The sequence below is a fragment of the Sporosarcina sp. FSL K6-6792 genome, assembly GCF_038004885.1.
Lineage (GTDB): Bacteria > Bacillota > Bacilli > Bacillales_A > Planococcaceae > Sporosarcina > Sporosarcina psychrophila.
Genome location: NZ_JBBOSA010000001.1, coordinates 230,687 through 288,357, shown reverse-complemented (window position 1 = coordinate 288,357; position 57,671 = coordinate 230,687). Strand labels below are relative to the sequence as shown.

The 57,671-nt window shown below is 42.3% G+C and carries 61 protein-coding genes and 1 riboswitch (2 of these 62 running past the window's edge); of the genes, 3 read left to right on the top strand and 58 right to left on the bottom strand.

Going from position 1 to position 57,671, the window contains the following annotated elements; genetic code table 11:
- The 12 genes from asnS to MKZ26_RS01250 all read right to left on the bottom strand — a co-directional run.
- Positions 1-1,200 carry the 5' portion of an asparagine--tRNA ligase gene (gene asnS, locus MKZ26_RS01305; protein WP_067210314.1) on the bottom strand. It extends 96 nt beyond the left edge of the window, so only the first 1,200 of its 1,296 coding nucleotides appear in the window; the start codon lies at positions 1,198-1,200; its stop codon lies beyond the left edge, outside the window.
- Positions 1,201-1,388: 188 nt separating this feature from the next.
- Positions 1,389-2,582, bottom strand: coding sequence for a pyridoxal phosphate-dependent aminotransferase (locus tag MKZ26_RS01300; RefSeq protein WP_340763960.1), 1,194 nt, complete (start codon positions 2,580-2,582; stop codon positions 1,389-1,391).
- A gap of 13 nt (positions 2,583-2,595) precedes the next feature.
- Positions 2,596-3,075: a cell wall elongation regulator TseB-like domain-containing protein gene (locus tag MKZ26_RS01295; RefSeq protein ID WP_340763959.1), complete on the bottom strand. Its 480-nt coding sequence runs from the start codon at positions 3,073-3,075 to the stop codon at positions 2,596-2,598.
- Between the two features lie 70 nt (positions 3,076-3,145).
- The gene (gene dinG / locus MKZ26_RS01290; protein ID WP_340763958.1) at positions 3,146-5,923 is read right to left on the bottom strand and encodes an ATP-dependent DNA helicase DinG; all 2,778 of its coding nucleotides are present in this window, start codon (positions 5,921-5,923) and stop codon (positions 3,146-3,148) included.
- A 252-nt stretch (positions 5,924-6,175) separates the two neighbouring features.
- Positions 6,176-6,556 carry an aspartate 1-decarboxylase gene (gene panD, locus MKZ26_RS01285; protein WP_340763956.1) on the bottom strand — a complete coding sequence of 127 codons (381 nt, stop codon included), beginning with the start codon at positions 6,554-6,556 and terminating at the stop codon, positions 6,176-6,178.
- A complete protein-coding gene (gene panC / locus MKZ26_RS01280) occupies positions 6,531-7,409 on the bottom strand; it encodes a pantoate--beta-alanine ligase (protein WP_340767589.1) in 879 nt (292 codons plus the stop codon). The genes panD and panC overlap by 26 nt, the downstream gene beginning before the upstream one ends.
- A gap of 1 nt (position 7,410) precedes the next feature.
- Positions 7,411-8,256, bottom strand: a complete 846-nt coding sequence (panB, locus tag MKZ26_RS01275) for a 3-methyl-2-oxobutanoate hydroxymethyltransferase (RefSeq protein WP_340763955.1) — start codon at positions 8,254-8,256, stop codon at positions 7,411-7,413.
- A gap of 232 nt (positions 8,257-8,488) precedes the next feature.
- The gene (locus tag MKZ26_RS01270; RefSeq protein ID WP_340763954.1) at positions 8,489-9,472 is read right to left on the bottom strand and encodes a biotin--[acetyl-CoA-carboxylase] ligase; all 984 of its coding nucleotides are present in this window, start codon (positions 9,470-9,472) and stop codon (positions 8,489-8,491) included.
- Positions 9,450-10,640 carry a CCA tRNA nucleotidyltransferase gene (locus MKZ26_RS01265; RefSeq protein ID WP_340763953.1) on the bottom strand — a complete coding sequence of 397 codons (1,191 nt, stop codon included), beginning with the start codon at positions 10,638-10,640 and terminating at the stop codon, positions 9,450-9,452. The genes MKZ26_RS01270 and MKZ26_RS01265 overlap by 23 nt, the downstream gene beginning before the upstream one ends.
- Positions 10,637-11,770, bottom strand: coding sequence for an N-acetyl-alpha-D-glucosaminyl L-malate synthase BshA (bshA, locus tag MKZ26_RS01260; protein ID WP_067210332.1), 1,134 nt, complete (start codon positions 11,768-11,770; stop codon positions 10,637-10,639). The genes MKZ26_RS01265 and bshA overlap by 4 nt, the downstream gene beginning before the upstream one ends.
- A 41-nt stretch (positions 11,771-11,811) precedes the next feature.
- Complete coding sequence (dapB, locus tag MKZ26_RS01255) at positions 11,812-12,612, bottom strand: 4-hydroxy-tetrahydrodipicolinate reductase (RefSeq protein ID WP_340763951.1); 801 nt, start codon at positions 12,610-12,612, stop codon at positions 11,812-11,814.
- Positions 12,609-12,947 carry a nucleotide pyrophosphohydrolase gene (locus tag MKZ26_RS01250; RefSeq protein ID WP_067210336.1) on the bottom strand — a complete coding sequence of 113 codons (339 nt, stop codon included), beginning with the start codon at positions 12,945-12,947 and terminating at the stop codon, positions 12,609-12,611. The genes dapB and MKZ26_RS01250 overlap by 4 nt, the downstream gene beginning before the upstream one ends.
- A 106-nt stretch (positions 12,948-13,053) precedes the next feature.
- On the opposite strand from MKZ26_RS01250, the gene MKZ26_RS01245 reads away from it, so the two are divergent.
- Positions 13,054-13,926: a YitT family protein gene (locus tag MKZ26_RS01245; RefSeq protein ID WP_067210339.1), complete on the top strand. Its 873-nt coding sequence runs from the start codon at positions 13,054-13,056 to the stop codon at positions 13,924-13,926.
- A 640-nt stretch (positions 13,927-14,566) separates the two neighbouring features.
- Here MKZ26_RS01245 and MKZ26_RS01240 read toward each other — a convergent pair.
- From MKZ26_RS01240 to prsW, 36 genes are all read right to left on the bottom strand, one after another.
- On the bottom strand, positions 14,567-15,235 hold the full coding sequence (locus MKZ26_RS01240) for a zinc metallopeptidase (protein WP_340763950.1): 669 nt from the start codon (positions 15,233-15,235) through the stop codon (positions 14,567-14,569).
- 71 nt (positions 15,236-15,306) lie between these two features.
- Complete coding sequence (locus MKZ26_RS01235) at positions 15,307-15,906, bottom strand: DUF1405 domain-containing protein (protein WP_340763948.1); 600 nt, start codon at positions 15,904-15,906, stop codon at positions 15,307-15,309.
- A 163-nt stretch (positions 15,907-16,069) separates the two neighbouring features.
- On the bottom strand, positions 16,070-16,834 hold the full coding sequence (locus MKZ26_RS01230; protein WP_067210345.1) for a menaquinol-cytochrome c reductase cytochrome b/c subunit: 765 nt from the start codon (positions 16,832-16,834) through the stop codon (positions 16,070-16,072).
- A gap of 41 nt (positions 16,835-16,875) precedes the next feature.
- Positions 16,876-17,550 (bottom strand): menaquinol-cytochrome c reductase cytochrome b subunit, encoded by a 675-nt coding sequence (gene qcrB, locus MKZ26_RS01225; RefSeq protein WP_067210348.1) that lies wholly within the window; start codon positions 17,548-17,550, stop codon positions 16,876-16,878.
- Positions 17,551-17,573: 23 nt separating this feature from the next.
- Positions 17,574-18,077 carry a QcrA and Rieske domain-containing protein gene (locus tag MKZ26_RS01220; protein ID WP_340763946.1) on the bottom strand — a complete coding sequence of 168 codons (504 nt, stop codon included), beginning with the start codon at positions 18,075-18,077 and terminating at the stop codon, positions 17,574-17,576.
- 147 nt (positions 18,078-18,224) lie between these two features.
- Positions 18,225-18,674: a YpiF family protein gene (locus MKZ26_RS01215; RefSeq protein WP_340763944.1), complete on the bottom strand. Its 450-nt coding sequence runs from the start codon at positions 18,672-18,674 to the stop codon at positions 18,225-18,227.
- Positions 18,675-18,731: 57 nt separating this feature from the next.
- A complete protein-coding gene (locus MKZ26_RS01210; protein WP_187045126.1) occupies positions 18,732-19,283 on the bottom strand; it encodes a ReoY family proteolytic degradation factor in 552 nt (183 codons plus the stop codon).
- A gap of 1 nt (position 19,284) precedes the next feature.
- Positions 19,285-20,550 (bottom strand): tetratricopeptide repeat protein, encoded by a 1,266-nt coding sequence (locus tag MKZ26_RS01205; protein WP_067210357.1) that lies wholly within the window; start codon positions 20,548-20,550, stop codon positions 19,285-19,287.
- A gap of 38 nt (positions 20,551-20,588) precedes the next feature.
- Entirely contained in the window at positions 20,589-21,896 is a 1,308-nt protein-coding gene (aroA, locus tag MKZ26_RS01200; protein WP_340763941.1) for a 3-phosphoshikimate 1-carboxyvinyltransferase, read from the bottom strand.
- A 17-nt stretch (positions 21,897-21,913) separates the two neighbouring features.
- Positions 21,914-23,014, bottom strand: a complete 1,101-nt coding sequence (locus MKZ26_RS01195; RefSeq protein ID WP_187045129.1) for a prephenate dehydrogenase — start codon at positions 23,012-23,014, stop codon at positions 21,914-21,916.
- On the bottom strand, positions 23,011-24,111 hold the full coding sequence (hisC, locus tag MKZ26_RS01190; protein ID WP_340763938.1) for a histidinol-phosphate transaminase: 1,101 nt from the start codon (positions 24,109-24,111) through the stop codon (positions 23,011-23,013). Before hisC ends, MKZ26_RS01195 begins: the two co-directional genes overlap by 4 nt.
- A gap of 28 nt (positions 24,112-24,139) precedes the next feature.
- Positions 24,140-24,502 (bottom strand): chorismate mutase, encoded by a 363-nt coding sequence (gene aroH, locus MKZ26_RS01185; RefSeq protein ID WP_067213969.1) that lies wholly within the window; start codon positions 24,500-24,502, stop codon positions 24,140-24,142.
- Positions 24,502-25,608, bottom strand: a complete 1,107-nt coding sequence (gene aroB / locus MKZ26_RS01180; RefSeq protein WP_340763936.1) for a 3-dehydroquinate synthase — start codon at positions 25,606-25,608, stop codon at positions 24,502-24,504. The genes aroH and aroB overlap by 1 nt, the downstream gene beginning before the upstream one ends.
- 1 nt (position 25,609) lies before the next feature.
- Positions 25,610-26,791 carry a chorismate synthase gene (gene aroC / locus MKZ26_RS01175; RefSeq protein WP_340763934.1) on the bottom strand — a complete coding sequence of 394 codons (1,182 nt, stop codon included), beginning with the start codon at positions 26,789-26,791 and terminating at the stop codon, positions 25,610-25,612.
- Positions 26,792-26,905: 114 nt separating this feature from the next.
- Positions 26,906-27,676 (bottom strand): CheR family methyltransferase, encoded by a 771-nt coding sequence (locus tag MKZ26_RS01170; protein WP_340742316.1) that lies wholly within the window; start codon positions 27,674-27,676, stop codon positions 26,906-26,908.
- Positions 27,677-27,780: 104 nt separating this feature from the next.
- Positions 27,781-28,227 carry a nucleoside-diphosphate kinase gene (gene ndk / locus MKZ26_RS01165; RefSeq protein ID WP_067210372.1) on the bottom strand — a complete coding sequence of 149 codons (447 nt, stop codon included), beginning with the start codon at positions 28,225-28,227 and terminating at the stop codon, positions 27,781-27,783.
- Positions 28,228-28,312: 85 nt separating this feature from the next.
- Positions 28,313-29,293, bottom strand: a complete 981-nt coding sequence (locus MKZ26_RS01160; RefSeq protein ID WP_067210375.1) for a polyprenyl synthetase family protein — start codon at positions 29,291-29,293, stop codon at positions 28,313-28,315.
- A 24-nt stretch (positions 29,294-29,317) separates the two neighbouring features.
- Complete coding sequence (locus MKZ26_RS01155) at positions 29,318-30,016, bottom strand: demethylmenaquinone methyltransferase (RefSeq protein WP_340742317.1); 699 nt, start codon at positions 30,014-30,016, stop codon at positions 29,318-29,320.
- Between the two features lie 18 nt (positions 30,017-30,034).
- Positions 30,035-30,769, bottom strand: a complete 735-nt coding sequence (locus tag MKZ26_RS01150) for a heptaprenyl diphosphate synthase component 1 (RefSeq protein ID WP_340763932.1) — start codon at positions 30,767-30,769, stop codon at positions 30,035-30,037.
- A 50-nt stretch (positions 30,770-30,819) separates the two neighbouring features.
- A complete protein-coding gene (gene mtrB, locus MKZ26_RS01145; RefSeq protein WP_067210381.1) occupies positions 30,820-31,041 on the bottom strand; it encodes a trp RNA-binding attenuation protein MtrB in 222 nt (73 codons plus the stop codon).
- 68 nt (positions 31,042-31,109) lie between these two features.
- Positions 31,110-31,679 (bottom strand): GTP cyclohydrolase I FolE, encoded by a 570-nt coding sequence (gene folE, locus MKZ26_RS01140; protein WP_067213970.1) that lies wholly within the window; start codon positions 31,677-31,679, stop codon positions 31,110-31,112.
- 177 nt (positions 31,680-31,856) lie between these two features.
- Complete coding sequence (locus MKZ26_RS01135) at positions 31,857-32,129, bottom strand: HU family DNA-binding protein (RefSeq protein WP_067210384.1); 273 nt, start codon at positions 32,127-32,129, stop codon at positions 31,857-31,859.
- 162 nt (positions 32,130-32,291) lie between these two features.
- Positions 32,292-33,770: a stage IV sporulation protein A gene (gene spoIVA / locus MKZ26_RS01130; protein WP_340763930.1), complete on the bottom strand. Its 1,479-nt coding sequence runs from the start codon at positions 33,768-33,770 to the stop codon at positions 32,292-32,294.
- A gap of 77 nt (positions 33,771-33,847) precedes the next feature.
- Entirely contained in the window at positions 33,848-34,564 is a 717-nt protein-coding gene (locus MKZ26_RS01125) for a hypothetical protein (RefSeq protein WP_340763927.1), read from the bottom strand.
- A gap of 5 nt (positions 34,565-34,569) precedes the next feature.
- On the bottom strand, positions 34,570-34,764 hold the full coding sequence (locus MKZ26_RS01120; RefSeq protein WP_370570004.1) for a DUF2768 domain-containing protein: 195 nt from the start codon (positions 34,762-34,764) through the stop codon (positions 34,570-34,572).
- A 185-nt stretch (positions 34,765-34,949) separates the two neighbouring features.
- Entirely contained in the window at positions 34,950-35,972 is a 1,023-nt protein-coding gene (locus tag MKZ26_RS01115; protein WP_338656350.1) for an NAD(P)H-dependent glycerol-3-phosphate dehydrogenase, read from the bottom strand.
- Between the two features lie 33 nt (positions 35,973-36,005).
- Positions 36,006-37,316 (bottom strand): ribosome biogenesis GTPase Der, encoded by a 1,311-nt coding sequence (gene der, locus MKZ26_RS01110; RefSeq protein WP_067210395.1) that lies wholly within the window; start codon positions 37,314-37,316, stop codon positions 36,006-36,008.
- A gap of 414 nt (positions 37,317-37,730) precedes the next feature.
- Entirely contained in the window at positions 37,731-37,958 is a 228-nt protein-coding gene (locus MKZ26_RS01105; RefSeq protein WP_340763922.1) for a transcriptional regulator, read from the bottom strand.
- A gap of 229 nt (positions 37,959-38,187) precedes the next feature.
- Positions 38,188-38,877 (bottom strand): peptidoglycan recognition protein family protein, encoded by a 690-nt coding sequence (locus MKZ26_RS01100; RefSeq protein WP_340763920.1) that lies wholly within the window; start codon positions 38,875-38,877, stop codon positions 38,188-38,190.
- A gap of 292 nt (positions 38,878-39,169) precedes the next feature.
- Positions 39,170-40,318, bottom strand: a complete 1,149-nt coding sequence (gene rpsA / locus MKZ26_RS01095; protein WP_340763918.1) for a 30S ribosomal protein S1 — start codon at positions 40,316-40,318, stop codon at positions 39,170-39,172.
- A 78-nt stretch (positions 40,319-40,396) separates the two neighbouring features.
- Positions 40,397-40,981 (bottom strand): lysophospholipid acyltransferase family protein, encoded by a 585-nt coding sequence (locus MKZ26_RS01090; protein ID WP_067210403.1) that lies wholly within the window; start codon positions 40,979-40,981, stop codon positions 40,397-40,399.
- Positions 40,978-41,655, bottom strand: a complete 678-nt coding sequence (cmk, locus tag MKZ26_RS01085) for a (d)CMP kinase (RefSeq protein ID WP_340763916.1) — start codon at positions 41,653-41,655, stop codon at positions 40,978-40,980. Before cmk ends, MKZ26_RS01090 begins: the two co-directional genes overlap by 4 nt.
- 443 nt (positions 41,656-42,098) lie before the next feature.
- Positions 42,099-42,740: a flagellar brake protein gene (locus MKZ26_RS01080; protein WP_340742321.1), complete on the bottom strand. Its 642-nt coding sequence runs from the start codon at positions 42,738-42,740 to the stop codon at positions 42,099-42,101.
- A 125-nt stretch (positions 42,741-42,865) separates the two neighbouring features.
- Entirely contained in the window at positions 42,866-44,143 is a 1,278-nt protein-coding gene (locus tag MKZ26_RS01075; protein ID WP_340763915.1) for a PepSY1/2 domain-containing protein, read from the bottom strand.
- Between the two features lie 102 nt (positions 44,144-44,245).
- Positions 44,246-45,010 (bottom strand): spore cortex-lytic enzyme, encoded by a 765-nt coding sequence (sleB, locus tag MKZ26_RS01070; RefSeq protein ID WP_370570005.1) that lies wholly within the window; start codon positions 45,008-45,010, stop codon positions 44,246-44,248.
- A 101-nt stretch (positions 45,011-45,111) separates the two neighbouring features.
- Complete coding sequence (gene prsW / locus MKZ26_RS01065; RefSeq protein WP_067210413.1) at positions 45,112-45,795, bottom strand: glutamic-type intramembrane protease PrsW; 684 nt, start codon at positions 45,793-45,795, stop codon at positions 45,112-45,114.
- A gap of 59 nt (positions 45,796-45,854) precedes the next feature.
- Here prsW and MKZ26_RS01060 point away from each other — a divergent pair, with 59 nt between their 5' ends.
- Positions 45,855-46,793, top strand: a complete 939-nt coding sequence (locus MKZ26_RS01060; RefSeq protein ID WP_187045140.1) for an asparaginase — start codon at positions 45,855-45,857, stop codon at positions 46,791-46,793.
- 67 nt (positions 46,794-46,860) lie between these two features.
- On the opposite strand, the gene MKZ26_RS01055 is transcribed toward MKZ26_RS01060, so the two are convergent.
- From MKZ26_RS01055 to MKZ26_RS01035, 5 genes are all read right to left on the bottom strand, one after another.
- On the bottom strand, positions 46,861-47,835 hold the full coding sequence (locus tag MKZ26_RS01055) for a YpdA family putative bacillithiol disulfide reductase (RefSeq protein ID WP_340763911.1): 975 nt from the start codon (positions 47,833-47,835) through the stop codon (positions 46,861-46,863).
- An 18-nt stretch (positions 47,836-47,853) separates the two neighbouring features.
- Entirely contained in the window at positions 47,854-48,639 is a 786-nt protein-coding gene (locus tag MKZ26_RS01050) for a metallophosphoesterase (protein ID WP_067210420.1), read from the bottom strand.
- Between the two features lie 222 nt (positions 48,640-48,861).
- Complete coding sequence (locus MKZ26_RS01045; RefSeq protein WP_340763909.1) at positions 48,862-49,524, bottom strand: LysM peptidoglycan-binding domain-containing protein; 663 nt, start codon at positions 49,522-49,524, stop codon at positions 48,862-48,864.
- Positions 49,525-49,717: 193 nt separating this feature from the next.
- Positions 49,718-51,154, bottom strand: a complete 1,437-nt coding sequence (locus tag MKZ26_RS01040) for a RecQ family ATP-dependent DNA helicase (protein ID WP_340763907.1) — start codon at positions 51,152-51,154, stop codon at positions 49,718-49,720.
- Positions 51,154-52,194 (bottom strand): helix-turn-helix domain-containing protein, encoded by a 1,041-nt coding sequence (locus MKZ26_RS01035; protein ID WP_067210428.1) that lies wholly within the window; start codon positions 52,192-52,194, stop codon positions 51,154-51,156. Before MKZ26_RS01035 ends, MKZ26_RS01040 begins: the two co-directional genes overlap by 1 nt.
- A gap of 109 nt (positions 52,195-52,303) precedes the next feature.
- Between MKZ26_RS01035 and MKZ26_RS01030 the strand changes: the two genes are divergently transcribed.
- Positions 52,304-52,555, top strand: a complete 252-nt coding sequence (locus MKZ26_RS01030; RefSeq protein WP_067210431.1) for a ferredoxin — start codon at positions 52,304-52,306, stop codon at positions 52,553-52,555.
- Between the two features lie 204 nt (positions 52,556-52,759).
- Here MKZ26_RS01030 and MKZ26_RS01025 read toward each other — a convergent pair whose 3' ends face one another.
- From MKZ26_RS01025 to MKZ26_RS01005, 5 genes are all read right to left on the bottom strand, one after another.
- Positions 52,760-53,341, bottom strand: a complete 582-nt coding sequence (locus MKZ26_RS01025; RefSeq protein WP_067210434.1) for an ECF transporter S component — start codon at positions 53,339-53,341, stop codon at positions 52,760-52,762.
- Between the two features lie 209 nt (positions 53,342-53,550).
- Positions 53,551-53,682, bottom strand: a riboswitch (FMN riboswitch).
- A gap of 76 nt (positions 53,683-53,758) precedes the next feature.
- Complete coding sequence (locus MKZ26_RS01020; RefSeq protein WP_340763904.1) at positions 53,759-54,991, bottom strand: hypothetical protein; 1,233 nt, start codon at positions 54,989-54,991, stop codon at positions 53,759-53,761.
- Positions 54,957-55,520, bottom strand: a complete 564-nt coding sequence (gene sigX / locus MKZ26_RS01015; RefSeq protein ID WP_340763902.1) for an RNA polymerase sigma factor SigX — start codon at positions 55,518-55,520, stop codon at positions 54,957-54,959. The genes MKZ26_RS01020 and sigX overlap by 35 nt, the downstream gene beginning before the upstream one ends.
- A gap of 45 nt (positions 55,521-55,565) precedes the next feature.
- Entirely contained in the window at positions 55,566-57,350 is a 1,785-nt protein-coding gene (locus MKZ26_RS01010) for an ATP-binding protein (RefSeq protein ID WP_340763900.1), read from the bottom strand.
- Positions 57,343-57,671: the 3' end of a response regulator transcription factor gene (locus MKZ26_RS01005; protein WP_067210448.1), read on the bottom strand. Its footprint extends 391 nt past the window's final position; the window shows 329 of its 720 coding nt (coding positions 392-720); its start codon lies off the right edge, out of view; it ends in the stop codon at positions 57,343-57,345. Before MKZ26_RS01005 ends, MKZ26_RS01010 begins: the two co-directional genes overlap by 8 nt.

The following is a 57,671-nucleotide window of genomic DNA, read 5'->3' as shown; positions in this document are numbered from 1 at the left end:
CCCAAATCCTGAATGCGGTACTGCCCCATATTTACTAAGGTCCAAGTACCATTCATAAGCAGACTCATCTAGGTTATGCTCTTTAATTCGTTGTTTCATCAGCTCATAATCATGAACTCGTTCAGAACCACCGATGATCTCTCCGTAACCTTCAGGAGCTATCAAATCCGCACACAAGACAACGTCGTCTCGGTCAGGATGTGGTTGCATGTAGAACGGCTTGATGCCGATTGGGTAATGTGTGATGAATACTGGCATATCATAACTTTCAGCAATCGCTGTTTCGTGCGGCGCTCCAAAATCTTCTCCCCATTTAATGTCATCAAAGCCGTTATCATTCAGGAATTTGATGGCATCATCGTATGAAATACGTGGGAATGGCGCTTGAATTTTTTCAAGCTTAGACAAATCACGATCAAGTCTTTCTAGTTCAATTGGACAGTTTTGTAGCACTGATTGAATAACATGCGTCACATACTGCTCCTGTACAACCAAGCTTTCTTCAAACTCAACGAAAGCCATTTCAGGTTCAATCATCCAAAACTCAATCAAATGACGGCGTGTTTTTGATTTTTCTGCACGGAATGTCGGCCCAAATGAGAACACTTTTCCAAGTGCCATAGCCGCAGCTTCCATGTAGAGCTGACCTGATTGTGAAAGAAATGCGTCCTCATCAAAATATTTTGTTTTGAACAGTTCAGATGTTCCTTCTGGTGAAGAGCCTGTCAAAATGGGAGGATCTACTTTAACAAATCCGTTCATATGGAAAAACTCATACGTTGCACGAATTACTTCGTCGCGGATTTTCATAACAGCATGCTGTTTACGAGACCGGAGCCATAGATGACGGTGGTCCATCAAAAACTCTGTTCCATGTTCTTTCGGTGTGATTGGATAATCGACTGCTTCATGAATAACTTCAATTTCTTTCACTTGTAGTTCATAACCAAATGTAGAACGCTCATCTACAGTTACTTCTGCTGTAATATAAAGAGAGCTTTCTTGTGTCATTGATTTTGCTTTTGCAAAAATATCTTCGCCTACAACTTCTTTAACTACGACTCCTTGTACGAATCCCGAACCGTCACGTAGCTGTAGGAAAGCAATTTTTCCGCTAGAGCGTTTATTGGCAAGCCATCCACCGATACGAACTGTTTCACCAGCGTGGTTTGGCATTTCATGTATCATGATTGTTTTCATAATAACCTCCGAAAGTTAAACTTCTCTATTTTTTAAAAGACATGAAAGTATAAGTTACAATATGGAATAATGTCTAGCTCCAGGCGCCACCCCCTCGGGTCATAAGCCGTTTTGCTGTGGGGCTTGAAGTACGCCTCCTCGCAAACCGTCTTATGCCTGTCGGGGCTGGACGGCGCCTTCCGCTTTTCTTAGTCTTTCCAATTTGCTGCTACAAATGCATGAATACGTCGAATTGCTTCTTCAAGTAATTCGATTGATGTTGCATAAGACAACCTAATAGTATCCGGAGAACCAAAACCAGATCCAGGGATTACAGCGACATTTGCTGTCGTCAATAATGCAGCTGCGAAATCATCCACATTCGCAAACCCTGTGTTCTTTACTGCTTCTGATACATCCGGAAGAAGATAGAAAGCGCCTTGCGGCTTAATAACGTTAAACCCAGGAATAGCCGATAGTTGCGGATAGACCTGTTCCAAACGAGACTCAAAAGCTTTACGCATCGTTTCAACTGCATCTTGCGGCCCATTATAGGCTTCGATTGTCGCATACTGGGAAGTTGTCGTCGGATTTGACGTCGAGTGACTTGCAAGATCTGTCATCGCATTAACAACTTCTTCATCACCCGCTATATAACCAATCCGCCAGCCAGTCATTGAATGTGATTTGGATACACCATTAATAAGCAGTGTCCTTTTTTTGGCGTCATCGGAGAGCTGGGCAATGGAAACATGTTTCGCCCCATCATATACAAGTTTTTCATAAATTTCATCCGAAATAATCCAGATGTCTTTGTCTTGACAAACATCGGCAATTTGCTGTAATTCTTCTTTTGAGTAAATCATGCCTGTCGGATTTCCCGGCGAGTTGATGATGACTGCTTTTGTTTTAGATGTAACCGCGTCACGGATTTGCTGGGCCGTCACTTTAAATTGTGCTACCGCGGTCCCTTCGATATGTACAGGAACTCCTCCTGCTAACTTCACTTGTTCTGGATAACTGACCCAGTAAGGCGATGGAATGATTACTTCATCGTCCGGATTGAGAATAACTTGGAACAAAGTATATAGTACATGCTTTGCACCAATCCCAATCATGATTTCTTTTCTAGAATAGTCTAATCCCTGGTCTTTTTGTAGCTTTTGAATGATGGCATCTTTTAGAGCAGGCAGACCCCCGGCAGGCGTATATTTCGTCTTGCCTTCTTTCATCGATGTATACGCCGCTTCAATAATGTTAGCAGGTGTATTATAATCAGGCTCTCCCGCTCCAAGACCAATTACATCTATACCTGATTCCTTCATTTCTTTCGCTTTTGCCGTTATGGCAAGCGTCGTTGATGGCGAAAGAGTATTCACCCTGGATGCTAATGATTTCGTCAACTGTATCGCTCCCTTAGAGATTCAATATTCGTTTCCACCATTGACCGTTCTCGAAAAACACATAAACGTAATTAAGTTTTCCGTTATCACTTTTAAATGCGACTTCCCAAACTGGGCCCTCTTCCTCTAGGCCAAGCTTTACATGAAGAACTTTTTTTACATCCAGTTCCTTTTTGACGTTTGCAACAGCCTTTTCTGCCGAAATCCCATCCGTCAACTTCACTTCTTTAAAACCATCTTTTGAGTTTTCATCAACGAAGACCGCTTTTTCTTTGCCATCCGCGTCCACACCGAATACCGTTACAGTCGGAACTGTACCATTGAAAACATCAGCAGAACTTACTGATGCGAGTTGTCCCGATTGAACCGCGGATTCGATTGCTGCCTTTTTAGCCGCCGAAAAAGGTTTTTCGGCATTAACTAAAACCATGACGGTGATGACCGAAGTTAACATTATAAGGAAGACGACGATGAATTTAATCCAATTCAGCATAAATCTTCACGTCCTGTACGTCGTAAAAATGTTTTTTTCGAATCATTATGACTCGCTTCCTTTAAGATACCTATTCATTATAGCAATTTTCGAGTTCATTAACCATATGTTCGAGTGACACTTTTTTCACAGGTACATTTGGAAATGCCTCCAAGAAACGCGGGCCATACGACTTTGTTTCAATCCGTCTATCCAAAATAATGAAAAAGCCCTTATCTGAAGATGAACGAATGAGTCTGCCGAAACCTTGCCGTAATCGCATAACCGCTTCTGGTAATGCATGCTCAGTGAATGGATTCATCCCAGAAGCCGTCAGCTTAGCCGCCTTCGCCTTGTAAACTGGCTCTTCTGGGGATGAAAACGGTAGCCTGACGACGATAACGGCAGCCAATGCATCTCCAGGTACGTCGACACCTTCCCAAAAGCTGTTCGTTCCAAATAGAACGGAATTAGTAAACTGCCTGAAAGACTTCAATAATCGGATCCGACTACCTGAACTAATTCCTTGCGCAAACAATGTATAATCCTCTAACTGCTGACTTTCTGATATTAGATCATAGGTTTTTCTGAGCATGTCTTGTGAAGTGAACAAGACAAAGAGCCTCCCGCCCGTGGCCAAGACAGTCTGAACGACCGCATCTGTAACGGCTTCGATATAATCTGATTGACTGACTTGCTGAATATCAGGCATATCGTTAACAATGAATACTTCCGCACCTTCATAGAAATGAGCAGGCGCATCAAATGTTAAGAGTGGTATTGAATCAGTGATACCCAACTGTCTTGCAATGAAACGCTCATTTTCCGGAATCGCAAGTGTTCCAGATGTCCACACAATGCCGGTTTGTTCATCCTTCAGCCTGTCAATGAGCGCACGAATCAGCCCAGATCCATCTAGTGAACGTTTGATAACAGTTAGACTCCCCGGAATACTGCGCATATCTTTTTCCATCCAAACTGTAAAATCATCTAAATTTTCATCTACAAAGACTTCAACCCATTCTCCCGCTTTGATGGTCATTTCACGGACCCAAAAATCCCATTCCGAAAGTAGTGCCTGTTCATTCTTGGTCATATTGTCAAGATGAATTGCTAAGCCGCTTGTGAACAATTCAGCTTGATGAATGTAGTCTGACATCGCTTCAGCAACTTTTGAAAAATCGTTTCTACCATAGTTCAGTTCAGCTAACGAATAAATGATTCTGTTGCCCTGTTGCTTCTTGCGCTTTGCAGGGTTAAATGTAGTCAAGATGCCTACCGCATAATCGAACAATGTCAAAAATTTCATAAATGCAGAATCCAACTGAGCTCTACTGCGAGATTGATTTGTTCCGAATTGAGTATTAAGCCTATCAACCTGATGCAACAGTTGTCCCGTCGCATCAGACGTTATTTGTCCCATTACATACTTCCAATTCGTGTAGGAAAATACGGTTTCATTCATAAATGTTGCCGCTTGAACAAATTGATGGGCCTCATCGACAATGAGTCCAGCGAGTGAGCTGAAAATCTTTTGCTCTCTATTCATATCAGAAAGGAGCATGGAATGGTTTGTGATGATTAAATTTGAATGTCCGCATCTTTCCAGCAACCTGTAATGATAATCAGCAACTTTTTCATCTTTTGCAAGCACATTGGACCGCTTTCGAATTCGGTCTACAAACAGCTGGCCTCCACCCGATACATTCAGTTCTTCCAAATCACCTGACACAGTTTCCGTAAGCCAGACAAGTGTTTGCATGATGGCAAACGTTTCATCATACGACTCATCAGCAATTCGTAGCAGTTCCTCGAATTTACCAAGTGAAATGTATTGCTCTCTACCTTTCAATACGGTCGCAGTCACATCAAATCCAAGTATTAGTCTGGCTTTACCTAGTTCTTCGTCCAATATTTTATCAGCAAGATGATTGGTGTATGTACTGATAACCACTGGTTTCCCAATCGCTATTGAATGAATTGCTGCTGGTAAGAGATAAGCCATGGTTTTTCCGATTCCAGTCGGCACTTCTGCAATAATTTCTGATTGTCCAGACAATGCATGCCAAACTGTATCCATAAATCCAAATTGCGATTCCCTTCGCTCAAAATCAGGATAAGCTTTTTTCAATTGAGCCGTTTTCTCCTGATTGTCGATTGGGTACACAGGATGATCAAAGTGATTATCCCTTGCAATGGACATATTCCGATAAGGGATTCCCCGGAAAAATGAATAATCCGGGCTTATTTTTTTCATCCGCGCCATTTTTAACGCTTCGTAGAAAAGGGTCGAAAGATCGGATTTCAATCGAAACGATCTACGGTGCAGAAGATTCAGCGTATCCTCTGGTAATGTATGCAATTTAGCCATGCAAATAAGAAACAGCTTTGCAGTCGCCTCTGCATCATCATCAGCGCGATGGGCCGACCCCAGCGGTATCCCAAGCTCTTCAGTAATATCTTGTAACCTGTAACTTGGAGCGGATGGGATTAAGATTTTAGAAAGTTCAACCGTGTCGATTTTCTTCCCTGCCCACTTACCTACACCGCATCTCGCAAACTCACTTTGGAGGAAAGACAAGTCGAAGTCAGTATTATGTGCTATAAATACCGTCCCTTCCAAAAGGCTAGCAACTTCTGCTGCAATTTCATCAAAAAACGGTGCGTCTTTCACGTCTTCATCGGAAATAGCCGTCAATTGACGGATGAAAGCCGGGATTTTTTGTCCTGGATTTACAAAACGGACATACTTCTCCCCAATTACCCCATCTTTTATAAACACAATCGCGATTTGAATCATCCGATCCCCTTTAGCCGGTGAATGGCCGGTTGTTTCAAGATCGACGACTGCATACGTTTTGTTGTGCATTCAATCATCAACTTCCTGTTTAACATACTACTGCAGATTGTATCACATTCTGGCTTTCGAGTCGGTACTAAGCCCATATATATGTTGAACAAATGAATACTTCTATAAACTGAACCAAGACACCTTATAAGGGGCAGCCGAGAGCGGTGGCAAATTCAATGAAGTACTTTATTTCAATATATACAAATTGACAAGAAATATAAAAGGCTCATTCGGAATCATGCGTACCGATTCAAAATGAGCCCTCTTTAATTAGATAGTCATACCTTGTTTTTCACGAATAATTTCTTGCACGCGGTTTTTTTCATCCATGATAAGAACGGTCGGTTCATGCGTACGCGCTTCTTCATCCGTAACATAAACGTAAGATAGGATGATAACGATATCGCCACGCTGCACAAGTCGTGCAGCCGCACCGTTGACGCATATAACACCGCTCCCGCGTTCCCCTGCAATGATATACGTTTCAAAGCGTGAACCATTGTTGTTGTTAACTACATGTACTTTCTCATTTGGCAACATACCTGCTGCGTCGAGGAGATCAGCGTCAATCGTAATGCTCCCGACATAGTTTAAATCCGCCTCTGTTACAGTTGCTCGGTGTAATTTACTGTTCATCATCATTCTGAACATGAGTACCATCCTTTGTTGACATAATTGTATTATCTATTAACCTTGTTTTTCCGAATTTTACAGCGCATGCAAGAATTGCCTCGTCTGACGAACCATCGTATTCTGTAAGTTCCGGATAAGACAGCAGCGAAACATAATCCATTATGCCCGAACTATTTTCCGTAATATAAGCTGTGATTTCCCGTTCAATTTCATTGATCGAAACACCTTCATTAAACAACAATACACCCTTTTTAAGTGATTGCTGGATAATTGGTGCCTCTGCACGTTCCATCTGAGTAAGATTGACATTCCTAGAACTTTTCGCAAGGCCATCTTTCTCGCGTACAATAGGAACCCGTTCAATTGACGTTCTCAAGTTATAATCACGAACAAACGTCTCAATAATCGCCAGTTGCTGCGCGTCTTTCATACCAAAATATGAACGGTCCGGGTCAACAATATTAAAAAGTTTCAAGACAACTTTCAGAACGCCATCGAAATGACCGGGACGAGATGCTCCGCATAGAACTTTTGACTGAGGTCCCGGCAAGATGCGAACACCGCCATCTTGCGGGTACATTTCTTCTGAAGTCGGCATGAACAAAATGTCGACCCCTGCCTCTTTAGCCAGACTTGCATCACGTTCTACATCACGCGGATAGGCTTCAAAATCTTCTCCAGGGCCAAACTGCGCTGGATTGACAAAAATACTCATGACAACCACATCATTATGCTCTCTTGCATGCTTCACAAGCGTCAAGTGACCTTCGTGTAAAAAACCCATCGTTGGCACGAATCCAACTGTACGACCCTCACGTTTATTACGGTCAATCATGCCTTGCAGGGTCTCAATCGAGTGAACGACCGCCATTTCAATTGCCATCCGTATTGCCTCCGTATAACGCCGTTAATTCTTCCTCTTTCATCGTAAAATGATGGCGTTCTGCCGGGAATGAACCATCTTTCACTGACGACACATACTTTTTCAAACCTTCATGGATAACTGTTCCAACATCCGCAAACGTCTCAACAAATTTCGGGACGTGATGACTGCCATACTTCACAGTGTCATGGTATACAAGCACTTGGCCATCCGTTCCCGCTCCTGCACCAATGCCGATTATTGGTATCGAAACTGCTGCAGCAACTTGTTCCCCGAGCTGATAAGGAATACATTCTAAGACGATCATAAATGCCCCTGCTGCTTCACATGCACGTGCATCATCTATAAGTTGCTGAGCCGCTTCCGCCGTCTTCCCTTGTACTTTATAACCGCCGACAACGGATGCCGACTGAGGCAATAGACCAAGATGTGCCACAATCGGAATTCCTGTTCCAGTTAGGAGGCGAATCGTATCGACCACGTTCCCTGCACCTTCAAGTTTTAATGCATTAGCACCTGTTTGTTGAAAAATGCGAACCGCATCTGTTAATGTTCTGTCTGCGCTGCCGTGATAAGAACCGAATGGCATGTCAACAACAAGAAACGTCTCCTTCGCCCCTCTTCTAGTCGCGCTGCCATGATGAATCATGTCTTCCGTAGTAACCGCAATTGTCGAATCATAGCCGAGAACGACCATGCCAAGTGAGTCACCCACGAGAATAATATCGACTCCCGCCTCCTCCGCAAGTTTTGCAGATGGATAATCATAAGCCGTCAGCATAACAATCTTCTCGTTAGCCTTTTTCATTTTGATAAAATCAACTGTGCTTTTCATAGTATTATTCCCCTCTCTTTGAGAAGAAACCGGATATAAAAACCCTTCTGCGCCAAAAATGGACAGAAGGGTTGTATCATCTTGTGATGGTTTCCTCCGTCCCTGTCTTTTAGTAAAGATCAAGGCAGATCATATTGAATTTAAGTTTACCGAAATTTCTAACAGGTGCAGTTCACACTAGATACCGCCCTTCGAAACTACTATAACAAATTGGAAGTACCATGTATAGCGATCAATTTGAAAGTTCGATATCTGCCGAATAGATACCTCGGATGGTACCATCATCAAGTTTAAGTTCGAGCACACCTTCTTCAGAGATACCGAGAGCTGTCCCGACAATCGTTTCATTGAGCATAACCGCTCGAATTCGTTTCCCAGTCGTATTAGAGTAGCCTTCCCATAACATCTTGATCGGCCCAAATCCGTGTTTAACATAGAGATCAGTATATATTTCAAGAAATCCAAGCGTTTTTGCGATCAATTGCGAACGATCGATGGGCTTCCCGGTTAGCATTTTTAGTGATGTAGCTATGCCTTGGAGTTCCTCCGGAAAATCCGATTCGTTCTGGTTAACGTTCATGCCAATCCCTAGAATGACTGCCTTTACTTGATCTGGATCTGCTTGAAGCTCCGTTAAAATACCCGTCACTTTTTTTCCCTTAATCAGGATATCATTCGGCCATTTAATATCTGGATCAATTCCTGTCATTTCCTGAATGGCACGTGTTACAGCGACCGCTGCAACTAACGTCATCTGTGGGGCTTGTTGTGGTGTTAATGATGGCCGGGTAATTACACTCATCCAAATCCCTTTACCCGCTGTGGAGCTCCATGGACGCGCCATACGGCCTCTACCAGCAGTTTGTTCTTCCGCAACAACAACAGTTCCATCTGCCGCACCGTTCTGTTCTTCATCATGCGCGATTAACTGCGTCGACTTACACGTTTCGTAATAATGGATATGTCGACCATACTTTTTTGTTGTTAAATACTTTTGTACATTCGCTTCGTTCACCCGATCCGGTGATTCGATAAGATAATACCCTTTTTTTCGAATCGTCCCAATCACGTAGCCATCCTTTTCGAGCTCTTTTACGTATTTCCAAATGGCAGTCCTTGATAACCCGAATTGATCAGCAATTTCTTGTCCGGAGACGGGTTCACCTTCTGCTTCGAACAGTCTTTTCAACAATTCATTTTTCACGATTGAATTCATATAGAAACCATTCCTTTATGTCGTTTGGATCATTTTTACATGTCCCGTGCAAGACGGCTTTTTCGATTTTCCCTATCCATTCACCGATCCATCTGCCGCCCTTTTGGCTTGTCCACTCCATCAGTTTTTTACCGTCTACAGAAAGATCTGCTATGGACTGAATCGGTAGTGACTGTTTCATCTTTTTAATTTCCGTAAATGAAATTGCTTCGCCATTAGCGTGAATTGATCGAATCAACTTTTCAGTTGTAATCAAAGTAGCTAAATCATAATTGTAATAATCATCAAGCGTAAATTGACAATCCATTCGATTCACGTACGCATCTTTTACGGTTGATAGAAATGTTCTTTCAACGTTTGATAATTTATACGCTCTTGCAACATCCGACGGTGAAAAGTTACCTACAATCATAAAACAAGCCCAACCTTCAACTGCCGATTCGAATGGCACAGTACGGTTGAGTTTTTCGGTGTCTGTTGGAAATAGAGGCAAATGCAAATTTAATCCTGTATTTTGTATGTTGTGAAAAGCTTTAACTACATAATCACCTGCAAATAATTTATCCATTTCAGCTTTTATTCTTTCTACGGATATGTAACGAATTTGCGTAGCATTATCACGAATCGCTTTAAGTGTCTGTTCTTCTATATCAAAACCAAGGACGGCAGTAAAACGGATAGCCCTGAACATTCTGAGTGCGTCTTCGTTAAACCGATCTGCTGCGTTTCCTACAGCTCTAATGATTCGTTCAGCCATATCTGCCTTACCGCCGAACAAATCGATTAGCTCACCATCTTTTGTCATTGCCAGCGCATTTATCGTGAAATCACGTCTCCGTAAATCTTCCTGTAAAGATTTGACGAAATGAACTTCATCCGGTCGACGATGATCTGTATACGTGCCTTCTGTCCGGTAAGTAGTCACTTCAATCGGTTCACCATTCATCAACACAAGGATCGTACCATGTGCTGTACCAATATCTACAGTTGTCGGAAATACTGCTTTTACTTCTTTAGGTTCCGCAGAAGTTGCAATGTCGATATCCGTCGCCGTTTTCCCTAAAAGGTGATCCCGTACCGCACCTCCGACAAAAACAGCTTCATATCCTGCATTTTCAAGGATATGGATAACTTCGCGGCTCGGCACGGTTCCGAATGATGTCGTCATTTATTACCCGCCACCTCATAATAAAGTTTTTCATACTGATTAACGATTGTAGATGAATGGAACTTGTCTGCCGCTGTTATCAGTCCGTTTTCCCTGAATGTAGCACGTAAGTCATCGTCTTTCAGTAGTAGCAACGCTTTTTGTGTTGCCGCATTTGTATCACCTACTTGGACAAGAAAACCGTTGACACCATCTTCAATCACTTCCGGAATCCCACCGACATCTGTCGCAACTGAAGGTAATCCGCAAGCGAGCGCTTCCAGCAGAACAAGGCCGAACGCCTCTTTTTCCGACAAATGAAACATGACATCGCTGATAGCTAGAAGTTCAGGTAAGTCATCCCGTTTTCCCGTGAAAATAACTTGAGCCTGCAAACCTAATTCCATAACGAGCGCTTCCATCTCCACTTTTTCAGGTCCGTCCCCGACAAGAAGCAGTTTTGCATCGATTTCTTTCAATACGCCCCTGAAACTTTCAATAATATCGGGAATTCGTTTCACTTTCCTGAAATTCGAAATATGGACAATCACTTTTTCATCCGACTTAATCCCAAAATCGCTTTTTAGTGTACCAGGATTGACCGGATGGTATTTGTTTTCATCGATGAAATTATAAATAGTTACCAGATCTTTTTTCGGTTGAATCAATTCCAATGTCTCTAATCGAAGCGATTCGGACACAGCTGTTGTAATCGTAGATTTATCGATTCCATAACGCACTGTGTTTCGCAGTCCCGGATCATGTCCAAGAATAGTTACATCTGTTCCATGTAGCGTCGTGATGACGCCAATCGTGGAATTCGCCATATCTTTACCAAGTGCAGCCGATACCGCGTGAGGTACAGCATAATGGACATGAAGAAGGTCGAGTTTTTCTGTCTCGATTACTTCCGCAATACGGTTGGCGAGCGCAATATCATAAGGTGGATATTTAAACACCGAGTAACCATCGATTTTCACTTCATGGAATTGTATATTTTGGTGTGCATCCAGAAATCTGAACGGTTTACTCGATGTGATGTAATGCATTTCATGGCCCTTATCTGCCATCATTTTTCCAAGCTCGGTTGCTACAACCCCAGACCCCCCTAGAGAGGGATAGCAGATTACACCGACTTTCAACTTTTCCAATAACAGCGCCCCTTTCGACTTACAGTACTATTTCCTCACTATTAGTCGATAATATTTTCAAGCCCATAAACCAAATCTAGACGTTCCATAACATTGTGTATCGCCATAAGAATCCCCGGCGCAAATGATTTTCGATCGAAAGAATCGTGGCGAATACTTAGCAATTCACCTTCGCCGCCAAGCAGCACTTGCTGATGTGCAAGTAGCCCTGGCAAACGGATGCTATGTATTTTCATACCTTCGAAATCCGCTCCACGTGCTCCGGCTTGATGTTCTTTTTCGTCTGGATGTCCTTGTCTATGTGAGTCCCTAACCTCGCTAATCATTTCAGCTGTTTTTACTGCCGTTCCTGATGGAGCATCGACTTTATTGTCATGATGCATTTCAAGTATTTCTACATCACCTAAGTAACGCGCTGCAATGGCCGAAAACTTCATCATCAATACCGCTCCGATTGAGAAGTTTGGCGCAATGATCCCGCCAATCAGATTCTTAGCTGCTAAATCTGTCAAAAGGGCAATATTATCCTTAGAAAGCCCAGATGTCCCTACGACAGGTCGGATTCCAAGTGTGATGGCATCATGTACATTTTTGAAAACAGCATCTGGATCTGTGACGTCAAGAAGTACATCTGGCTTGTTGGCAGCCGCCAACTTTTCTAAGGATGTATAAATCGGGATCCCGCTCGCATCATCATTCACTTCAGTTCCATGTAAATACTGACCTTCATACTTATAATCGAGAACAGCAACCAAATCCATATTTGGAGCCTTCATAATCGCAGTTAACGCCGCGCTCCCCAATCTGCCTCGTGCTCCGGCAATTGCAACTTTTATTGTCATATCGTTTCCTCCTTTTTTGTCCAGCGGTCGGCATCCCGATCCTTGAATTTATCAAGAACGGTTGAAAGTGCCTTTTCCAAACTAATTCCCTGTGAATTGGCGAAACAAATAAGAACAAACAACAAATCTCCTGTTTCTTCTTCCAGTGATTTTATCGCCTCACTCGATTTTTTCTTTTTCATGCCATATACATGTTGTACTTCTCTCGACAATTCCCCAAGCTCTTCAGTCAACCTGGCAACCAGTTCCATCGGGGGGAAGTAACCTTCTTTAAAGCCGTTTATGTACAAATCTACTTCTTGTTGTAGTTTTTCCATCGTCTGCGATTGCTCCATTTGCGTCAACTCCCTCTACCATCGTATAAATTAATAACACTATTGTCAAAATAAAAATTATAGCTGATAATAGTTATATTGCTTGAAAAAGAAAGGTGTGCGCTACATGCTCGACGGGATCAAATTCAAAAATATTTTTTTCATCATTCTTGGCGCTGCAATTTTCAGTTTCGGTCTCGTCCATTTTAATATTCAAAACGAACTTGCCGAAGGTGGTTTTACAGGAATTACACTGATTCTCCTGTTCGCTTTCAAATGGGATCCAGCGATTATGAACCTCATTTTAAACATTCCAATGTTTATTATCGGTTGGAAACTATTAGGAAAAAAAGTATTTGTCTATACAGTCATTGGAACAATTGCTGTGTCTGTTTTCCTTAAAGTATTCATGATTTATCAAATTGATATCCATCTAAAAGACGATATGTTCCTTGTTGCCCTGTTCGCGGGTGTGTTTATCGGCATCGGGCTCGGTATCATTTTTAGATATGGCGGAACAACTGGTGGTGTAGATATTATCGCACGTCTTGCTCATAAATACATCGGCTGGAGTATGGGAAAGACAATGTTTCTATTCGACGCGCTTGTCATTCTCGTTTCATGGGCTGTCTATCTAGACCACCGCTCGATGATGTATACGCTTGTTGCGCTGTTTGTTGGCGCCCGCGTCATCGACTTCGTCCAAGAAGGCGCATACGCAGCTAGAGGTGCTTTCATCATCTCTGATAGCCAAGATGATATCGCAACGAAAATCACTGAAGAAATGGATCGTGGTGTAACTGTTTTCAGAGGATACGGTCATTTCACTAAATCTGATCGAGAAATTCTCTATTGTGTCGTCGGAAGAAATGAAATTGTTCGTTTGAAAAACATCATAACGTCAGTCGATCCGCATGCCTTCGTTTCACTCACCGATGTTCACGACGTAATGGGTGAAGGTTTTACGCTGGATGAACAAAAACAGCCGCTTGAGCGATAAGTAAAGCAGAAAGCGCAAAAGTCTTCATTTGGACTAGTATGTTTCCGGCTCGCTTTCGGCTAAACTAATCACGACAGTGTTACCGGGGAACAAGGGTGGCTACAACGTTCGAGTGAAAATTGAAGTTGCGTGCGAAATAAGAATAGATGACTTTTCACAGAAGTTACAGGTGCCCGAAGATACAATCTCGGGCACCTTTGCATTTTCTACAATGCGTGCCTTACTTATTTCCAGTAAAATTTCGCTTGTCTTCATGTGATTTTCTATAGAGGTTAACGATTCCTTAAAATAAAAAAAGAAAAACCATAGAGAAGGAGTGAGCAGCCAAAATCGTATCTTTTGCTGCTTTTATTCAGATAAGAAGCCGACTATTCTTTAACTCCAAAAAGCTTTAGCACTTCGTGTACCTTTGGAAAGCGACGGATGAACGACCACCATACGATTACCGAGATATCTTAATCTATAGGAATCGTTCAATCCAAAGCTATCTAAATCAACTGTACTCGGAGCGCATAGTGTTTGATTCAGTTGTTTTCTGGTTGCTTTTGGTTAATCAACACGTGTGACTTTCTTTTCTACTAAATGTAACCGAAAAAAATCCGTTCCTCAAAATATGAGGAACGGATTTTCTATATTCTACTTAGTCTCTGCCCCTAAAAATCAGGATAAGACGAACCAGTTCAAGTACTGCAACAGCAGTTGCTGCGACATAAGTCATCGCCGCTGCGCTCAATACTTTTTTCGCACTTTTTTCTTCTTCATTGCGAATAATACCAAGTGTAACAATCTGATTCATCGCACGTGTAGATGCGTTAAACTCAACTGGTAATGTAACAACTTGAAACAGAACCCCGACTGCTAGTAGCGCGATACCAATTCCAAGCAAGGAATTCATGCTTGAGAAAATCACACCAATCATAATGAAAACCCAAGATGCATTGGAAGTGATGCTCGCAACTGGCGCTAAACGGTGACGGAAACGTAAAAATGAATAGGCTTCCTTGTCCTGTATTGCATGACCAACTTCATGTGCGGCAATTGCTGTACCTGCTACAGATGCCTCCCGGAAATTATGTGTGGATAATGCAATAACTTTCGTAACCGGATTATAATGATCAGTCAGAAATCCTTGGCTTTCAATCACTTGCACATTTTGTAACCCATTTCGGTCAAGGATAAGACGCGCGACCTCCGCACCTGACATTCCAGATGTAGAACGCACTTTAGAGTATTTTTTGTATGTGCTTTTCACTTTGAATTGGGCATAAAGCGGCAATAGTATAATTGCACCCAAGTAAATCCAGAACATAGTCAACTTCCTCCCTTTTCTCTATATGACCCATTCTATAGCGGTCACACTTCATCCGCAACTATTTACTATTACCATATAACAGTGTTCGACCTCTTCTTCAATACCCAATAAGCCAGTGTGATGCAGGCAATCGATAACCAGAATGTAAAGTAACCAATATGATCCATATGCTTCATCAAGTCATAATAGATTGGCATTTGCCCGTAAACGTAATCGATGACATCGTTATGAAGTGTCCAAACCGCCGCAATTGCAATATGGACAAATGAAAATCTATATAACGGACTGTATAATACTGCCTGAAGTGCCATCGCGAAATGCGAACCGATAAGCATCCAGCCTATCCAGCCGATTGAACCTGTCTCGACAAGCGTCAATAGATTCATGACGACCGCCCAAAGTCCGTATTTTACAAGCGTTATAAGTGCAAGCGCTTCGATTAACTTAAAGTTCCTACCGATTAGCCAACCGATGATTGCAAGCGTGAAAAACAGACTGGCCGTAGGACTGTCTGGCACAAAAATCCAAAACTTTGGCTCCGTGATTTTAAGTTGCCACATATACCAATCATAGCCGAACACCGTTCCACTCAAGTTAATAAATAACAGAATCCAAAGAAATGATTTATGAGAAAGCACGAGCCAAATTTTCTGTATAAATAAACCCATGGGCACCTCTCCAAAATAACTTAATATGTATCAACAAAAGCGAGCCTCTAGATGTTAGAGTCTTGACGTAGAATATCGTCCTCCGTAGCTTATCCACTAACCTCGAACTTTATTGTTTCCTAAGTAATAAAAAAAGAGTCAGTTTCCTGACTCTTTTTTGTTACTAGTTTTTCAAGCCTTCAATAAACTCGGCAAGTATTTGTAAATCTTCATCTGAGCCTTCCCATGTTCCAGGAGGCATGTCGCCTTGTCCATCATGAGCAATTTTCACGATCTCATCGGCAGCCAGACCAGTATTTACTAAGGGCTTACCTAGTCCACCCTGGAATGCATCACCGTGACAACCAATACAGCTCGCTCCAGCGTAGATTTGATAACCTTCAGATTCAGTGTCGAATTCAACTTCTTCGACAATCGCACCTTGTATTTTCTGTTTATCCCAGTCATGGTTCACGTATGATTCCCATGTCAAGTAGAACAAAGCTGCGAATGAAAGAAGCATGAATGCAGTAGGTAGCGGACGTTTAAACGGACGGCGCTCCTTTGTAGTATCCATAAATGGAACAAGCATCAGGGCACCCATTGCAAGACCTGGCATGATAATAGCACCAATAATATTAAACGGTCCTGAAGCAAATTGATACTTTAACAATTGATACATAGATAGGAAATACCAGTCTGGAACCGGCATATACATCGTATCCGTCGGGTCCGCTTGACGTTCAAGCGGGGACGGATGAGCAACTGTCAATATTAAATATCCAATAAGGAAAACTGCACCAATCAGCCATTCCTTCAAGAGGAAGTTTGGCCAGAATGCTTCCGTTTTACCCGGATATTCTGAGTAATCTTTCGGGACGTTCGGCATCTTGTTATTAGCCTTAATGCGCGAATCTCCGACAAATTTCATCCCTTTTCCGCGGTGCATAATGTCCCCTCCTTATTAATTTCATTGGACGCCAGTCAATCTTATAGCGGTCCTGAAATACCTTGTCTTCTGATCATGATAAAGTGTGCTGCAAGCAACCCAAGCAAAGCAGCCGGTAAGAAGAATACATGAATCGCGAAGAAACGTGTTAGTGTTTGTGCACCAAGAATCGTTGAGTCTCCTGCAAGGAGAACTTTAATTGATTCACCGATGAACGGGACGGAAGCCGCAATTTCAATTCCTACTTTCGTAGCAAACAATGCTTTCATATCCCATGGCAGTAGATAACCAGTGAAACCAAGGCCAAGCATGACCATGAAGATCAATACTCCGACAACCCAGTTAAGTTCACGTGGTTTCTTATAAGAGCCCGTAAAGAATACACGCAGCGTATGTAGGAACATCATAACGATAACCAATGACGCTCCCCAGTGATGCATCCCACGCACAATTTCACCGAATGCTACTTCATTTTGAAGGTAATAAACGGATTTCCATGCATTTTCAATGTCCGGTGTGTAATACATTGTAAGGAACATACCAGAAAGAATCTGGATGACAGTGATAAAGAATGTCAGTCCTCCGAAACAATAGATGAATGCAGAAAAGTGATGTGCAGGGTTTACGTGCTCAGGTACTTCGTGGTCAGCGATATCGCGCCAAATCGGGGTGATATCCAACCGTTCGTCAACCCAATCATAAATTTTATTTAGCACTTCGGTCGTACCCCCTTACATTTTTAAACTAATGTGTTCGGTTTTGTTTTTCCAAGATACACGAATCCGCCTTCGACTTTAACATCAAATTCGTCAAGTGGTCCAAGCGGTGGCGTTCCTTGTACGTTGTCGCCATTTTTCATATAACGTCCTGCGTGACATGGACAGAAAAATTGGTCTGGATGCTTTTCATCGCCGCCCCAGTTCACTGTACAACCAAGGTGTTTGCAGACAGGGGAAAGCGCGATAACCGTATCGCCATTTTTATAAACCCACGCAGTGTTTGACACGTCAGATTTATACCAGGCATCCTTACGATCTTTGATAGTGAAATCGACACGAACTGGCATTTCCGTTAGCTCGTCCACTTTTTGCGGAGTCGGAATGAAGTCTCCTTCATCTTTCTTCTGCAAGACAGGGTCGATTGCAAAACGGACCATTGGCATCAACATACCTGACGCCATGAATCCACCAACACCCATAAGTGTATAACTCATGAATTGGCGTCTTGACACTTTCTTGCTCATTAATTTCCCTCCTCTTACTTAAAGGTCAGTCCAACGGACATTCTTTTGCTAATTGTAATACTAGGACATATCTATGATATATCAATACTAAAGGAAATTCAATCCTGCTTTCCGAACAGATGTAAGATTGTGAACAAATATCGAATTTTACTGCGCCGACCATTTTTCCGTGAAGCGTGGTAAAACCTGCCGAAGCTGATCTTCAATGATTGTTTTTCTTAATTGTGGATCCATGCTTTCCAGCGGAATTGACGGTAACCAGATCACTTCACCATCTAATTTAAGGCTTGTCCACGTAACATCAGTCGTCAAGAAAAATACGTGTTTAAATGGTACCGCCGCAAAGTCCCGAGACAGTGTTGCAGCCAGCTCCGTCAGATCCATTGACTGCGTATAAGCAAATGGTGGCATTAGCATCATACGCCCTTTGAATTGCGTTTCGATGAAAGTCGTAAGATGCATCAGAAACTCTGAAGATGACGCGCTGGTTTTCATATTCCCCGGCACAGTCTCTACTTTAAGTAAGGGTACAATAAGTGTATCGATATATTCTTTCTGTTGCAAATATGTATCCATATCTTGTGCAGTCCAGTTCATTGCAAAATTACCTCCTTGAAAAATCAATAAAGAACTCCACCAAATTGGGCGGAGTCGTTAGTTCTTCGATACCTTCATGTCATTCAACAGCGCAGATAATGCGATAAACCGTTCCTTATCGTTGGTATCGAGGGCCTCATCAACCCTTTTCATAAGCATATCAACGGTCATTAAAGCAGCACTTTCCTCCAGCAATTGTTCTGCAATTTCCCGATCGCCTTCACTTACCTGTAAATAATCCGGAAGAAAAGGATTTTCTTCACGAACACTTGCATATTCTGGGCAAGAGTGGCTGTTCGAAAAATTTAATTGTATATACATCTTATCATCTGGATGAAGTCTTAAGTCATGAAATGACTTCTCGGCATCAGCAGTCATTAAGTTCCCTTTATAAAAACGAAACGGAATGCTCTCCGAACCCGTTGTTGACATCACCATCGCCCTTGGACAGTAATGTGCTTCATCCGTAAAGTGGACGTTTTGCAGAAGCTGTTCGTGGCTTAGAAGGTAATTCAAAATCCACACACATTCACGGCGCTTCAATTTGTAGCGCTTTAAGAACCATCGCACAAAGTCCTTTTTAGCAGCGACAGGAACCATGGCCGTCATGTCACACCTCCTCGTCATTTTGTGCTTCCAGATAAGCTCTCCAATTCTCATCGTCAGGGTCAAGTTCAACCAATTCCTTGACTATTTTGAGGGCTTCATCACGTTTTCCTTCTTCAATCAGGAATTTCGCGAAATTCCCAAGAAAACTGTGGTCATCCTTCATCCCAATATATGCCTTACCATAGGATGTGTATGCATCTTCATATTGTTCTTCACGTTCATATGCATAGGCCATAAACGCATCCAATAAAGGTATGTCAACTTGATTATCTTGTGAGTACGTAAGTAGATCGAGCAACTCAGGGCTCTGTTCTCTCTCATTATACAGTGAGGCAAGCGTAATAAGTGCTTCAATGTATTCTGGATCGAGTGCCAATGCTTCTTTCAAATGTTCTTCTGCTTTTTCTGGAATACCTAATTTCAATGCTGATTTCCCAGCGGTCAATTGCAGTTCCTTATCAAATTCGTCCCTGCGGATTCCATCTTTGAACATATCGTATGCTCTTTGATCATCACCTAAAACTGACAAAGACTGTCCTGCCAGCATATAAGCAGAAAAGTAATCTGGATCCATTTCAATTAAATCGTCTAGCAATGTGACTGCTTTTTCTGCATTGCCACTTTGGAAGTAAGCAAATGCCGCCCCGAAAAGTGTATCTGGCAAGGCGTTATCCTGTAGCATTTCTTCGTAGTAAGGTATTGCTTCTTCATAAGCAGCACCAGCGCTATATGTTTCCGCAAGTCTTGAAACAATACGAATGCCGCCAATTTCTTCCGTTTCATCATTCAAATCAAGATACATCCGTGTAGCCTCTCCGTACTTCCCAGAATCAAGGAGCAATTCCGCATACGCAAACCGAATGACAGGTTCATCAGGTACAAGTTCATGAGCTTCCTTAATCTTCGCAAGAGCTGCTTCCGCCATTCCGGACATCTGATAATAATCCGCTAACGCTAAAAGGGCTTGGACATATTCTTCGTCGTCCGGCCCTACATCCGTGAGAAGAAGAAGCGCTTCGTCCTCTTCCCCGAGCTCAAGTAATGTACCGGCGCGATCAATTTTCAACTGGGCTTCATCCGGTAAATGAAGGCGCAACGTTTCAAAAAGGCGATCAGCCTCCCCCATAAATCCATAACTAGCAAATAAATCTGCCGCTTCATAGAGCAAATCGAAATCGGTCGACCCCGTTAACTGATCAATAACACCGGTGAGTACTTCTACATCACCTTCTAAAATAGTTCGTTCAATTTCTTCTAACTGTCCCATATTTTCACCTGAACTTTCAAAATGTATACATCAAGCTGTTATCCTTTTGTATTTATAGAAACAGCGAGCTTTTCCAAGTCTGTGAAAAATCCTGGATATGAAATAGCTATGCATGACGGATCTTCGATTTGGATTGGAGCTGACGCGACAAGTGCTGCAATTGCAGCCATCATACCCAATCTATGATCGCCGTACGAAACAAGTGTGCCACCCGAGAGTTCCGTAGGTCCATGAATGATCATCCCATCGTCCGTAGCTTCGATATTTGCACCCAATTTTTTCAACTCTGTTGTTACCGCAGCAATTCTATCTGTCTCTTTGACCCGTAGTTCCCCGGCATCTTTGATAACTGTTGTTCCTTCGGCCTGCGTTGCGAGCAATGCGATAACAGGCAGCTCATCGATGAGCCTTGGTATTAAGTCCCCACTGATTTCAGTACCATGCAAACCTTCGTAGGATACTTTTACAGTACCATACGGTTCGCCAGCCCCGTTAACTTCTTCAAGGATTTCAACACAAGCACCCATATTCGTAAGCACGTCCAATATCCCCGTCCTTGTCGGATTAAGCCCGACATTCGTAAACGTAACGGAACTTCCCTTAATCATTGCAGCTGCAACCATGAAAAATGCCGCTGATGAAATATCACCTGGAACTAACACATCTTTGCCCCGGAGCACATTCCCGCCCTTGACACTAACTTTAGTTCCGTCCACCTGAACCTCTGCTCCAAATTGCTGCAGCATACGTTCAGTATGGTCGCGCGAAACTGTCTCCTCACTAATAACAGTTGTCCCTTCCGCATTCAAACCAGCAAACAGAATAGCCGATTTAACTTGGGCACTGGCAACAGGCATGTCGTATTCAATTGCAGAGAGCGGTCCACCCGTAATTGTGAGTGGCAGGAGATTGCCATCTGGTTCTCCTACTACAGAAGCTCCCATGGACGACAAGGGTAGTGTAACTCTATTCATTGGACGCTTTGACAGTGATTCATCGCCTGTCAGAACGGACTTAATAGTTGAGCCCGCAAGTATTCCAAGAATTAGACGTGCTGTTGTCCCTGAATTACCTGCATAAAGTTCCTCAGACGGCGTTTGCCACCCTTGCATTCCAGGGCTATCTACTGTGACGTTAGTGCCATCCCTTTCAATTGATACGCCGAGTTGTCGAAAAATATCAATTGTTCGCAGGCAATCTTCTCCGTCCAGGAATCCGGTAATTTGTGTTTTACCTACGGCGATAGAACCGAGCATTACGGCCCGGTGCGATATCGATTTATCACCTGGAACTACCACATTACCCTTCAATTCTGGTTTATTGAACGCCACTAGTTTCGTCTCCACCAAGAAAAGCCCCCCATTCAAACTATGTACATGCTAAAATTCATTGTTTTGGAAAGAGCGGATTTTGCTCGTTCCCGGTCATCAGTAGTTTGGAAGCTGATAACAAGTATTCCAAAGACATCCGTCCGCGTCTCAACGATTCGGATATTTGTTAAACTGATCCGTTCATCCGCAAGTATTTTTGTGATTTCCGAAATGATACCCGGGTGATCAGGAATATCAATATGCAAATCGAATGTCATATAGAATGCACCCTGAGACGTAATCGGTAAGTCGTCTCGGAACTGTTTCGCCCCTGCAAAATAATTATATATTTCGTCGGGGTCATTCGATTTTAGCATATTTCGAACATTTTCCATCTCTTCAAGCCATCCATCCAGTTGCTTTAACAACTCTTCCCTGTTCTGCGTCGTAATATCACGCCACATGATGGGATCTGCAGATGCAATTCGAGTCAAGTCACGAAACCCGCCCGCCGCAAGTTTTTTAACAAACGGTTGCTCTTCTTGTTGTGCTGATAGCCTTCCAACGAGCGAAGAAGCGACGAGATGCGGAAAATGGCTAACGATTGCCGTCATCCGATCATGTTCTTCAGAATCGAGCACGACAATTTTCCCTTTCGTTGGACCAAGTAGAACGCGGAGCTGTTCGACCTTTGCACTGTCTGTTTGTGAATCTGGTGTCAATATGTAATACGCATTTTCAAATAGATGCTCTTTAGCCGCAGTTACTCCACTTTTATGAGAACCCGCCATCGGATGGCCACCGATAAATGTAATTCCACGTTCAAGCAATTGTTTTGCAGCATCCATTATTGGACCTTTTGTACTGCCCGTATCCGTCATAATAACGTCCGTTCTCAATTTCCAGTTGACCGCTTGATGCATCATTGCAACCGTCGTATTGACCGGCGTTGCAAAGATGATGACATCCGCATGTTCACATGCATTCTCAATAGATGTGGCAATTGTATCAATGATCCCCCTACGGAAAGCTTGTTCCAACGTACTGAAGGATCGGTCGTACCCCGTTACTTGCAGACCGGGGTTACGTTTCAAAGCAAGCCCGAGCGAACCACCAATCAGGCCAAGTCCAATTATCGCGATATTCGGTTTCATACGGCTGAACCCTCGGATTGCAACAACGTATCAAATGCTTTGAAGAAGTTACTAGTCTGTTCTTCCGACCCAATTGTCACCCTTATATAACCGGGGGTTCCAAGTGCATTTCCGCTTCTAACGATGAATCCCTGCTGCAACAGCTTTTCTGAAGCATCATCTGCATCACCTGGCACTGCAATTAAAACGAAATTTGTTTCGGAATCGAATAAATGCAGTTTATTGTCCGAAGCATACTGTGTAAACCGTAGCCTTTGTTCATGATTCATGTTACGACAATGTTCGATGAATGCTTCATCTTCGAGCGCTTTTTCCGCAACTGCTAGACCAAGCGAGTTATTGTTGAACGGGCTCCGCACTTTATTGAGATTAGAAATGACCTCCGGGTGACCAATTGCATAGCCAACTCTGAATGCTGCCAATCCGTATGCTTTGGAAAACGTCCGTAAAATAATGACATTCGGGAATTTTTCCAGCCATGAAATCGAGTCGATATGCTCAGAGCCAGTAATGTATTCGAAATACGCTTCGTCAAGAACGACTAGGATATTTTCTGAAACTTGTTCAAGGAATCCCTTTAACGTGTCGCTGGGAATCAAGTTACCGGTCGGATTGTTCGGATTGCATAGCCAAGCAACCGCAGTCTCACCATCGATAGCTCCCAAGAACCCCTCCAAATCATGATGGCCATCCTTCAGCGGTACTTCCCGGATTTCGGCCCCTTCTATTCTTGCATTATGAGCATATTGAGGGAAGGTCGGTGTCGCCATAACGGTATTTACTCCATTGCCAAGGAGCGCTCTTGAAATAATCATAATGATTTCATCTGAGCCATTTCCGAATAACAAAGAGGTTTCGTCAACTCCGTGTTTCTCCGCAAGTTTCTTCCGTAGTCCCCCCGCATAGCCGTCTGGATACAATTCATGCTGGATTGCGGCTGATGTCAAATAGTCTCTGACGGATGGTGCACAGCCATACGGGTTTTCATTTGAAGCAAGTTTTACAACATCATCCAGACCGTATATTCGTTTAGCTTCATCAATCGATCTACCTGGTTTATAAGGTTGCATACTATCAAGCGCTTTTTTCCAGTTCATAAAATTCCCTCCGGTCAATAGATATGGGTTATTTTTGTAAATCCGGTCGTAACTTAACTGCATTTTTTTGATAAATATGTTTTACATAACGTTGCGGAATATCAGTATTCACATGCATAAGCGCTCTGATGCATAATGGCATTGCTCCCGGGACGTCCATCTCATGCGTACACATAACCGGGACGTATATCCATCCATCAATCGATCGAACTGCTTTTGCAGGAAAGGTCGATTTGATGTCCGTCGTAGTAGAGATAAGTACCGAAATGATATCCCCAGGTAAAACACTGTTCTCTTTCGCCATTTCTTCGACCAACGCTTGCGTCGCTTCAAGAACAGCTTGTTCTTCGTCGTTCTCGACTGTCGTTGCTCCCCTTAATCCTCTTACCATCATTTCTTCACATCCCCTTTCGTTCTTTGTCTCAATTGATGGAATGCTTGTTCACATTGCGCTTTTGACAGTTCTTTTACATAGGGTTTTCCTATCCCATCAAGCAAAACAAAATTAAGCTTTCCGAAAGAGACTTTTTTATCTTTTTCCATGTAATTCATAAATACATCGAATCCATGTTCATGAACTGGTTGGAATGTATAGCCATGCGTATTTGCAAATTGGATGAATCGAATTGTCAACGCTTCATCAACCGCGCCAGTGTCTTCACTTAAAATAAGACTGTATACCATGCCAATCATAACCGACTCTCCATGGCTTAACCCCCCGAAACCACATACACCTTCTACAGCATGGCCGAATGTATGACCGAAGTTTAGATACTTTCGAGTCGAATGCTCAAATTCGTCTACTGAGACGATTTTCGCTTTAACTTCTATTCCCCGTAACAATTCGTGTGATAACCATTCAATGCTTGGTTGAGAAAAGGAAGGGGTAGACAATAGCTCAAGCGTCCATTCCTCATTTGAAATAAGCGCGTGTTTCAACAATTCTGCCATACCCGATCTGATTTCTCGAGGCGGAAGCGATTCGAAGAGCCTCGTGTTGAATAGAACTCCGACTGGCTGATGAAAAGAGCCTACCATATTTTTCCCTTCCGGCATATTGATTGCCGTTTTGCCCCCCACTGCACTGTCATGAGCCAAGATTGTTGTAGGGCATTGTAAGTACCTAATCCCCCTCATGAATGTCGCAGCGACGAACCCAGTGAGATCACCGCATGCGCCTCCCCCAAATGCGATAAGGAGAGAATCCCTGGTGAATTTTTCATTTAACAAAAAAGATAGGCAATCGACATACACAGCGGATGTTTTACAGCTTTCTCCAGCTGGGACTGTTTTTACACTAATTTCACAGTTTACAGACTGCAACGACTTTTGTAGCAGCGGCAAGTAGATAGCTGCTACCCGCTCATCCGCAATGATAGCAATTCGGTCGACTGTGCCTAGAAGTTCAGCATATTCTGTGGCGAATAGCTCGTACGTATCTTGACCTATATGGACGTTATATTGATGATCCCGGACAGCAACTGTAAGTTTCCCCATATTAAAACTCCTTTACATACCGTCTATATTCTTCAATATCCTTTTTTAGACCGTCCATTGTGTCCGAACGGAATTCTTCCATAATGGCTTTCGCCATCTCAGTTGCAATGACATGTTCTGCTACAACAGAAGCTGCGGGTACCGCACAAGGGTCCGAACGTTCGATTGTTGCAACAAACGGTTCTTTCGTATCAATATCGACACTTTCAAGCGGCTTGTACAAGGTAGGGATAGGTTTCATAACGCCCCTGACTACAATCGGCATACCTGTCGTCATTCCGCCTTCAAGGCCACCCAATCGGTTTGATTTACGGAAATAGCCTAGTTCTTCACTCCACGCAATTTCATCATGCACTTTACTGCCTGGCATTTTTGCCATTTCAAACCCGAGTCCAATCTCAACACCTTTAAACGCATTGATGCTCATCATCGCTCCCGCGAGCTTCCCGTCCATCTTCCGATCAAATTGAACATAGCTCCCGATTCCAGGTGGACATCCTTCAATAACCACTTCTACGACGCCTCCAACTGTATCTCCACGGCCTTTCGCATCATCAATGGCTTGTACCATCAGTTTTGAAGCCTCAGGGTCTGCACAGTAGACAGGGTCATTCTCGATGATATTGCGGAGCTCTTCCGTCCCTTTTCCTGCATATGTATCTGGATTTGTTGTGAATCCCCCAATTTCTGTTACATGTGCGACAGTTTCGATACCCAGTTCGCGTAGGAACTGTTTTGCGACCGCACCGATTGCCACACGCATCGTCGTCTCACGCGCGGACGATCGTTCTAGAACGTTGCGCAAATCTCGATGACCGTATTTCATGCCGCCCACAAGATCTGCATGACCTGGTCTTGGACGCGTTATTTGTCGTTTCACATCTTCTGGCTTAACATCATCAGCGAGTGGTTCTACCCCCATAATTGATGTCCAATGCTTCCAATCATCATTAACAACCGTCAACGTCACCGGTGACCCAAGTGTTTTACCATGGCGGACACCTGATGAAATGACAACCTGATCTTTTTCTATTTGCATACGTCTTCCGCGCCCATGTCCACCTTGACGCCTTGAAAGTTCCCCATTTATCATTTCAGCAGTCAATTCCATTTGAGCAGGTAGCCCTTCAATGATTGCTGTTAGTTGCGGACCGTGTGATTCACCGGCTGTGAAATATCTCATTCCATTTCCTCCTCCGACGAATGGATTAACATTCGTTTTATAGCACTCTACCAAAGTAAGATGCTTTTGACTATATGTTTATATTAAAAATATCCGGAAAGTTATCCGGATATTTTAAATTTTCCTATAAAAGAATGTGTCTTCTGATTCTAATCCGTATTTTGAAGGATTGAAAATCTGTTCTGTACTTCCCACAAAAAGAATCCCACCCTGTTTCAGCGACTTGGAGAAGTTCGTGTAAATCTGATCTTTCGCTTCTTCTGTGAAGTAAATCATTACATTGCGACAAACAATTAAATCGAACCCTGTATCGTATCGGTCTTCTAACAAATTTTGTTGCTTAAATGTCACAGTCCGTTTGATGTCATCCTTCACCTGATAAAAATGACCTTCATTGACAAAGTGCTGTTTCACGATTGAGGCAGGCACTTCCTTCAAAGCTCTTTCAGGGTATAAACCGACTTTCGCCCGTTCAATTACACCTAAATCCAGATCAGTCGCCAAGATTGATATATCACGCAGTGGCACATGCGATAATAAAACAAGCGCGATCGAATATGGTTCTTCACCCGTGGAACAGGCAGCACTCCAAATCTTCAGTTTTTTACTTTGAGCAAGGAGCTTGGGGAATATCTTCTTTTCCAGCACGTCCCAGCGCTGGGCATTGCGGTAGAATTCAGAAACGTTGATGGTCATCCGATCAAGGAATTCCTCAAGTAGCTCTTTATCATTATGTATAGCTTCATAATACTCTATAAAATTTCGGTACCCTCTTTTCTCATATAGAGAAGTGAGTCTTCTTTTCATCTGTGCTTCTTTATAAAGTGACAGATCGATACCCGTCTTTTTCTTGACGTTTCCAATAAATACAGCATAATCCGGCAACCTGCGTCCCCCCCGTTCATATATTCTTACTATTATAACGGATTGGAACCCATTTCGAAAGAACAAAAACAGCCTAGCGAAATTCGCAGGGCTGTTTAAGGTAATTAATTGATCCAGTTGTTCATTGATTTGTCATAAGTAACAAGTTCTTCTTCCTTGAAGAAAAGACCGATTTCACGAACAGCTGATTCTGGAGCATCTGAACCGTGAATGATGTTTTTGCCAACAGTAACAGCGAAGTCACCGCGGATTGTTCCAGGTGCAGATTCTTTCGGGTTCGTTGCGCCTGTCATTAGACGGCCAACTGAGATAACGTTTTCGCCTTCCCAAACCATTGCGAATACAGGACCTGATGTGATGAAATCAACAAGCTCGCCGAAAAAAGGACGCTCTTTATGTTCGCCGTAGTGTTGCTCAGCAAGTTCTTGTGAAATTGTCATAAGCTTAGCGCCTACAAGTTGGAAACCTTTACTTTCGAAACGACCCACGATTTCACCGATTAGATTACGTTGTACGCCGTCTGGTTTAACCATTAAAAATGTTCTTTCCATATTTAACACTCCTTCTTATATATGTATCAGGATTTCTCCTTTTCGATCGTACCACCCGATGCCTGATTTTTCAACTGTTAATGCACTAATACTTACGTCTGCCAATGAAAGCAGATATTTGCATGAATGCCTTTTTAGCATTTGCATCACCATCAGGCAACTCATTTATTTCATCCATTGCTTTTTGCAAATACAAATCGCTCACAGCTTGCGCCATCTGAATGGCCTCTGTTCCGCGAATATAAGTCAACATTTCTTCACGATCAGATTCCGTTAAAGTCCCGTCAAACGACCGCTTCATATAAGGTTGGAAATTCACATCGTCTTTTATGTATAGGATGGGCAAAGTCAGATGACCATTCAACAGATCACTGCCTGCCGGTTTTCCAAGCTCTTCATCCGTTGATGTAATGTCAAGAATATCATCGACAATTTGAAAAGCCATGCCTGCAAAATAACCGAAGCGACGCAATTTCCTTACATTCGCAGGGTCCGCTCCTGAAACAAGCGCACCAAGTTCACAACTGGAGGACAGGAGAAGTGCGGTCTTTCGTTTAATGCGGCGCAAATAATCCCGAATCGTCTGATTGGTTTTTCGCTGATGATCAATCTGGATGACTTCACCTTTACAAATTTCAAGCATAGTCTCTGCAAGTAGCTGATGAATAGCAGGAATTTCAATCTCACCTATCGATGTAAGTGCACGTGAAAAGATGAAGTCCCCCGTATACATCGCAATTCTGTTATCCCAACGCGCCCTTACTGTTTCGAGGCCACGACGCATATCTGAATCATCGATAACATCATCATGGACAAGAGACGCCATATGGACAAGCTCAAGTGAGACAGCTACCTTTGCCACATCCTCCAACGAATAGTTGCCAAACTTGGATGACAGGATAACAAAAATAGGTCGAATCCTTTTTCCACCCGCACGAAGCAGGTGAAGTGATGCTTGCCGAATGATAGGGGAAGATGAATTGAGGGATCGTTCAAGTTCCTTTTCTATATAAGCGAGATCCTTTCGAAAATCACCATAAAGTGACAATAACTTCAATTTCTCCAAAACGATTACCTTCCCCTGCTGTCTTTATTGTTTATATCCAACGTGACCAGCCGCGGCGCCGCCACTGTATGACTTAAAGGACACTTCAGTGAAGCCCGCTTCCGTAAATAGCTGGGCCAGTTGTTTCATCCCTGGAAAATCATTTGCCGATTCTTGAAGCCATGAATATTCTTTGTAACTTTTCGCAAAAATTTTCCCGAGAACGGGCATGATGAAATTGAAATAAAATCGGAATAATTGCCTGTAGCCTGGAAGTTCAGATTGAGAAGTTTCTAGACATGCAATCATTCCACCAGGCTTTAAGACACGATTCATTTCTTTTAATACTGTTAAATAATCCGGTACGTTACGCAATCCGAAACCAATTGTAACAAAATCGAACGAGTCGTCAGGGAACGGCAATTCCATCGCATTCCCTTGTACAAGCGTAATAGTTGGATATGCTGCAACTTTCGGTCGGCCGGCTTCTAACATGCCTTCACTGAAATCGAGTCCTGTCACATGCCCAGAGGCACCTGTCGCCTCTGCAATAGCGATTGTCCAATCAGCAGTTCCACAACACACGTCCAATGCACGAGCACCTTCGTGGACGTTCATGCGTGACATGATGTCATCGCGCCATTTCTTATGTTGGTTAAAACTGATCACGGAATTCATCTTATCGTAATCGACGGATATTTTTTCAAAAACGGTGTGGACTTTCTGTTCTTTTGATATCGACAAGAGTTATACCTCTTTTCTTCAATTCAGTTTACCAATTAGTGGTGTCACTAGGTTACGGATTTTTCGCTGTAAAAAAGGCTGCAGATAATCGGCTGCATCAAGTGCTTCCTGCATTTCAGCATGAAGCTGAAAAACCGCATGATCCGCATCAGCAACATTCATTGTGCGGCGTGAACGCTTATCCGAAATAGAATTGCATTCAGCACTCCCTTCTTCAAACCATAAAAGCGACAATGCTGCACTGGCTAGCGGGACATATTGTGCAAATCCGAATGTATATAAAAAATCAGTTATACACCCTGCTTCGATGATTCTAACTGTTTCAATCAACTTTTCAGGTCCATTTGGTAATTGGTCGTGAAAAATCGTTTTTGTCTCGTTGATTTGTCCAATTGTTTCAGACAAGGAACGGATGAAACCAAATTCAGGCAGAGATGCGAGTAGCCGATAATGGATTCCGCTGAAATAATCCCCCGACAAAACAGTAAGTTGCTGTTGCTTTGATGTAGCGTCAGATACATTAATCGAATCATGCGCATCAAAAGCAGCGTGAACAGCACCAACTGCGATTGACGCTGTATGTAAACGATTGTTCCACCTTTCCCCGTTCAACATTGGCAACAGGAGAATAAAGGCTTTTACAGCATCGATTGTTATTTGACCAACATCTCTATCCACAATCGGCTCGCGAATTGCATTCTCTACTTCACCTATATAATTTTCGATATGCAGTTTAATTTTTTGGGTTTCCATCGTCGAATCTCCATTCAAAGACGTCTACGGAAAAGTGTGTCAAATACGAATTAGTCTTTCCCTTCGCTTGACAAGACACCGTATGCGGTATGAACGTCAGCTTTGCCACGTATTTTCATTGCTGACGTATGATCAGTAAATTGTGCGATCATCACTTCACCACGGTCTAATTTTTCCGTATGATGAAACTTCGTATCGTTTCCTCGTGTCAGACCGATTACGTTCACGCCGTCTTCTTTCGCTTTTATAACGATATAGTCGGTTTGTGTCATTTTCACCTCTCCTGTCTATTCTTTTATGGTCTTATCATATCATAGAAAAGGCGTTACTCGCAAAGGCTTCAAGACATCTTAATAAGTGATAGGATCTCAGCCCGTTTCACATCGTCCTGTTCGTAAATACCACGCGCAACTGTAGTCACTGTCTTCGCGCCTGGTTTCTTGATGCCTCGCATCGTCATACACAGATGTTCCGCCTCGATCACTACGTAGACACCAATTGGATTTAGCATTTCCATCATCGCTTCCGCAATTGTGGATGTGATACGTTCTTGAAGTTGTGGCCTTTTGGCAGTCGTTTCGACGGCTCTCGCTAATTTACTCAGGCCAGCAACAACTCCATCACGCGGTATGTATGCAATATGCGCATTCCCAAAAAACGGTACAAGGTGATGTTCACACATCGAGTAGAACGGTATATCTTTTACAAGAACTACTTCATCATGATTTTCATGGAACACTGTTTTGAAATAATCCTTAGGGTCTTTATTCAAACCTTCAAATACCTCAGCGTACATTTTTGCGACACGCTTTGGAGTATCTATCAGCCCTTCACGCTCGGGATCTTCACCGACTGCTTCCAAGATCATTGAAACTGCCTTCTCTATTTTCTCATAATCGACAACATTCATCATTCGAAACCTCCCAATCGGAAATAAAGCTATTCCAACAAAAATAGTAGCATACTCGCCCATTTCCGTACAGTTCGTTCACTCTACATTGGACAATAAGATAAAAATGGAAAGAAGTCCGCCCCAAGTATCTAATGAATTAGATACGACGGACGGACTTCTATGTAAACTTGAGAATTATTTCACTGCGTCTTTAAGCGCTTTACCTGCTTTGAAAGCTGGTACCTTGCTTGCAGCGATATCGATCTCTTCCCCAGATTGCGGGTTACGTCCTTTACGAGCTGCACGCTCACGTACTTCGAAGTTACCGAAACCGATCAATTGTACTTTCTCACCACTTGCAAGAGTAGATTGGATCGTATCGAATACAGCTTCGACAGCTTTTGTAGCATCTTTCTTAGTTAGTTCTGCTGCTTCAGCTACAGAGGTAATCAATTCTGTTTTATTCACACCATTCACCTCCTCTCAAAGGGCATTAGCTAGCTTCTAATACTGTAAAAAGAGTATCACAAGAAAATCCCTGACGCAACAATATTATCGCGTAATCGCTAATATCATGCACTTTTAGCTAAAAAAACGGAAAAAGATCCGCTTTTGACGGATCTTTTTCCTTTAGACGATAAATGTAATCATGCCTTTATTTCCATCATTCACCATCTGTTCAATCGTCTCCCGCAGACGTTTTCTTGCTTTAATCGGAACAGAAGCTGTTTTGAAACGAATGCTTTCTTTCATGACTTCATGGAGCGGTGTTCCGAATAGCTGTGTTTCCCATAATGCCTCTCTATCATGCAAATAAGCATTCTTTAATTCTTTTAATAAATGATGGCTATGAAATTCGGAACCGATTAATGGAGAAAATTCGGCTTCCATATCAACCCGAATAATGTGAAGCGACGGTGCTGTTGCTTTCATGCGAACGCCGAAAAAGTTGTTCTGTTTGATAAGTTCCGGTGCAGAAGGATTGAAATCCTCAATTGTCGGAAGAGCAACACCGTAGCCTTGCTTTCTAGCTGTATCGATTGCTTCCGAGTACATGTCATACGACTTTTTCGCTTTGGCCGCTTCCTGAACAAACAACAACCAGTCTTTTTTCGAGCCGATTTCCTGTCCCATAATTCCTTCACAAATTTCACGGAAAGCCTGTTCATCCATAGTAATTTTCACGATTGCTTTTCCTTTACCAGCATCTACTTCAACGACTTCTGCATGCCTAACATATTTTTCATCTTTTAAACTTTCTGCCAACTCCTGTATTTTACGGATTTTTGATACACCCAAAAACCCCTCATTAATCACTCTGTCGATGTTGGCATTCAGTTCATGTTCACTTCCGAGCACTTCCATCCAATCTGGTTTTTGGACTTCAATATCAGAAATCGGGAATTCGTACAATGCTTCTTTTAAAATAAGTTGAATTTCCTGTGCGTTTAACTGATCAGCACTTATCGCAATGACAGGAACCCCATATTTTTCATGTAGTTCCTGTTTTAATGCGATCGTTCTGTCATTGGCCGGCATTTTAGAATTCAGAACAATAACAAAAGGCTTACCAATATCTTTCAACTTATTAACGATTTCCTCTTCAGCAACTTGTGCTGCTGCCCGCGGAATATTGTTTACTGTTCCATCCGTTGTAACAAGAATACCAATCGTAGAATGATCACGAATCACCTTATCCGTACCAATACGCGCCGCTTCTTCAAACGGTATCGGTTCGTTGTGCCATGGCGTGTGAACCAATTTCGGGCCATTCTCATCTTCATAGCCTTTTACGCCGTCTATCACATAGCCAACGCAATCTGCAAGCCTGATTTGAAACTTCAGCTCACCATCCCCTACAGATACCGAAGTCCCTTGGGCGGGCACAAATTTCGGTTCTGATGTCATAATAACTGAGCCTGGTGAACTCTGAGGAAGCTCATCCTGCGCACGAATTCGATCCGATGCTTCCGTCATATTTGGAATAACGACTTCTTCCATAACTCTTTTCACGAACGTAGATTTCCCTACACGAACAGGTCCGACGACACCGATATAAATATCACCGTCTGTGCGTCTAGCCAGATTTTCATATAATTCCTCTTTCATTCTATCGTCCTCCTTTAGATGCGCATATTAGTTTATGTAAAAAAAAAACGTTTCATGCACGTGGCATGAAACGTTTTTCATTTTGATTTGTTCATGAATATTGGTTCGTTGTCTGCATTCACTGTATAAGGTAATGAATAAGCAGGTAAAACGGGATAGTTATCCGTTAAAAGGTGACGAATATCCTCGCCTGGTTTAACGGTCTGGGGCTTTTCTTGCAACATTCGGTTTAAGTCAATCGAATAATCGATGTAAAAAACACCATCCCCACCGATAACAATCGGTAAGATTGCATCTGAATAGGGGCTAGGAACCGTCAGCGGCTCTTTAAAGCCCATTGCTTCGAAATCGACTGTATAGACATGGTCACCCACGGACTCCTTGAATGGAGCTCGACCATTGACGTTTTTCCTTAGGTTTAAATCGCGAATATGTTCCGCTGAGCGCAAATCAACAAGCTTTACCGTGGGAGTCGTTTCAACGTCTATCAACACATATTGATAGATCCCACCAGTTTCATACGCATTTGAAGGCATTTTTTCCGTGTAAGCTGGTACAACTTTGGAGAACTCAATGGGATATTTGATGTAAATATCCGTTTCAAGGTCACGTGTTTTGATAGGCAATAATCCTCCCGAATTTTGCTGATAAGCATCAACCGCTTTTTGCATTGATTCCAGCTGATCAGCATAGGGGATTTCCTGTCCAGTTGTTTTTTCGGATGGGTACATACATCCAGATAGAACAAAAACCAAGGAAGATATGAAGAGTAGCCCGATTTTTTTTACTGACATAGTCATCATGCCCCTCCTGTCGGCCCATTAAATACGAGATAAATCATCGCAAAAAACGAGAAGATTAATAAAGAATAGGCTATTATAGCAAATAGTAATTTCAAAACTTTATTTTGAAGCTTATGCCGACTCACATAAATAAGACCCATGGAAATAACCATGAATCCCATCGCATAGAACGACAGCCACATTTTATCCATCGAGGACAAAGGAAGTCCTCCTTTCGTATATTCAGTATTTAAAAGACAGAAGAAAAGGACCAGTGAGCATAGCCCCAAGTCCCTCGCTTGCACGTAATGTGCTGGCTTTTATACGTGTGGAGCGGAGGGGGAGGCTAGCAACGTAATCTGAAGACGTTTTTCACAAGTCTTTTTGAATTACAGAGTCAACGGTTGCCGAAGAGATCTTCAACTTCCTGCTTCTTCATACGGTTCATAAGTTGGTCCACAGCTTGTTTCGGCGGTATTCCTTCAAATAGTATGGAGTACAGTGCCTCTGTGAGCGGCATAGAGACTCCGTGCTGGGCTGCAAGCTGATGTGCCGCTTTAGCCGTCCGTACACCTTCGATGACCATACCCATGCCTGATACGACCTCGTCTAGACTATTCCCTTTTCCGAGCATATTGCCCGCTTTCCAATTGCGCGAATGAACACTCGTACATGTAACAATCAAATCGCCGAGACCTGTTAGACCTGAAAATGTAAGTGGATTCGCACCCATTTTCACGCCAAGTCTTGAAATCTCCGCTAATCCGCGCGTAATAAGCGCAGCTTTGGCATTATCACCATAACCTAGTCCATCAGAAATACCGGCTGCCAATGCAATTACATTTTTAAGCGCAGCTCCGATTTCCACACCAACTATATCCGGATTTGTATAGACACGGAAATAATGGTTCATAAATAGGTCCTGAATCTTTTCTGCCGCTTCCAAATCGAATGATGCAGCCGTTACTGTCGTCGGATGACGCAGAACAACTTCTTCAGCATGACTTGGACCCGAGAGAACAACAATAGCCTTTGTTTTCGAGGAATCTAGCTCTTCTGAAATCATTTCTGAGATTCGTTTTAACGAATCTGGTTCAATACCTTTTGAAACATGGACAATTAATTTAGGGCTAATCGCCATTGCATTCAGTTCAGAACAGACATCACGAATCGCCTTGGTTGGAACAGCGATGATGACAGTATCACTATGCATCGCCGCCGCTTCCAAATCTGATGTTGCTTTCAAATTAATAGGTAAAGAAATACTTGGTAAATATGACTTATTTGTATGATTTTCGTTAATTTCAGCGGACTGGTCAGAACGCCTCGCCCAAAGTAAGCAATCATGACCATTTTCAGCAAGAACAAAAGCAATCGCCGTTCCCCAGCTTCCGGCTCCGATAACAGTTACTTTTTCCATTTCATACAGACATCCTTTCTCCCGTAACGTCGATCAGCTTCTTGCCCGAGTAATAATCCTGATCGGAGTTCCTTCGAAGCCAAATGACTCCCGAAGACGGTTTTGTAAAAAGCGTTCATAAGAGAAGTGCATGATTTCTACATCGTTCACAAAGACGACAAAAGTTGGCGGTTTAACAGCTACTTGCGTAGCATAATAAATACGCAATCTGCGTCCTTTATTATTAGGTGCAGGGTTTCTTGCAACAGCATCTTCAATCACTTCGTTCAAGACACTTGACTGAATACGTAGTGCATGGTTCTCATTAATTAATTTAACTTTTTCAAACAACGTATTAACACGCTGTTTTGTTTTTGCTGAAACAAAAGCGATCGGTGCGTAATCGAGGAATAGGAAATTATCACGGATATCCGCAATAAACTTGTTCATCGTCTTATCATCTTTTTCGACAGCATCCCACTTATTAACAACAAACATGACGCCTTTTCCAGCATCTTCTGCGTAGCCGGCGATGCGCTTGTCCATCTCACGTATGCCTTCTTCACCATTGATAACGATAAGAACGACATCAGAGCGATCAATCGCTTTTAGTGCACGAAGAACAGCATATTTCTCCACATTTTCATACACTTTCCCTTTTTTACGCATACCAGCAGTATCAATAATTTTATACTTCTGTCCATCATATTCATAAGCCGTATCGATAGCATCTATTGTTGTTCCAGGTATGTCACTAACTATGACCCGTTCCTCACCTAAAAATGCATTGACAAGCGATGATTTACCAACGTTAGGTCTCCCAATTAACGAAAACCGGATGACATCATCTTCAATTTCTTCAGCACCTGGTTCTGGGAAATCATTCGCTACTGCATCAAGCAAATCCCCTAAACCTAGTCCATGTGCACCAGAAATCGGATACGGTTCTCCGAATCCAAGAGAATAGAAATCATAAATCATGTCCCGCATGTCTGGATTATCAACTTTGTTTACAGCAAGTACGATAGGTTTTTTCGTTTTGTACAAGATCTTGGCAACTTGCTCATCAGCATCTGTTACCCCTTCACGACCATTCACAAGGAAAATGATAACGTCCGCTTCGTCTATTGCAATTTCCGCTTGTAATCGGATTTGCTCAAGAAAAGGCTCATCTCCAATATCGATTCCTCCTGTGTCAATAAGGTTGAACTCATGTGCGAGCCAATCTGCGGAGCTGTAAATACGGTCACGCGTAACACCCGCAACGTCTTCTACGATTGAAATTCGTTCACCAACGATTCGGTTAAATATTGTCGATTTCCCGACGTTCGGCCTACCGACGATCGCTACTGTTGGTTTATTCATAATCTAACATCCTTCCAGCTTATCTTCTGCATATTATACACAATAATCATTAACACGTCTAAACAGGCACATTTATAACTGTATACACTGTCTTTGTCACACTACGACAGTATATCATTTTTATGTGAATTTAACTTCCGCAAGGCTAAACTATTTGTATGTGGGGCTTTTTGAGAACTTTGAAAATGAAGTAAGTCCTACAATTCGTATTAATAATCGAAAGAGCGACTATCCCATTTCTGAGAAGTCGCTCTTTCTTATTATTACCGATTAATTTTCCGCATATCCACTATCGCTGCTACTGATTTTCGCACAGCGTAAATGAAACCTGCCGCGCTATACTTTGCGAATTTTAAATTTATTTCTTCTATTAATAGCGCAACACTTCATACTACAATCTGTAAACGTCTACTGTTAGATCACGGATCTTTCTTTTATGATGACGGGAACAAGCGCCAACACGTTGTCGTTTGTAAACGTACGATTCGACTTACGCAGAAAACAGTATGCTCTGAACGATACCTCACCGACATCTAGCACCCTTATTCGCCTCTTACTAATTTGACCGTCATTCGCCTGGTACATCATATCTAATGACTCATTATACTTCATCGACTTGACCAATTGATTACGCACACTCATTCCCTCCCTTTCCACCAACATATGGAGCGAACGTTCTTATTATGACAAATAAGAAAAGCACAAGCGCTTGGTAGACCGAAAAAGCACTGGAAAGCCTTAAGAGAAAGGTAGGCTAGGCGCTGGAATCTAGACACCGCTCCGATGAAAAACTTATACGTTCTTTTCTTTTGAAAATGACGACTGTCCTTGATGGATTTACCGCCTTTTGATCTTACCTACCTTAATTACCTCATCTGCGCTGGTCAATAAAGACTTTTAGTGCGAGTGCATCATCTAGTGACAACTTACCTGCCCTAAAGTCCGTTAACCATTTGTCGGAAATTAAACCTTCTTTTACGGCATCCGACAAGTATTGTTCATAAGCAACTTTTAACGTTGCTGAGCTTGGATTAAACATGCGTACATCCTCCTTTGGTAGCGTTGGGATATTCAATTCTGCCAGACGTTTAACTATGGCATTGCGAACGGTCGTCATACGCCCCTCATCTATGATACGGTGCGGACATTCTTTACCACTCCAATCCCGATGCCATTTAACACGATCTATACCCCAGCTGTATTGCTTAAGTATGCGTGCTATATAGTCGACGGCATTCGCTTCCGCATTAACATACTTTGGACCGCCTGATTGTGAGTAACAGATTTCAATCCCTATGGATTTCCGATTACCTGCCCCTTGACCATCCCCAGCGTGCCAACCGTTGCGTGTAAACGGGATAGCTTGCACTGCATGTTTATCATCGATTGCCACATGATACGACGTCGCAGTCGTGTTCCGCGTCATGAAAGCAATCTCGTTTATTGCCGTCGCATCATTGGCTGTATTGTGGATGGTGATGTATTCCGGCGTCATCGGATACGTCGCTTTCAGAGGATAAAGAGACGTCGGAATGTAGTTGTTGATTATTGTATATGGCATATTATTCACCTTCTTTTTTTACTAAAGCCCTGTCGGCGGAATAAAGGCCTCTTACTAATCCCCCACTTATCACGCCGACAAGAAAATACCTTGCTTACTATTATATGTAACTATTTAGACAACCCCTATGACAATTCCTACGTTATTAATTATGCCGGGATCTGGAATAGTATCATTTCCTATGCAACAAAAAAGATGATGATGCCCACAAGGGGCATCATCATCTTTTCAAATTCTCGTTCATTATGTTCACAAATTAGTCACATCGAGTAAATTAAACAACATTTCTTAGTCAGTCTTTAGTTGAAAAGTTCTTCAGCTGATCTCCGATGACATCACTCAGTGAAAAACCTGATGCTTCTTCTGGCATCTCATAATTTCCATAAGAGTTATTGTCTTCTTTTTCAATAAGATCCTTAATGCTTAAAGATAGACGTTTATCATCCGTATTGACTTCTAGTACTTTGACATTGATTTTTTGACCTTCTTTCAACACTTCATGCGGAGTACCGATGTGTTGGTGGGAAATACGCGAAATATGGACAAGGCCCTCGACGCCAGGGAACACTTCTACAAATGCACCATATGAGACGAGACGTTTCACAGTCCCCTCAAACTTAGATCCTTTAGGAGCCTTCTCTTCAATTCCTTCCCACGGACCAGCCAATGTATCCTTGATGGATAGTGAAATTCGTTCTGAATCACGGTCGATTGAAAGGATCTTCACATTCACTTTGTCGCCCTCTTTTAGAACGTCTGAAACTTTCTCGATATGATCATGAGAAAGTTGAGATATATGAACAAGTCCATCAATGCCACCGATATCAATAAAAGCACCGAATGTTGCAAGACGTTGAACAGTCCCCTCCAGTACTTCACCTTCTTTGAGATTATCCAAAACTTCACCTTTTTGTGATGCTTTTTCTTCTTGGATAACTGCACGATGAGAAAGAATTAAACGATTTTTTTCCTTATCCATTTCAACAATTTTAAATGTCATCAAACGACCTTTATACTCTTCAAAAGTCTCGACGAAATAATCTTCGACAAGTGATGCCGGAATGAAACCACGTACACCAAGGTCAACAACTAGTCCGCCTTTAACAACGTCTTTTACTTCTGTTTCGATTGTTTCTTTATTATTGAATTTCTCTTCAAGAGAACCCCATGCATCTTCTGCATCGACTTTACGTTTTGAAAGGACATAATTATCTTCTTCCACTTTCGTGATAATCAGTTCAATTTCATCGCCTTCTGCAACTGCATCCTCAGCTTTTTCAATGTGAAGGCTCGATAGTTCGCTGATTGGAATAACACCATCAAAAGGTGCTCCCGCAATTTCAACTGTCACAGACTTTTCTTCGATTTTAGTCACTTTCCCAGTAACACGGTCACCTTCATTGTAGATGTTCGCTGCTTCTAAGTTCATGTCTTCAGTCATTATGTAGTCCTCCTTCATAAAGAATCCTACTTCTATATTATTCGAATCTATTCAAAATAACAAAAAATTACCCTTATCTTATTTATTTTGTTCGATAAGTTTTTGAATTTCACTCATGATGATCTCTGTCATGTCTTCAGCTGAAGTCCGACTTTCACGATAAGTTGTCAGATCTAACGGTTTACCATAGACAACTTTCAATCTTCTAAACACTTTGTAAGGCCCTATAATTGCACAAGGCATAACGACCGCATCGCCACCCTTCAGCGCGAAGAATCCTGCGCCTGCAAGCCCTTTACCAAGTTCACCCGTCTTACTTCTCGTTCCTTCTGGAAACATCCCGACAACTTTTCCCGATTTAAGGATTTTCAATGTATTCCGGAATGCTTCCCTGTCACTCATACCCCGTTTCACAGGATATGCATTCACTTGCGGAAGAATACTTTTTAGCAATGGCATTTTGAATAACTCTTCTTTTGCCATGAAGTGAACAGGCCTAGGACAAGTACTACCGACAACCGGAGGATCGACATTATCGATGTGATTCGTGCAAAGCAGAACACCCCCTTCTTTCGGGAAGTTCTCCGCACCAATTACTTTAATGCGATATAACGGATAAAATATTGCACTGCAGAGCATTTTACCAAGTGGATATAAGTTCATAAGTTCATCCTCTTTTCTGCAAGTTCACTGATTTTTTCCGCCACATCTGTAATTGACATCGAAGTCGTATCGATAAGAACAGCATCTTCCGCTTGTCTGAGTGGAGACACTTCTCTTTCACTATCCGCGCGATCACGTTCAGCAATTTCAGCTTTCAATTGTTCAAGAGACGTTGTGAAGCCACGTTTTTCGTTTTCAATATGACGTCTCATCGCTCTCTCCTCAACAGAGGCTGTCATGAAAATCTTTAGTTCCGCATCCGGCAGGACGGCCGTCCCGATATCGCGCCCGTCCATTACAACACCCGCACCTATAGCTAGAATCCGCTGTTTATCAACCATCAGCTGACGGACACCCATATGAGTAGCGACAGAGGATACAGAAGCCGTCACTAATTGTGAACGGATGTCTTCTGTTACGTCTTTACCATCTACAATGACCGCTTGACCGTTTATAGACGGCCTAAGAACTATCTCCGTCTCTTCCAATAACTTTTCAAGTTCTTGTCCATCACTAGTATTTATGTTGTGAACTAACGCTTTATGCGTTAGTGCTCGGTACATAGCACCCGTATCGATATACGTATAACCCAATTTTTCAGCTGTAATTTTAGCAATTGTACTTTTTCCAGCCGCAGCCGGACCATCAATCGCGATTTTTATCTCTAATGCCATTTCATCTACCCCCGTAGTCAATTAGACAATATTGTATCACAAGAAAAGCGTAAGCGCCTGGGTAGACCCGAAAAGCGCTGGAGGGCCTTAAGATAAAGGCGCTTTTTGCCTTTAACTTAAGGACTGAAGCGACAGAGGAAGGCAGCTTAGGATCGCGACATCCTGTCGCAACAGCTGCATGACCCACGTCCTGTGGGCCCAGGGTCTAGGCGCCTAGAGTCTAGACACCAAGAAAAGCGGAAGGCGCCGTTTAGACGCGACAGGCATAAGTCAATCCAGCGACGTGGCGCTCTTTGCCACATAGCTGGATTGCTTATGGTCCAAGCGGCTGGCGCCTGAAGTCTAGACACCAAGAAAAGCGTAAGCGCCTTGGTTAACTGGCTGGAGTTTGGACAATTAAAAAGGGAAAAGTCTCATTCGCACAGACTTCCCCCAACTAAATTCTATTTTTCATTTCTCATTTGCAACTGCCGTTCAAAACAGAATCGGATAACGTATTGACGCTCAACTTGATTGATTGTCTCAAATTGTAATGAGGCAATTAGTCTGCCATCTTTCTCAAAAACCCTTATAACCCGTGCATCAGCTTTGACATATTTAATTTCACGGTTCATGAAAGGTAGCACGATGGTCAGCGATAACAGCTCGTCTTCTTTGAAAGTGTCGGGGTTAAGGAGAGTTAGCGCGACTCCGCCTGCGCTAAGGTCTGCCGCCACAAACTGGCTGAAGCGTCCATCTTTCTCAACAGCAATATCAATTGCTGATTCTACCCGTACAAATTCACGTCGTTGAATCTTGATAAGCTGTTCATCACCAGGATAGGATAATTTAATCATTGGAATTCCCTTATTAAGGCGGCCGCTCACTTCAGTCCGGAAAGCATAAGACATTTTCATACTATCTATGAATGTAACGTGCAACTGCGTGCCATCCATAAAAAATGCTGTCCGTCCCGTCTCAATATGGCTTGGGTAGTCAATCATTACGAAACCGTCTCCTATATCAACCACTTTACTTTTGAACTTTTCGCTATCTTTTGTAAAGTCTTTATCGATAACAATAATCGTCCCAATCGAAAGTAGCATATTAAAGCACCCGCCATCCCTATGTCATATGGTCTAGCTTCAGGCGCTATCGGCGCGTGTCGCTATTCATAGATACTATTATGTCATGACGGGATGGAAATTCCAATGACTATTTACACTTCATTTTACTGTAATTTCTCGGTTTTGATCACTTCAGAGGTCTCCGTATCGACGATTACTGCATATGTGCCTATTTGCTCATTCTCATTTATCGTAACTGTCAAATAATGCGTTAGCCTTTGTTCTAACCGATCATTTTCAACATATGCATATTCTTCTTTGACAATTTCGACGCCCGAATGGAAAAATGTCTTCCAATTCTTCTTCGTGATCGGCTGTCGTTCAGTCTTCTCTTTCCGAATATACTCGGAAGCATCCAGACCAACGATGCCCGCATTATCTTTTGCAATCTTTAAATGGATTACATCTGAAAATACTTTCGCTCCATATTCCGGTTCTACTCTGACAAATACCATATGCCAAGCCGTATTATTTTCCCTTGCTTCCTCGTAAACAAGGTCCTTATAACCTGCATCTTTTAAAAACGTCTCTGCTTTCTTTTTAAGTTCGTCAAATGGCTGAATCTCCTTGCCAAATGGCCTTTCTGTAAGGAATGAAAGGACATGCCCCCCTTTTTCCGTGATATCAATATAACCGACTGACTCAGCTTCGGCAAAACGAATGTGATAAAACGGATAAGGTGAGCCTGGTTGGCTCATTTCTACACCGATAGTCTCATTAGATAGGTGTGGAAAAAGTTTTTTGAACTCAGCTATGGCCTCTTCACGAGTCACTTCAGGATCCGCAATATTTTTCAAATCTTTTTTCTTCATAGAATCCGACTCACTTGCTGTCAGTGGGAAATCACTCTCCGTATACTGTTTAACACTAGTACCCATAGCGGTCCAATCATGGCCTGAATCAGCAACATCCAATCTCTTTTTCCAACCGTCTATCGATAAATTCCCACTTACCATGCCCGCAGTTGCCACTTGCCACTCATCCGCCATTGAGCGAAGGTTCTTAGAAGCCAGCTCCATAACCCGGTGATATTCGACGTTATCGGCTACACGAGTTGCTTCCTTGGCATAATTACCAAGACGTCCAAGATAATTCAACCACGATGTTGAAAAGCTTGGATCCATAGGTAATGAAGATACAGAGTTTTTAATATCGGATGACAGACGCCAAATGTCATCTCGCGCTTTTGAGGATCCATCCGCCTCATTAAATAATAAAGTCTTTTTCACCGCATTATCCAATTCTTCCAGTTTCTCCGATGCATCTGTCATTTTACTGGCGTATTGTCCACTTAGTGCGATAGATAATTGTTCATTTTCAGCTGCTTTACCGTAAGAAAAGATTGAAAGTGCTGCTATTGAGTACACTAATACAAAAATCATTTTTTTCATATTTCGGCAAAATATCGCCGGAAACTTTCGTTGTTTCCGGAAAATTCCGCCTCCCCTCCTTTATCACTAGTTTTCAATACTTTTCCGTATTGATTAATTGGCAAATATATGCAAACCAATTTTTTTAATTTGAGGTCGTGACCAAATCCACTTGCTCGTCGCTGTAATTGGATTGAAGTAGTAAATTGCATTTTCGGAAGGATCCCATCCATTAATAGCATCGAGAACGGCTTCTTTTGCCCGTTCGTTCGGTGTTAACCAAATTTGTCCGTCAGCGACCGCTGTGAAAGCAAGCGGTTGAAAGATGACACCGCCAACTGTATCTGGAAAATCTGGATGTTCAACCCGGTTCAATATGACTGCAGCTACTGCAACTTGCCCTTCGTACGGTTCTCCTCTTGCCTCACCATAGACAGCATTCGCCATCAGCTTAAGATCCTGATCCGAATATTTTGCTGGCAATTGGATATTTTCCGTTTTACCCGCTCCTTGACCTACCTGAGATGCAAGCGGTTTACTTCCGTAATACGTGAACTTATTCCCTTTATTCAAATTATCTTTTACGAACTTCTCATCATACTGTGATGCATCCACCAATTTTTTCCGAGTCTTCAATCCTGCAATTCCGTCTACCGGAAGTCCATACTTCTCTTGGAAATTGCGCAATGCCCAATAGGTTCCATAGCCAAATGTTCCATCAATCGTCCCAGTGTAATAACCAATATACTGAAGTCTCGACTGCAGCTCGATTACATCATCTCCAAATGCGCCGCGTGCGACATTTTGGGAACTGAATGCTTTAATTTGGACAGGTGAGGTTGCATAAGCACATCCAAGGAGCAAGATGATTGTTATCATACGGATGACCAGTTTTTTCACTTTCATTCCTCCTTTTTCTATAGTTTGTCCAAAATCAGCAATATTATTAACAAATAAAAAATGATCCAGCAAAAGCTGAATCATTTTGTGTTTGTTCGTGCTTTGCGTCTGAATTGCTGCATTGCGAACGTATGTGCATATTTAACTCTAGTTAAGCCAAACCACCAAAGAAACAGCATGAAAGGAATAATCAGATAGAGCCAGAGATTATCTACAGCGAGGATGCCGTTATAGATGAAGTGAAGACTATATGGGGCAAGGAATGCTAGAAACAAATACATATTGATGTTTGATTCTACTGCGAATTTTGCTCGGCCAAAATAATAGCCCATTACTACACCGAATAGTGCATGACTGGAAACCGGCAATAAAGCCCGAAGAAATGCGGTGTCCGCTCCAAATGTAAGTAGATAAATAATATTTTCAACCGTCGCAAAACCTAATGACACGCTGGCACCATATAAGATCCCATCGTATGCATCTTCAAATTCAACATGCCTATAAATGGCAAGCAACAGGATGAGCCATTTAAAGAACTCCTCAAGTCCACTTGTAAAAATAACATTCCGAATGAAAAAGTGGGAGAAGATGTTTTCCTCTTCAAATACGTGTTGGATAAACATTATCGGAAAAGTCATGATAGCGCCGTATATGAATGTATGAAATAATGTAAGTGATGGTTCTTTCGCAATCTGTTTTCTCAAATAAAAATAGCTAAAGAGCGCCAATCCCGGCGCAATCGCTACAGTGAACAATATGAACATCGGCCGGCCCCCATTTTGCTTTATTATACCATGATTTCCCTTAAACAGGAGGAACTACTATGAAGAAAAACATTCTGCTTGTTCATACAGGCGGTACGATCTCAATGGAACTGGATACCAAAACCGGCGGAGTAATGTTAAGTGCGGCAAATCCACTCGCATTAGAAATAGACAACATCCAGCAATTCGCCAACATAACAGAAGTGGAAGCTTTTAATTTACCTTCTCCACATATTACACCAGCACGAATGCTTGAACTCGAAGAGCTGATTTCCCGTCTGACGGAGAATAATTCCTTTGATGGTATTGTCATTACACATGGCACAGACACGCTTGAAGAGACAGCGTATTTCCTTGAACTCTCAACAAATTTCAATATCCCAATTGTATTGACGGGTGCAATGCGTTCTTCCAATGAAATTGGATCGGACGGCGTCTATAACCTGATGTCAGCTGTCAGAGTTGCCGCAGCAGACGATGCAAACGGTAAAGGGGTACTCGTCGTACTTAATGATGAAATCCACACAGCGACGAATGTGACGAAAACACATAGCAGCAGTGTCTCTACTTTTCAAAGTCCGCAATATGGACCCATCGGCATTGTAACGAAGTCAGCCATTCATTTCCACCATGCACCATTATCAAGAACCTATCTCCCTGTCGTGTCCATCAACAAAAAAGTAGCCATGTTTAAAATCTATGCCGGAATGGAATCCGACTTGCTTGTTTCGATATCTTCTCTTGGCTATGACGGTGTCGTACTTGAAGGACTAGGCCAAGGGAACGTCCCACCTGATGTGGTCGGCGGAATCAGACGTCTACTTTCTGAAGGTCTTCCAGTCATCCTAGTTTCCCGATGCTTCAATGGGATTGCACAGGATATTTATGCGTATGAAGGCGGAGGTAAGATGCTGAAAGATATGGGTGTGCGCTTTGAACACGGGCTAAGTGGCCAAAAAGCACGCTTAAAACTATTACTCGAACTTTGTACGAAGTAAAATTGTTGTAGATGTAAATGTCAAAAAGCTGCCCTTCAACCTGTTTTCCTAGATTGAAGGGTAGCTTTTATTTTACACTATTTTGTTTTGCATCAATCGTACGCGCAATTATTTCACCATGAAACTTACCATTTTCGATGAAAATCTCATTGGCATTGTTCCCCGCAGCAATAACACCTGCAATAAAGAGCCCTTCGACATTCGTTTCCATTGTTTCTTCGTCAAAAGAAGGGCGACCGCTTTCTTCTTCAATCGAAATACCAACCTTTTTTAGGAAAGTGTGATCGGGATGATAGCCAATCATTGCGAAGACATAATCATTTTCAATGTCAAACAATTCCCCTGCGATATCAATCGTGACGGAAGCATCCGTGATTTTGACAACATCCGCATTAAAATGCATGGCAATTTCACCACTACGAACAAGGCTATCGAAACCAGGTAAAATCCAGGGCTTAACACTTGGTGAATAATCGGAACCGCGGTAAACAACTGAAACCAGTGCCCCAGCACGTTCCAATTCGAGAGCAGCATCGATGGAAGAGTTCTTTCCTCCAATTACAACCACTTTTTTTCTGAAGTAAGGATGTGCCTCTTCAAAATAGTGGAAGACATTCGGGAGGTCCTCCCCTTCAATACCGAGTTGATTTGGATTGTCGTAATAGCCAGTCGCAATTACCACATTGGTTGCTAAATACTCGTCTTTATCCGTCAAAACACGGAATCCCGTACTTATTTTCGCAACATCCTCTACCTTTTCAAAACTATTAATAGGAATTTCTTTCAGTTCCGCAACTTTCCGGTAATAAACAAGTGCGTCATTCCGCTTCGGTCTATCTATAGCCGTGATAAATGGAATATCCCCTATAGACAACTTCATACTTGAACTAAAAAACGTCTGATGCGTCGGATAATGATAAATCGAATTGACTATATTGCCCTTTTCGATAACTAGAACATCCAGTCCCTGTTTTTGCAGCTCTATTGCTGCTGACAGGCCACATGGACCTCCCCCTACTACTATTACATCTTTTTGTATCATTTTATTTAATACACTCCTTTAGTACACTTCTCCATAATTTATGACGATGACGTGACATTCAGGCGCCGCACCAAGCCTCAGTGGCAACGTAGACGTGCCGTATCCATTACTGATTAGCTTCGCTCTACCCTTCTTCAATCGGAACGATCCTTTTTCCTGTAGACCGTATTTCCCGATTCGAATTTGTCCGCCATGTGTGTGCCCCGCAAGCATCAATCGAGGCTCATATAACTGCTCCACTTTCCTAAAAAGCGAAGGCGTATGCGTGACCAAAATAACATTGTCATACTGACTGACAACACGGAGGGTCGAGTCAATATCGACATTACGACTTGACGGATCGTCCGTTCCAGCTATACCCCAACGCGGATGTCCAGGAATAACACTACTTTCGTTGTCAAGGATTTTCCCGCCATAACGAGTAATAATCTCTCGCATTTCTTCTTCTCCAACTTCACGGTCATTATTACCCCAAACATAAAATAACGGTCCCAATTGCGCTAACTTACGGATATTTTCAGCTATCCGTACTAGTGGTACTCCTCTTTCAGCTAGATCACCGCCAATGATAACAATATCGATATCATGGGCAGATTGAACTTTCGCCAGCAATTTATCATCGATTTTACGCCGATGGATATCTGAAATGAAAAATACCGACATTTTTTTGTCAGCCTGACTATCAGACGCAACATTCATATTATGGTAAATAACATTCCGTCTTCTAGCACTCATAAACATATATATTAAAAATCCAATCATCAGCGAAACAGATGACCATATCATTTTATTAACCGTAATCATGCCCACCCTTCATAAGATAAGCGCAAAGTGCCATGTAGATGCGACAGGCTTAGGGCGGACCGGCGAAGCGGCATTCTTTTGCCGATTAGCCGGGCTCACTTATGACCCGAACGTCTGGCGCTTGGAGCTTGACACAGTTCCGTGTCAAAAAACCCAGATTTCCCTATTATCATAAGAAAAAGGCAAAGAATCTATACTTCGCCTTGTTCATACTGCTATTCCTCAAGGAATGACAAGTCGCTGTCCAACCCCAATTTCATTCGATGTTAAGCCGTTTGCGCTTTTGATTTTTTCGACGCCTCCACCGTTACCATAATATTTCAAAGAAATACGATAAAGGTTTTCATTACTACCAACCGTATGCGTTTTTGCTACTGGTTTAGACTCCGGTTTTACTTCCGGTTTCTTCTCCGGCTTCGTTTCTACTTTTACTTCTGGTTTCTTTTCTGGTGTTGGATTGACATTCACTACTGGTTTAGATACTGGCTTCTCCTCAACTTTTGCTTCAGCTTCAGTTTTCACAGCACTCTTTTCGTCCTCATTACTAGTTGCATTTTTTTCATCGTCTTTATCAGCATCGGCAGTTTTTTCAACTGGCTTTTCACTGTTCATTTCAAAGAGCGTGCCGGTTTCCCCACCTTTTGCTGACGTACGATCACCCGGAGTATAAAAATCGGAAATAATATACACTAAAATGAGTACCGGAATAAGTGTGAATAACCCAAGAATAACATTAATCATCGTATGGCTGGATTTCTTTTTAGGTTTACGACCTTTCCTATGCAATTCGCTACGCGATGGAAGCTTGCTAACCTCATGACCATCGTCTAGACCGATTTCCTTCCTGTGCTCTTCAAAGTCAGTCTTATAATCATCATTTTTCATCGCTACATTCTCCTATCACATCGTGCTATTCTTTCATTATGACGAATTTTGTCGTAAAAATCAAATACACCTTGCTGTATTTGCACCAACAGGATATTGGTTACTCAGAGGGGCGATTGAACTGCAACTTTCCTTGTTCCACGAGTCATCAGGCATAGTTCTTCAGAATGAAGTTAAATGGACAACAGATTTGTTATCCAAGAAGCCCCGTCAACCTTTCCTCCCAATCCACCATTCGTTTATCCAACACGATTGTTTTTTGTACATCAAGCTTTAGACCATCCGCTGTTCCACAAACCGAACAGCAAAACTTCGGTTTCATTCCACATGCCTCGCCGAAAAAACCTAAAATCTCTTCCCGAATACATCTTTCAGAATGAACTAATCGAAGCATCGTCTGTAGTTGCTCTTCTTTTTCACGTATCAATTCAGACATACGAATAATGACATCTTCAATCGGCATCCGTTCGATGTAGTAGTCTATGACACGTTTTCCTGTTTCGCTAATCCGTGCCAGTTCAGCTGCTTCAGCAGGCGGATAATTCTCTATGAGAAGACTTTTATAGTGCTTGATTTCCCATTCTTGAGGGAGATCGTCTTGGATAATGAAACGCGTTCTTCCTTCGTCATCGGACGAAAAAAGTAACGTCGCTGCCGCTAAATCACCATCACGTCCCGCACGCCCCACTTCCTGAATGTAACTTGCGATAGCTTGAGGTACATGTTCATGGATCACTTGACGGATATCGTCTTTATGTATACCCATTCCAAACGCATTTGTAGCACATATCCAGCTAATTTCACCAGTGATAAATTGTTCCTGAATGAACGCTCGATCTTCTTGCTCTTTGCCGGCGTGATAAGATGCCACAGAAACACCCTCCAGCTGAAGAAGCTGAGATAGTTCATCAGCCCGCTTTCGCGATGCCACATAAATGATTCCAGGACCCGCCGTCGTTACGATACGGTTCTTAATCCAATCCGTTTTCATCATCCCATTATCAACTTTGACAATTGAATAAGAAATATTAGGGCGGTCCAACGAATGTTGATGAATTGCAGGCATTTGAAGTTGCAGATACCTGCAAATATCAGCCTTTACTTTATCATCGGCCGTTGCGGTAAGAGCCAAAATACCTGGTCGATTCAATCCTTCAAAAAATTCTCCTAGCCGCAAATATTCTGGTCTAAAATCAAATCCCCATTGAGAAATACAATGAGCCTCATCAACAACAATTAACGACAACTGAATGTTACGTAAATGAGCAGTCACATTTTTTTGCAACAACATTTCAGGTGATATGAAAATGAACTTATAGCGGCCTAATTCCTCCATTATCCTGTTTTTCTCAGAATAAGAAAGAAATGAGTTTAACGCAACAACCCTTTTTTCACCGTTCCTTTTCATGATTGCCACCTGGTCTTCCATCAACGCAACGAGTGGTGAAACGATTAAGACAGTACCTTCAAGTACATAGGCAGGTAATTGGTAGCAAAGTGACTTCCCTATACCTGTAGGTAAAATTGCAATCGTGTCCTTACCCGCAATCACATCTCGAATGACATCTTCTTGGCCTGCCCTGAATTGATCAAAACCGAATCTCTCTTTTAATAATTTGTGAATAGCCATTAGTTGCCCCCTCCCGTCCGCGCACCTAAGATGAGACGAAGTTGAAAATAGGAAAGCGTTTCGAATTCAGATTTCAGCAAGCGAAGTCTACGGGTTCCAATTTCCTTCACTTTTCCAGCTACTGCTTCTGCATCTTCCTCAGAAACAAACTGTGTTAGCGGAAATTCTGTATCATTAATAGACATTTCTACAAAATGATCTTCAATTGTACTCTGTTTCAAGTTGCGCGCCATCGCAATTTCTTCAAGAGAAAAGCCACGATCAAAAAGTTGCTTCGTTTTTACAGAGGAATCCGTCAAATATGTCGAAACCTTGACGCTTTCAGCTATTTTTCGCAAAAAAGGCAAATCAGGAGACAGAATAATGACAGCAAGCATCATATGTAGACCTTCTATAAATAGTAGACGGATATCGAATGGATTTAGTTTCAAATTATCTGCTAACTGATCCCATGTCCAGCCTGTCAGTCCGAAACCACTTAAGCGATGAGTGATAATTGTTTTTTGTCTTTCATCCATTTCACTTCGAGTAATACATAGCCGAATTTCTTCGCTGACGCCTTTAGCAAATACTGGATCACTGATTCGCTGATTATGTAGTAGCATTTTAACAAAAGTTTGAATATCACGGTCTTTTTGAGCGGGCATAAACGATTTTTCCTTTGCTTTGAAATTCGAAACCGTCTGCACAACAAGCGATAACCTTCCGAAAAAAATCATTTCTCTCCCTCTATAATCCCAGCCGTTAAATCGGTAGGACGGTAATTTGCCAACTTCCACGCGACCTTGCTCCGTCAGTTTGACGAAAGAATCATCCATTGTTGAGATGAAACCCCTATCACTTAACTGTTTAGCTGCCTCATCGAATCGTTCAGCTGTCAGTTTTGGTACAATACCAAAGAATTCCTTCAAACCGTAGTATTCAACATCTTGCAGTGTTTGTCCCGATCGTTTGCCACGTAATAGGTGAAGTCCCGCATAGATTGTTCGTTCACCGTCTATTCTGCCTATGATGGTTAATAGTATTGAAGATAGTTTCATTTTGAATTCCTCCGATTAACAAATGTTTTTTGTTGAAAACTCTTGTCAACATCATTAGAATGAAAGGTGAAGTAAATTGTTTGTACGGAGAAAAGAGGAGAGAAAGACTATGCCTAAATATACAATCGTTGATCAGGATACATGTATAGCGTGTGGTGCGTGTGGAGCTGCTGCCCCGGATATATACGATTATGATGATGAAGGAATTGCTTATGTTATCCTCGATGATAACATGGGAACAGCTGAAGTTCCAGAAGAACTGATGGAAGACCTAGAAGACGCTTTCGATGGCTGTCCAACCGATTCTATCAAAACCGCCGACGCACCATTTGATGGCGATGCACTTAAATACGAAGATTAACTAGGCAATCGCCGTCGATAACAGAAGTCGCTTTAAAACTACGACAACTTGTCGTGCGGGCTTCCAGACAGACGTTACTCTACAATAGTGTTAAAGACTCGTGAGTGGCTCTACCAATTGGCTGAGAGACCATTGTCACGAAGCTAGATAAATCGAACGTAGAAAGGTCGTCCCGGTATTTTCCGGGACGACCTTTCTTTTATATTATGAAGTTAATTGGGTACGCTGTTGTGCAATCCATTTTTTCATACTCTTGAAAAGCAGCATGGAAATAATCATTAGCATAATTCCCTTGATCAAGTTAAATGGTAGAACTCCTAAAACAATAAAAGTAGCTAACTCATTCCCTGCCATGGCTGGGAAATTCATGAAATACGTATACATTGGTAAAAACAGTAGGTAATTCAAGACACTCATGCCAATAGCCATCGAGACAGTTCCAGCAATGAGGCCTCCCGCTAGACCAATAGATGTTTTAAATTTATTAAAGATAAAATAAATCGGCATTATGAAAAGCACGCCTGTTGCAAAGTTTGCAATTTCACCAACAGGAACACCTGTCGGGCTACCTGACATGAACCAGTGCATAATATTTTTGAGCAGTTCGACCGCAATACCTGCTACAGGTCCCATCGTCATTATTGCCAAAACCGCTGGAATCTCACTGAAATCAATTTTCAGGAATCCAGGTAGTGCAGGTAATGGGAAGTTAAACTGCATCAAAACAGTTGCAATACTCCCTAACATCGCGATGAGAATCATCTTTCGCAACTTTTTGTTATTCATTTGTTCCTCTCTCCTTTTGCGATTCACTTCAAAAGAGGAAAGGCCGTTCCATCTTGTTTATGTCGACAAAAAATCCCAAAAGCAAATAAGCTCGAGGGATTTGAAAGGTATACTCAAATAGAGAGTAGAAAAGAGATTGTTTCTTTCTCTTTTAACCCACATTTAAATAAGCACCTCTTTTTGTAGACAACACAAAAAGATGGCCGCACCTTCACCTTCTCCCATCCAGACTATACTGTCGGCTCCGGAATTACACCGGTATCAGCTGTTAAGCTCGCGGGCTTGGAAAGTGACTTTCCTTTACCGCCGGTCGGGAATTACACCCTGCCCCGAAGATGAATCAATATTTTGTTACAACCTTATTGTATACAAAAAAAAGACCTTTGTAAACAAGGCTGTTTACAAAGGTCTTTCTATTTACTTCAATATAAGTGGTAGTGGATTAGATCCAACCGGTACCGGTAAAGGCTGGCTGAAGTTAAAACCGTTCCATTCTTCTTGAACGACATTTTCGAATTGAAGCTGTTCACCAAATTCAGCTGCTGTCAGGAGCATGCCCTCAACCATTTGCATCGCTTTTTCCGGCTCCATCGCGTCCAAATCCAGCGGTTGTGTGAATTTGATGGTCGTCAATTTGTCATCTGCCTTTACTTCAAAATTTAAAGTACTTGGAATGACTGGCTTGAAAACATCATTCGGCTTCACTTTCATCTGCTGTAATGCCTCGTTCAACGATGGCTGCTGTTGTGAAAAGTTCGAAGTAAGAAACTGCTGTCCATCTTGTTGTTCAAACATATAGTAATTCAAATGATTACGACCACTTTTCAAAATCAACGGTGTGCTCGGTTGACCTACTTCAGAGAACATGGTAGCAGTTCCATCCTCGTTCTCAAATCGGACCTCCTGATAACCGTAAAACGTATCTTGTAAAGAGTCGAGATAGACTTCCATCGATCCCGAACCTATGTCATAACCATGACCTTGCGGTAGTCGGTGGATAATTACATGATCATCTGCAGCTATGTCGCCTTTATAAGGATGATACTCTTGAAAACCTAGCGCACTTTCATCGAGACGATCCGCATATTTTTTGTACAAATCATAACTCGTTGGCTCCAAGAAACCAATATCCTCCTTGATTTGACTGTTCGGAATGATAAATGTAACGGCAATGCTTAAAGCTTGATCACCTGCAAGACCTAAATGGAATAGTGTACTATCGGTAACGTCTTCGGAGTAGACAGCAAAATGGTGTGTCTTCCCTGTTTCAGATGCCATCTTAGTGGAAAATCCATCCATTGTGCCCATTTCCGCTTCTTCATCCGTACTCGATTCATTTTCCAAACTCGCACCTCTTGCAGAAGGTTCGGCGTCCTCACTTTGCATCATTTTATTGTCGGTACTTTGGTCCTTCATTGATAATTCATTTTCACCAAACATAGAAGGAACCAACAGGCCGATAACAAGCAAAGCAGCAACAGCGACAAGTGCTGGCATCCATTTCTTTGATTTTTTACGGTGAGGCGTATTCAGCCGTTCATCTTGCTTCAGCCGTGCCAGTATTTCCGACATTGGACGATTATCTGATATGTCAGGCACATCACCGAGGAGTTTTTCAATCTTGTTGTCGTTCCAATCTTTGTGGGTCATCTAGTTTCCCCCCTTCTGTCGGAAGAGCATTCAATTTCTTTTGTAATGCTTTGATCGCCCTATGTTGTGTTGTCTTCACTTTGCCTTCTGTCCAGCTAAGAATTTCAGCTGTTTCAGCTATGGAAAGATCTTGGAAATAGCGCATGATGATAACCATTTTCTGATCACCAGTACATGTATTAAGTGCTTGCAGCAGCTCTTGCATCTCTTCACTGAGTGATACGATTTCTTCCGGCAGGATACCTGTCGATACGAGTTCGCTCTTTTCCCAGTCGAACTTATCGAACAGATGCTTTTTACGAACTGTATTTTTCCTGAAATGGTCGATTGCTACATTTTTAGCAATTGAAAAGAGCCATGTCTTCTCGGAACTTTTCCCCTCAAAACCGGCGTAAGCACGCAGTACCCTCACATAGACTTCATGCATGAGGTCCTCAGCATGGTCACGGTCTCTCGTCAAATAGATAAGAAACTTGAACACATCCTGATGGTACTGTTCGTAAAGCCGATGGAAAACGGAGTCGTCCATGAAATTCCCCCGTTCTATCAATTAGTCGTATTTCAAGCTATTAAGTTACATCTTTTTTAAAGGCAATATACAACTGAAAATTGTTCCTTCAGTGTCACCTTTTGTTGCAGCGATTTTGCCACCATGTGAGTCGATAATACTTTTGGCGATGGCGAGACCAAGACCTGTTCCGCCTTTTCCTCTAGTTCTCGCTTTATCCGCTTTGTAAAATCGTTCGAAGATATACGGTAAATCCTCTTGCGGAATTCCAACACCTGTATCCGTCACTGTTATTTCAATCATATCAACTTGTTTTTGTATTCCGAGTTTAACACTTCCCCCATCAGGTGTATGGCGGATTGCATTGTCTATTAAATTCGTCAATACTTGCTCCATACGGTCTTCATCTACATTTGAAATGAGTACTGTATCTTCCAAGAATTCGAAAGTCAAATCGACATTTGCTTCACGCGCAACTTGCATGAATTTATTGACTATCCGGTCGAGAAAAGGAATCATCGATAGATCGTCTTTGTAAAGTCGCATATGTCCTGATTCCATCCTTGCGAGATCGAGAAGATCCGTCACAAGTCGGCCCATCCTTTTCGATTCATCGTGTATGATCTGTACCATTTCGTCGCGCTCTTCATCACTTGTTATAACTCCATCAATAATGGCTTCACTATACCCCTGCAACATAGATATCGGTGTCCGAAGTTCATGAGATACGTTTGCTATGAAGTCGGATCTAAGTTTCTCAAGCTTATGCTGATCTGTCATATCACGTAATACAGCAACTGCCCCACGAATACTATTTCCGCTATACAACGGGCTAATAGAGATTCCATAAAACTGTCCACCTAATTCTAATTCATCGTCAACTTCCTCAGCGAACGTAATAACATGTTCAAGCATATGAAAAATCGCCGGTGGGATATGATGGTTACCCTCTTGTGCGCCATTTTTAAAATACCAATTCTGCAATAACTGTTCAGCTTGTGGATTACTTAGCAGGATTGTATAATCTCGATTAAATGTAATGACTGCATCAGTCATCGATGTAAGGATGCTTGAAAGCTGCTCTTTATCCTGATTAATAAGTTCAACGTGGTATTTAAGCTGTCTACCCATCTGATTGAATGCAGTTGCAAGCTGGCCAATTTCATCATTTTGCATTACAGGCAATCTTGTATCGAAATTCCCTTTCGATAATTCAAATGCCGCCTGCCTCAATCCACGTAAAGGCGAAGTAATTCTTGTTGACAGGAAAAAGGCAAAAAATGTTGTTAAAATAAAGGCAATAAATGCTGATAAGAATACGATACGTGTAGTACTTTCTGTTGTCCTATGGACGGCTTCAAGGCTTTGATAAATGATAACTGAGCTACCGAGTTGCTCTCCTTTTTCAAGTGGATAGGATAGAACAAGGTATTGTTCCATGACATTCTCTTCATTAATCGAAGGTAAAATCATCTCTTTTACAACTTGTTTATTATTCTTTTCAGCGGCGTAAAACATGGATTCATAGAGCACTTTATTTTCTATTCTATCCTTGTTCAATCCTTTATGAAATGAATGCGTAACTTCCCCATTGGTATCGACAATCATCGCATTCGTTTCGTCGTCAAGAATGTCATCAATAATCAAGTTCATCGAAGTTTGACTTTCGTGATCATTAACAATTTTCCCGATCGTTGTTGCTTCCCTTCGCAATGATTCCTCAGCCTGTTGTGTATGGAAGTCATCTAGGAATTCAAGGAGCAAGGCCGTAACAATAAATAATACAAAAGAAACGAGAAGCAATATGGTTGCCCATAGCTTCCCGACAATTGAATTCCATATTCTATTCATTAGGAATCTCGAACTTGTAACCGACTCCCCAAACAGTAACAATCATTTTTGCTGCTTGTTCAGAAACGCGGCTTAGCTTTTCACGTAGCCGTTTGACATGCGTATCTACTGTACGAAGATCTCCGAAAAATTCATAATGCCACACTTCTTTTAACAGCTGCTCTCTGTCGAATACTTTGTCAGGCGACTTCGCAAGAAAATAGAGCAATTCGTACTCTTTCGGCGTCAGCCCGACTTCTTCTCCTTCAGCTGTAACCCGGTGTGCATCGTGATCTATCGTTAATTGAGGGAAGACGACCAAGTCCTTCGATGTAGATGATG

Excerpts from the sequence above, each read along its gene's own strand:
- MKZ26_RS01295 (WP_340763959.1), bottom strand. The coding sequence starts at position 3,075 with ATGCTGAATTGGATTAAATTCATCGTCGTCTTCCTTATAATGTTAACT.
- dinG (WP_340763958.1), bottom strand. The coding sequence starts at position 5,923 with ATGCACAACAAAACGTATGCAGTCGTCGATCTTGAAACAACCGGCCAT.
- panD (WP_340763956.1), bottom strand. The coding sequence starts at position 6,556 with ATGTTCAGAATGATGATGAACAGTAAATTACACCGAGCAACTGTAACA.
- panC (WP_340767589.1), bottom strand. The coding sequence starts at position 7,409 with ATGGCGGTCGTTCACTCGATTGAGACCCTGCAAGGCATGATTGACCGT.
- panB (WP_340763955.1), bottom strand. The coding sequence starts at position 8,256 with ATGAAAAGCACAGTTGATTTTATCAAAATGAAAAAGGCTAACGAGAAG.
- MKZ26_RS01270 (WP_340763954.1), bottom strand. The coding sequence starts at position 9,472 with ATGAATTCAATCGTGAAAAATGAATTGTTGAAAAGACTGTTCGAAGCA.
- MKZ26_RS01265 (WP_340763953.1), bottom strand. The coding sequence starts at position 10,640 with ATGACGACATCATTCGGAACCGTGCCGAGCCGCGAAGTTATCCATATC.
- dapB (WP_340763951.1), bottom strand. The coding sequence starts at position 12,612 with ATGACAATAAAAGTTGCAATTGCCGGAGCACGAGGCAGATTGGGGAGC.
- MKZ26_RS01250 (WP_067210336.1), bottom strand. The coding sequence starts at position 12,947 with ATGGAGCAATCGCAGACGATGGAAAAACTACAACAAGAAGTAGATTTG.
- MKZ26_RS01245 (WP_067210339.1), top strand. The coding sequence starts at position 13,054 with ATGCTCGACGGGATCAAATTCAAAAATATTTTTTTCATCATTCTTGGC.
- MKZ26_RS01240 (WP_340763950.1), bottom strand. The coding sequence starts at position 15,235 with ATGTTCTGGATTTACTTGGGTGCAATTATACTATTGCCGCTTTATGCC.
- MKZ26_RS01235 (WP_340763948.1), bottom strand. The coding sequence starts at position 15,906 with ATGGGTTTATTTATACAGAAAATTTGGCTCGTGCTTTCTCATAAATCA.
- MKZ26_RS01230 (WP_067210345.1), bottom strand. The coding sequence starts at position 16,834 with ATGCACCGCGGAAAAGGGATGAAATTTGTCGGAGATTCGCGCATTAAG.
- MKZ26_RS01220 (WP_340763946.1), bottom strand. The coding sequence starts at position 18,077 with ATGAGCAAGAAAGTGTCAAGACGCCAATTCATGAGTTATACACTTATG.
- MKZ26_RS01215 (WP_340763944.1), bottom strand. The coding sequence starts at position 18,674 with ATGAACTGGACTGCACAAGATATGGATACATATTTGCAACAGAAAGAA.
- MKZ26_RS01210 (WP_187045126.1), bottom strand. The coding sequence starts at position 19,283 with ATGACGGCCATGGTTCCTGTCGCTGCTAAAAAGGACTTTGTGCGATGG.
- MKZ26_RS01205 (WP_067210357.1), bottom strand. The coding sequence starts at position 20,550 with ATGGGACAGTTAGAAGAAATTGAACGAACTATTTTAGAAGGTGATGTA.
- MKZ26_RS01195 (WP_187045129.1), bottom strand. The coding sequence starts at position 23,014 with ATGAAACCGAATATCGCGATAATTGGACTTGGCCTGATTGGTGGTTCG.
- hisC (WP_340763938.1), bottom strand. The coding sequence starts at position 24,111 with ATGAACTGGAAAAAAGCGCTTGATAGTATGCAACCTTATAAACCAGGT.
- aroH (WP_067213969.1), bottom strand. The coding sequence starts at position 24,502 with ATGGTAAGAGGATTAAGGGGAGCAACGACAGTCGAGAACGACGAAGAA.
- aroB (WP_340763936.1), bottom strand. The coding sequence starts at position 25,608 with ATGGGGAAACTTACAGTTGCTGTCCGGGATCATCAATATAACGTCCAT.
- aroC (WP_340763934.1), bottom strand. The coding sequence starts at position 26,791 with ATGAGATATTTCACAGCCGGTGAATCACACGGTCCGCAACTAACAGCA.
- ndk (WP_067210372.1), bottom strand. The coding sequence starts at position 28,227 with ATGGAAAGAACATTTTTAATGGTTAAACCAGACGGCGTACAACGTAAT.
- MKZ26_RS01150 (WP_340763932.1), bottom strand. The coding sequence starts at position 30,769 with ATGGAAACCCAAAAAATTAAACTGCATATCGAAAATTATATAGGTGAA.
- mtrB (WP_067210381.1), bottom strand. The coding sequence starts at position 31,041 with ATGACACAAACCGACTATATCGTTATAAAAGCGAAAGAAGACGGCGTG.
- folE (WP_067213970.1), bottom strand. The coding sequence starts at position 31,679 with ATGAATGTTGTCGATTATGAGAAAATAGAGAAGGCAGTTTCAATGATC.
- spoIVA (WP_340763930.1), bottom strand. The coding sequence starts at position 33,770 with ATGAAAGAGGAATTATATGAAAATCTGGCTAGACGCACAGACGGTGAT.
- MKZ26_RS01125 (WP_340763927.1), bottom strand. The coding sequence starts at position 34,564 with ATGTCAGTAAAAAAAATCGGGCTACTCTTCATATCTTCCTTGGTTTTT.
- MKZ26_RS01120 (WP_370570004.1), bottom strand. The coding sequence starts at position 34,764 with ATGGATAAAATGTGGCTGTCGTTCTATGCGATGGGATTCATGGTTATT.
- MKZ26_RS01115 (WP_338656350.1), bottom strand. The coding sequence starts at position 35,972 with ATGGAAAAAGTAACTGTTATCGGAGCCGGAAGCTGGGGAACGGCGATT.
- der (WP_067210395.1), bottom strand. The coding sequence starts at position 37,316 with ATGAATAAACCAACAGTAGCGATCGTCGGTAGGCCGAACGTCGGGAAA.
- MKZ26_RS01105 (WP_340763922.1), bottom strand. The coding sequence starts at position 37,958 with ATGAGTGTGCGTAATCAATTGGTCAAGTCGATGAAGTATAATGAGTCA.
- MKZ26_RS01100 (WP_340763920.1), bottom strand. The coding sequence starts at position 38,877 with ATGCCATATACAATAATCAACAACTACATTCCGACGTCTCTTTATCCT.
- rpsA (WP_340763918.1), bottom strand. The coding sequence starts at position 40,318 with ATGACTGAAGACATGAACTTAGAAGCAGCGAACATCTACAATGAAGGT.
- MKZ26_RS01090 (WP_067210403.1), bottom strand. The coding sequence starts at position 40,981 with ATGAACTTATATCCACTTGGTAAAATGCTCTGCAGTGCAATATTTTAT.
- cmk (WP_340763916.1), bottom strand. The coding sequence starts at position 41,655 with ATGGCATTAGAGATAAAAATCGCGATTGATGGTCCGGCTGCGGCTGGA.
- MKZ26_RS01080 (WP_340742321.1), bottom strand. The coding sequence starts at position 42,740 with ATGCTACTTTCGATTGGGACGATTATTGTTATCGATAAAGACTTTACA.
- MKZ26_RS01075 (WP_340763915.1), bottom strand. The coding sequence starts at position 44,143 with ATGATTTTTGTATTAGTGTACTCAATAGCAGCACTTTCAATCTTTTCT.
- sleB (WP_370570005.1), bottom strand. The coding sequence starts at position 45,010 with ATGATAACAATCATCTTGCTCCTTGGATGTGCTTATGCAACCTCACCT.
- prsW (WP_067210413.1), bottom strand. The coding sequence starts at position 45,795 with ATGTTCATATTGTTCACTGTAGCGATTGCGCCGGGATTGGCGCTCTTT.
- MKZ26_RS01060 (WP_187045140.1), top strand. The coding sequence starts at position 45,855 with ATGAAGAAAAACATTCTGCTTGTTCATACAGGCGGTACGATCTCAATG.
- MKZ26_RS01055 (WP_340763911.1), bottom strand. The coding sequence starts at position 47,835 with ATGATACAAAAAGATGTAATAGTAGTAGGGGGAGGTCCATGTGGCCTG.
- MKZ26_RS01050 (WP_067210420.1), bottom strand. The coding sequence starts at position 48,639 with ATGATTACGGTTAATAAAATGATATGGTCATCTGTTTCGCTGATGATT.
- MKZ26_RS01045 (WP_340763909.1), bottom strand. The coding sequence starts at position 49,524 with ATGAAAAATGATGATTATAAGACTGACTTTGAAGAGCACAGGAAGGAA.
- MKZ26_RS01040 (WP_340763907.1), bottom strand. The coding sequence starts at position 51,154 with ATGGCTATTCACAAATTATTAAAAGAGAGATTCGGTTTTGATCAATTC.
- MKZ26_RS01035 (WP_067210428.1), bottom strand. The coding sequence starts at position 52,194 with ATGAAACTATCTTCAATACTATTAACCATCATAGGCAGAATAGACGGT.
- MKZ26_RS01030 (WP_067210431.1), top strand. The coding sequence starts at position 52,304 with ATGCCTAAATATACAATCGTTGATCAGGATACATGTATAGCGTGTGGT.
- MKZ26_RS01025 (WP_067210434.1), bottom strand. The coding sequence starts at position 53,341 with ATGAATAACAAAAAGTTGCGAAAGATGATTCTCATCGCGATGTTAGGG.
- MKZ26_RS01020 (WP_340763904.1), bottom strand. The coding sequence starts at position 54,991 with ATGACCCACAAAGATTGGAACGACAACAAGATTGAAAAACTCCTCGGT.
- sigX (WP_340763902.1), bottom strand. The coding sequence starts at position 55,520 with ATGGACGACTCCGTTTTCCATCGGCTTTACGAACAGTACCATCAGGAT.
- MKZ26_RS01010 (WP_340763900.1), bottom strand. The coding sequence starts at position 57,350 with ATGAATAGAATATGGAATTCAATTGTCGGGAAGCTATGGGCAACCATA.